Origin of the sequence: Klenkia terrae, from assembly GCF_037083865.1 — a bacterium.
Taxonomy (GTDB): Bacteria; Actinomycetota; Actinomycetes; order Mycobacteriales; family Geodermatophilaceae; genus Klenkia; species Klenkia terrae.
Map to the genome: position 1 here is coordinate 1 of NZ_JBAPLV010000026.1, position 56,953 is coordinate 56,953.

At 75.2% G+C, this 56,953-nt stretch carries 52 protein-coding genes and 1 riboswitch (1 of these 53 cut by a window edge); of the genes, 15 read left to right on the plus strand and 37 right to left on the minus strand.

Annotation, left to right across the window (positions count from 1 at the left end; all coding sequences use genetic code 11):
* The coding region (locus UXQ13_RS19150) for a hypothetical protein (protein ID WP_472975160.1) at positions 1–731 on the plus strand (731 nt) is incomplete at its 5' end.
* Positions 732–878: 147 nt separating this feature from the next.
* Here the strand turns inward: UXQ13_RS19150 and UXQ13_RS19155 are convergent.
* The 3 genes from UXQ13_RS19155 to UXQ13_RS19165 all read right to left on the minus strand — a co-directional run bounded on the left by UXQ13_RS19155 (position 879) and on the right by UXQ13_RS19165 (position 5,334).
* Positions 879–2,306, minus strand: a complete 1,428-nt coding sequence (locus UXQ13_RS19155) for a glycine hydroxymethyltransferase (RefSeq protein ID WP_225233464.1) — start codon at positions 2,304–2,306, stop codon at positions 879–881.
* Between the two features lie 19 nt (positions 2,307–2,325).
* Positions 2,326–2,406: riboswitch (ZMP/ZTP riboswitch) on the minus strand.
* Positions 2,407–2,440: 34 nt separating this feature from the next.
* Positions 2,441–3,832, minus strand: coding sequence for a metallopeptidase TldD-related protein (locus UXQ13_RS19160; RefSeq protein ID WP_336392776.1), 1,392 nt, complete (start codon positions 3,830–3,832; stop codon positions 2,441–2,443).
* Positions 3,833–3,837: 5 nt separating this feature from the next.
* A complete protein-coding gene (locus tag UXQ13_RS19165) occupies positions 3,838–5,334 on the minus strand; it encodes a TldD/PmbA family protein (RefSeq protein WP_336392746.1) in 1,497 nt (498 codons plus the stop codon).
* Positions 5,335–5,395: 61 nt separating this feature from the next.
* Between UXQ13_RS19165 and UXQ13_RS19170 the strand changes: the two genes are divergently transcribed.
* On the plus strand, positions 5,396–5,893 hold the full coding sequence (locus UXQ13_RS19170; RefSeq protein WP_336392747.1) for a low molecular weight protein-tyrosine-phosphatase: 498 nt from the start codon (positions 5,396–5,398) through the stop codon (positions 5,891–5,893).
* 33 nt (positions 5,894–5,926) lie between these two features.
* Positions 5,927–6,724 carry an MBL fold metallo-hydrolase gene (locus UXQ13_RS19175; protein ID WP_336392748.1) on the plus strand — a complete coding sequence of 266 codons (798 nt, stop codon included), beginning with the start codon at positions 5,927–5,929 and terminating at the stop codon, positions 6,722–6,724.
* 41 nt (positions 6,725–6,765) lie between these two features.
* Here the strand turns inward: UXQ13_RS19175 and UXQ13_RS19180 are convergent, their stop codons facing one another.
* Together UXQ13_RS19180 and UXQ13_RS19185 are read right to left on the minus strand one after the other, a co-directional pair.
* Positions 6,766–7,146, minus strand: a complete 381-nt coding sequence (locus UXQ13_RS19180; protein ID WP_225233468.1) for a cupin domain-containing protein — start codon at positions 7,144–7,146, stop codon at positions 6,766–6,768.
* A gap of 111 nt (positions 7,147–7,257) precedes the next feature.
* Positions 7,258–8,556 (minus strand): amidohydrolase family protein, encoded by a 1,299-nt coding sequence (locus UXQ13_RS19185; protein ID WP_336392749.1) that lies wholly within the window; start codon positions 8,554–8,556, stop codon positions 7,258–7,260.
* A gap of 34 nt (positions 8,557–8,590) precedes the next feature.
* Between UXQ13_RS19185 and UXQ13_RS19190 the strand changes: the two genes are divergently transcribed.
* The 4 genes from UXQ13_RS19190 (at position 8,591) to UXQ13_RS19205 (ending at position 12,355) form a co-directional block, all read left to right on the plus strand.
* A complete protein-coding gene (locus UXQ13_RS19190) occupies positions 8,591–9,295 on the plus strand; it encodes a DedA family protein (protein ID WP_225233470.1) in 705 nt (234 codons plus the stop codon).
* On the plus strand, positions 9,292–9,966 hold the full coding sequence (locus UXQ13_RS19195) for an HAD family hydrolase (RefSeq protein ID WP_336392750.1): 675 nt from the start codon (positions 9,292–9,294) through the stop codon (positions 9,964–9,966). Before UXQ13_RS19190 ends, UXQ13_RS19195 begins: the two co-directional genes overlap by 4 nt.
* Positions 9,967–10,058: 92 nt before the next feature.
* The gene (locus tag UXQ13_RS19200; protein WP_336392751.1) at positions 10,059–11,744 is read left to right on the plus strand and encodes a MinD/ParA family ATP-binding protein; all 1,686 of its coding nucleotides are present in this window, start codon (positions 10,059–10,061) and stop codon (positions 11,742–11,744) included.
* Entirely contained in the window at positions 11,741–12,355 is a 615-nt protein-coding gene (locus tag UXQ13_RS19205) for an alpha/beta hydrolase family protein (RefSeq protein WP_336392752.1), read from the plus strand. Before UXQ13_RS19200 ends, UXQ13_RS19205 begins: the two co-directional genes overlap by 4 nt.
* A 120-nt stretch (positions 12,356–12,475) precedes the next feature.
* Here the strand turns inward: UXQ13_RS19205 and UXQ13_RS19210 are convergent, their stop codons facing one another.
* The 12 genes from UXQ13_RS19210 to UXQ13_RS19265 form a co-directional block, all read right to left on the minus strand.
* Positions 12,476–13,384 carry an SRPBCC family protein gene (locus UXQ13_RS19210; protein WP_336392753.1) on the minus strand — a complete coding sequence of 303 codons (909 nt, stop codon included), beginning with the start codon at positions 13,382–13,384 and terminating at the stop codon, positions 12,476–12,478.
* A 101-nt stretch (positions 13,385–13,485) separates the two neighbouring features.
* Positions 13,486–14,346 (minus strand): FAD binding domain-containing protein, encoded by an 861-nt coding sequence (locus UXQ13_RS19215; RefSeq protein WP_336392754.1) that lies wholly within the window; start codon positions 14,344–14,346, stop codon positions 13,486–13,488.
* Entirely contained in the window at positions 14,343–16,814 is a 2,472-nt protein-coding gene (locus UXQ13_RS19220) for a xanthine dehydrogenase family protein molybdopterin-binding subunit (protein ID WP_225233476.1), read from the minus strand. Before UXQ13_RS19220 ends, UXQ13_RS19215 begins: the two co-directional genes overlap by 4 nt.
* Positions 16,811–17,299, minus strand: a complete 489-nt coding sequence (locus UXQ13_RS19225; protein WP_225233477.1) for a (2Fe-2S)-binding protein — start codon at positions 17,297–17,299, stop codon at positions 16,811–16,813. Before UXQ13_RS19225 ends, UXQ13_RS19220 begins: the two co-directional genes overlap by 4 nt.
* A 219-nt stretch (positions 17,300–17,518) precedes the next feature.
* Complete coding sequence (locus UXQ13_RS19230) at positions 17,519–18,721, minus strand: MFS transporter (protein ID WP_336392755.1); 1,203 nt, start codon at positions 18,719–18,721, stop codon at positions 17,519–17,521.
* A 40-nt stretch (positions 18,722–18,761) separates the two neighbouring features.
* On the minus strand, positions 18,762–20,081 hold the full coding sequence (locus tag UXQ13_RS19235; protein WP_336392756.1) for a sigma-54-dependent transcriptional regulator family protein: 1,320 nt from the start codon (positions 20,079–20,081) through the stop codon (positions 18,762–18,764).
* Between the two features lie 77 nt (positions 20,082–20,158).
* Positions 20,159–21,463 (minus strand): multidrug effflux MFS transporter, encoded by a 1,305-nt coding sequence (locus tag UXQ13_RS19240; protein WP_318250070.1) that lies wholly within the window; start codon positions 21,461–21,463, stop codon positions 20,159–20,161.
* A 60-nt stretch (positions 21,464–21,523) separates the two neighbouring features.
* Positions 21,524–22,939, minus strand: a complete 1,416-nt coding sequence (mftF, locus tag UXQ13_RS19245; protein WP_225233480.1) for a mycofactocin biosynthesis glycosyltransferase MftF — start codon at positions 22,937–22,939, stop codon at positions 21,524–21,526.
* Complete coding sequence (locus UXQ13_RS19250) at positions 22,936–23,415, minus strand: DUF3995 domain-containing protein (RefSeq protein WP_336392757.1); 480 nt, start codon at positions 23,413–23,415, stop codon at positions 22,936–22,938. Before UXQ13_RS19250 ends, mftF begins: the two co-directional genes overlap by 4 nt.
* Complete coding sequence (mftE, locus tag UXQ13_RS19255; RefSeq protein WP_336392758.1) at positions 23,412–24,104, minus strand: mycofactocin biosynthesis peptidyl-dipeptidase MftE; 693 nt, start codon at positions 24,102–24,104, stop codon at positions 23,412–23,414. The genes UXQ13_RS19250 and mftE overlap by 4 nt, the downstream gene beginning before the upstream one ends.
* On the minus strand, positions 24,101–26,014 hold the full coding sequence (locus UXQ13_RS19260) for an oxidoreductase (protein WP_336392759.1): 1,914 nt from the start codon (positions 26,012–26,014) through the stop codon (positions 24,101–24,103). Before UXQ13_RS19260 ends, mftE begins: the two co-directional genes overlap by 4 nt.
* Positions 25,987–26,859: an alpha/beta hydrolase gene (locus UXQ13_RS19265; RefSeq protein ID WP_336392760.1), complete on the minus strand. Its 873-nt coding sequence runs from the start codon at positions 26,857–26,859 to the stop codon at positions 25,987–25,989. Before UXQ13_RS19265 ends, UXQ13_RS19260 begins: the two co-directional genes overlap by 28 nt.
* Positions 26,860–26,921: 62 nt before the next feature.
* On the opposite strand from UXQ13_RS19265, the gene UXQ13_RS19270 reads away from it, so the two are divergent.
* Positions 26,922–27,404: a pyridoxamine 5'-phosphate oxidase family protein gene (locus tag UXQ13_RS19270; RefSeq protein WP_336392761.1), complete on the plus strand. Its 483-nt coding sequence runs from the start codon at positions 26,922–26,924 to the stop codon at positions 27,402–27,404.
* Between the two features lie 292 nt (positions 27,405–27,696).
* Here the strand turns inward: UXQ13_RS19270 and UXQ13_RS19275 are convergent, their stop codons facing one another.
* The 8 genes from UXQ13_RS19275 to mftA form a co-directional block, all read right to left on the minus strand.
* Positions 27,697–28,626, minus strand: a complete 930-nt coding sequence (locus UXQ13_RS19275) for a vWA domain-containing protein (protein ID WP_336392762.1) — start codon at positions 28,624–28,626, stop codon at positions 27,697–27,699.
* 60 nt (positions 28,627–28,686) lie between these two features.
* Positions 28,687–29,616, minus strand: coding sequence for an AAA family ATPase (locus tag UXQ13_RS19280; protein ID WP_336392763.1), 930 nt, complete (start codon positions 29,614–29,616; stop codon positions 28,687–28,689).
* Positions 29,617–29,667: 51 nt separating this feature from the next.
* Positions 29,668–30,504, minus strand: a complete 837-nt coding sequence (locus UXQ13_RS19285; RefSeq protein WP_225233484.1) for a mycofactocin-coupled SDR family oxidoreductase — start codon at positions 30,502–30,504, stop codon at positions 29,668–29,670.
* Complete coding sequence (locus UXQ13_RS19290) at positions 30,501–31,337, minus strand: mycofactocin-coupled SDR family oxidoreductase (RefSeq protein ID WP_336392764.1); 837 nt, start codon at positions 31,335–31,337, stop codon at positions 30,501–30,503. The genes UXQ13_RS19285 and UXQ13_RS19290 overlap by 4 nt, the downstream gene beginning before the upstream one ends.
* 186 nt (positions 31,338–31,523) lie before the next feature.
* Positions 31,524–33,383 (minus strand): mycofactocin system FadH/OYE family oxidoreductase 1, encoded by a 1,860-nt coding sequence (locus UXQ13_RS19295; protein WP_336392765.1) that lies wholly within the window; start codon positions 33,381–33,383, stop codon positions 31,524–31,526.
* A 3-nt stretch (positions 33,384–33,386) separates the two neighbouring features.
* On the minus strand, positions 33,387–34,619 hold the full coding sequence (gene mftC / locus UXQ13_RS19300; protein ID WP_336392766.1) for a mycofactocin radical SAM maturase: 1,233 nt from the start codon (positions 34,617–34,619) through the stop codon (positions 33,387–33,389).
* The gene (mftB, locus tag UXQ13_RS19305; RefSeq protein WP_336392767.1) at positions 34,616–34,972 is read right to left on the minus strand and encodes a mycofactocin biosynthesis chaperone MftB; all 357 of its coding nucleotides are present in this window, start codon (positions 34,970–34,972) and stop codon (positions 34,616–34,618) included. The genes mftC and mftB overlap by 4 nt, the downstream gene beginning before the upstream one ends.
* A gap of 4 nt (positions 34,973–34,976) precedes the next feature.
* Positions 34,977–35,090 (minus strand): mycofactocin precursor MftA, encoded by a 114-nt coding sequence (gene mftA, locus UXQ13_RS19310; protein WP_225233489.1) that lies wholly within the window; start codon positions 35,088–35,090, stop codon positions 34,977–34,979.
* Positions 35,091–35,208: 118 nt separating this feature from the next.
* Between mftA and mftR the strand changes: the two genes are divergently transcribed.
* The gene (gene mftR, locus UXQ13_RS19315; protein WP_225233490.1) at positions 35,209–35,793 is read left to right on the plus strand and encodes a mycofactocin system transcriptional regulator; all 585 of its coding nucleotides are present in this window, start codon (positions 35,209–35,211) and stop codon (positions 35,791–35,793) included.
* Positions 35,794–35,893: 100 nt separating this feature from the next.
* Here mftR and UXQ13_RS19320 read toward each other — a convergent pair whose 3' ends face one another.
* The 4 genes from UXQ13_RS19320 to UXQ13_RS19335 all read right to left on the minus strand — a co-directional run bounded on the left by UXQ13_RS19320 (position 35,894) and on the right by UXQ13_RS19335 (position 42,576).
* Positions 35,894–37,096 (minus strand): cysteine desulfurase-like protein, encoded by a 1,203-nt coding sequence (locus UXQ13_RS19320; protein ID WP_336392768.1) that lies wholly within the window; start codon positions 37,094–37,096, stop codon positions 35,894–35,896.
* 40 nt (positions 37,097–37,136) lie between these two features.
* Positions 37,137–38,489, minus strand: coding sequence for a bifunctional 3-(3-hydroxy-phenyl)propionate/3-hydroxycinnamic acid hydroxylase (locus UXQ13_RS19325; RefSeq protein ID WP_336392769.1), 1,353 nt, complete (start codon positions 38,487–38,489; stop codon positions 37,137–37,139).
* The gene (locus UXQ13_RS19330) at positions 38,486–40,303 is read right to left on the minus strand and encodes a SpoIIE family protein phosphatase (RefSeq protein ID WP_225233493.1); all 1,818 of its coding nucleotides are present in this window, start codon (positions 40,301–40,303) and stop codon (positions 38,486–38,488) included. The genes UXQ13_RS19325 and UXQ13_RS19330 overlap by 4 nt, the downstream gene beginning before the upstream one ends.
* A gap of 68 nt (positions 40,304–40,371) precedes the next feature.
* Positions 40,372–42,576 carry a putative bifunctional diguanylate cyclase/phosphodiesterase gene (locus UXQ13_RS19335; protein WP_225233494.1) on the minus strand — a complete coding sequence of 735 codons (2,205 nt, stop codon included), beginning with the start codon at positions 42,574–42,576 and terminating at the stop codon, positions 40,372–40,374.
* 191 nt (positions 42,577–42,767) lie between these two features.
* On the opposite strand from UXQ13_RS19335, the gene UXQ13_RS19340 reads away from it, so the two are divergent.
* Both UXQ13_RS19340 and UXQ13_RS19345 read left to right on the plus strand, forming a co-directional pair.
* Complete coding sequence (locus UXQ13_RS19340) at positions 42,768–43,034, plus strand: GlsB/YeaQ/YmgE family stress response membrane protein (protein ID WP_336392770.1); 267 nt, start codon at positions 42,768–42,770, stop codon at positions 43,032–43,034.
* Between the two features lie 150 nt (positions 43,035–43,184).
* Positions 43,185–43,847, plus strand: coding sequence for a DUF4232 domain-containing protein (locus tag UXQ13_RS19345; RefSeq protein ID WP_225233496.1), 663 nt, complete (start codon positions 43,185–43,187; stop codon positions 43,845–43,847).
* Positions 43,848–43,850: 3 nt separating this feature from the next.
* Here the strand turns inward: UXQ13_RS19345 and UXQ13_RS19350 are convergent, their stop codons facing one another.
* Positions 43,851–44,759 (minus strand): sensor histidine kinase, encoded by a 909-nt coding sequence (locus tag UXQ13_RS19350; protein ID WP_336392771.1) that lies wholly within the window; start codon positions 44,757–44,759, stop codon positions 43,851–43,853.
* Positions 44,759–45,466 carry a response regulator transcription factor gene (locus UXQ13_RS19355; protein ID WP_225233498.1) on the minus strand — a complete coding sequence of 236 codons (708 nt, stop codon included), beginning with the start codon at positions 45,464–45,466 and terminating at the stop codon, positions 44,759–44,761. The genes UXQ13_RS19350 and UXQ13_RS19355 overlap by 1 nt, the downstream gene beginning before the upstream one ends.
* Positions 45,467–45,608: 142 nt before the next feature.
* On the opposite strand from UXQ13_RS19355, the gene UXQ13_RS19360 reads away from it, so the two are divergent.
* Positions 45,609–46,154 (plus strand): hypothetical protein, encoded by a 546-nt coding sequence (locus UXQ13_RS19360; RefSeq protein ID WP_225233499.1) that lies wholly within the window; start codon positions 45,609–45,611, stop codon positions 46,152–46,154.
* A 30-nt stretch (positions 46,155–46,184) separates the two neighbouring features.
* On the opposite strand, the gene UXQ13_RS19365 is transcribed toward UXQ13_RS19360, so the two are convergent.
* A complete protein-coding gene (locus UXQ13_RS19365) occupies positions 46,185–48,017 on the minus strand; it encodes an AAA family ATPase (RefSeq protein ID WP_336392772.1) in 1,833 nt (610 codons plus the stop codon).
* Positions 48,018–48,047: 30 nt separating this feature from the next.
* Positions 48,048–48,542 carry an MOSC domain-containing protein gene (locus UXQ13_RS19370; RefSeq protein ID WP_336392773.1) on the minus strand — a complete coding sequence of 165 codons (495 nt, stop codon included), beginning with the start codon at positions 48,540–48,542 and terminating at the stop codon, positions 48,048–48,050.
* Between the two features lie 85 nt (positions 48,543–48,627).
* On the opposite strand from UXQ13_RS19370, the gene UXQ13_RS19375 reads away from it, so the two are divergent.
* Positions 48,628–51,141 carry a SpoIIE family protein phosphatase gene (locus UXQ13_RS19375; RefSeq protein ID WP_225233501.1) on the plus strand — a complete coding sequence of 838 codons (2,514 nt, stop codon included), beginning with the start codon at positions 48,628–48,630 and terminating at the stop codon, positions 51,139–51,141.
* 40 nt (positions 51,142–51,181) lie between these two features.
* Here the strand turns inward: UXQ13_RS19375 and UXQ13_RS19380 are convergent, their stop codons facing one another.
* The 3 genes from UXQ13_RS19380 to UXQ13_RS19390 are packed head-to-tail and all read right to left on the minus strand — an operon-like array spanning position 51,182 to position 54,337.
* Positions 51,182–52,303, minus strand: a complete 1,122-nt coding sequence (locus UXQ13_RS19380) for an XdhC family protein (RefSeq protein WP_225233502.1) — start codon at positions 52,301–52,303, stop codon at positions 51,182–51,184.
* Positions 52,296–53,435, minus strand: a complete 1,140-nt coding sequence (locus UXQ13_RS19385) for a vWA domain-containing protein (RefSeq protein ID WP_225233503.1) — start codon at positions 53,433–53,435, stop codon at positions 52,296–52,298. Before UXQ13_RS19385 ends, UXQ13_RS19380 begins: the two co-directional genes overlap by 8 nt.
* Complete coding sequence (locus UXQ13_RS19390) at positions 53,432–54,337, minus strand: AAA family ATPase (protein ID WP_336392774.1); 906 nt, start codon at positions 54,335–54,337, stop codon at positions 53,432–53,434. Before UXQ13_RS19390 ends, UXQ13_RS19385 begins: the two co-directional genes overlap by 4 nt.
* A gap of 309 nt (positions 54,338–54,646) precedes the next feature.
* Between UXQ13_RS19390 and UXQ13_RS19395 the strand changes: the two genes are divergently transcribed.
* Positions 54,647–56,071: a GAF domain-containing protein gene (locus tag UXQ13_RS19395; protein WP_263639371.1), complete on the plus strand. Its 1,425-nt coding sequence runs from the start codon at positions 54,647–54,649 to the stop codon at positions 56,069–56,071.
* Positions 56,072–56,119: 48 nt separating this feature from the next.
* Positions 56,120–56,410 carry a YciI family protein gene (locus UXQ13_RS19400; protein ID WP_225233505.1) on the plus strand — a complete coding sequence of 97 codons (291 nt, stop codon included), beginning with the start codon at positions 56,120–56,122 and terminating at the stop codon, positions 56,408–56,410.
* 7 nt (positions 56,411–56,417) lie between these two features.
* Here UXQ13_RS19400 and UXQ13_RS19405 read toward each other — a convergent pair whose 3' ends face one another.
* Positions 56,418–56,953, minus strand: the 3' end of a protein-coding gene (locus UXQ13_RS19405; RefSeq protein WP_225233506.1) for an FAD/NAD(P)-binding protein. The gene runs 1,282 nt beyond the window's last position; only the last 536 of its 1,818 coding nucleotides appear in the window; its start codon lies beyond the right edge, outside the window; the stop codon is at positions 56,418–56,420.

The window sequence follows — 56,953 nt, forward strand, 5'->3', positions numbered from 1 at the left end:
CCGGCGGCAACGGCGGCGCGGCCACCAACACCACCTCCGCCAGCGGCACCACCTCCGCCGACGGCGGCCGGGCCATGGGCGGCGACGTGACGGCCAGCTCCGAGGCCGTCGGCTTCGGCAGCTCGTCCGCCGAGACCGTCGTCGACGCACCGACCCGGGCCAACGGCGGCTACGCCGAGGGCAACGACGCCGACAACAGCGGCAACGTCCGGGGCGGCGACGGAGGCAACTACGGCATCGCCTACAGCGGCGCCTCGGTCACCGTCCACTGCTGGAACTACAAGAGCAACGACAACTGCAACCCCGTGACCACCACCGGCGCCGCCACCAACACCAGCACCGGCGGCGACGGCGGCTCGGCCACCAACACCACCTCCGCCAGCGGCAACACCTCTGCCGACGGTGGCTGCGCGGTCCACGCGGCCGGTGACTGCCCCAGCGAGGAGCCGACCGCCCCGGTGCAGCCGGAGACCCCGTCCCCGGTCCAGCCGGTCGCCCCGGCCCCGGCCCCGGCCCCGGCGGAGCACGTCACGCCGGTCGCCTCGGGTTCGGGCAGCCACGGCACCTCGGGTTCGACCAGCCAGGGCACCTCGGTGAGTGCTTCGCACTCGTCCGCGGCGACGCTGGCCTACACCGGTGCCGACGTCACCGACGCCCTCGGCCTGGGCCTGCTGGCCCTGGCCGGCGGCATGGGGCTCGCCCTGGCCGGTCGCCGGCGCACGACCGTCTGACCGGTGTCCGGTCCGCCGTCCCGTGAACCCGGACGGCGGACCGGACACCGCAGGACCTGCAAACGATCATGGGGTTGTTGTCCGCTCGACACGCACAGGCGGCGTGCCGGGTGGGCGACAACCCCATGATCGTTGTCCGGGGTCGGGTCAGCTCAGGTCGACGCCGGGGTAGAGCGGGTGGGCGCCGACGATCTCGCTGGCCCGGGCGTGCACGCGCTCGGCGACGCCGTCCTCGATCGTGTACTTGACCTTGGACTCGCCCACCGCGGAGGTGGCGGCGAGCACGTCGGCCATCAGGTCGCCGACCTCGGCCAGCTCCGCCGTCCCCAGCCCTCGGGTGGTGAGCGCCGGGGTGCCCAGCCGGATGCCGGAGGTGTACCAGGGGCCGTTCGGGTCACCCGGGACGGCGTTCCGGTTGGTGACCAGGCCGGACTCCAGCAGCGCGGACTCCGCCTGGCGACCGGTCAGCCCGGTCGCGGAGACGTCGGCCAGCACCAGGTGGTTGTCGGTGCCACCGGTGACCAGGGTGATGCCGCGGCGCAGCAGCGACTCGGCCAGCGCCCGCGAGTTGTCCACGATCCGCTGGGCGTAGTCGGCGAACTCGGGACGACGGGCCTCGGCGAACGCGACGGCCTTGGCGGCCATGACGTTGGCCAGCGGGCCGCCGAGCACCAGCGGGCAGCCGCGGTCGATCGAGGGGGCGTACTCCTCGGTGGCCAGCACCATGCCGCCGCGGGGGCCGCGGAGGGACTTGTGCGTGGTGGTGGTGACCACGTGCGCGAACGGGATCGGGTTCTCGTCGCCGGTGAACACCTTGCCGGCGACCAGCCCGGCGAAGTGGGCCATGTCGACCATCAGCGTGGCGCCGACCTCGTCGGCGATGTCCCGCATGGCGGCGAAGTCGACGCGGCGCGGGTAGGCGGAGTAGCCGGCGACCAGGATCAGCGGGCGGAACTCGTTGGCCTGCTTGCGCAGCGCGGCGTAGTCGATGAGGCCGGTCTCGGGGTCAGTCCCGTAGCTGGCCTGCTCGAACATCTTGCCGCTGATGTTGGGGCGGAAGCCGTGGGTGAGGTGACCACCGGCGTCCAGGCTCATGCCGAGCATCCGCTGGTCGCCCAGCGCCCGGCGCAGGTTGGCCCAGTCGGCGTCGGTGAGCGCGTCGACGTTCTTCACGCCGGCCTCGGCCAGCGCCGGGGTCTCGACCCGGTGGGCCAGGATCGACCAGAACGCGACCAGGTTGGCGTCGATGCCCGAGTGCGGCTGCGGGTAGGCGTACTCCGCGCCGAACAGCTCGCGGGCGTGCTCGGCGGCCAGCCGCTCGACGGTGTCCACGTTCTGGCAGGCGGCGTAGAAGCGGCGGCCGGGGGTGCCCTCGGCGTACTTGTCGCTGAACCAGTTGCCCATCGCCAGCAAGGTCGCCGGGGAGGCGTAGTTCTCGCTGGCGATCAGCTTCAGGCTGTCGCGCTGGTCGGCCAGCTCCTGGCCGATGGCGGCGGCGACGGCGGGTTCCACCGCGCCGATCACCTCGAGCGCGCTGCGGAAGGCGGTGCTCTCGGGCGACGGTGTGCTGGTCATCGGGGCTCCTCCGGGGATCGCTGGGTGCCCAGGCGCGCGGCGGTCCGTCGGGACCGCTCCCCGGTGGTGTCCCACCTGTGCGCCAGTCACGGCCCGGCACGAGGATACCGGGCCGTGCAGGCGCACGGGACCGGTCAGCTGGCCGGGGAGACCGAGCTCATGTTGAAGTCCGGGACGCGGAGCATCGGCATGGCCGCCCGGGTGAACCAGTCGTTCCACTCCCGGGGCAGGGTCCGCTCGGTGCGCGAGGCCTGGGTGGCCCGGCCCAGCAGCGAGACCGGGGACTCGTTGAACCGGAAGTTGTTCACCGCGCCGGTCACCTCGCCGTCCTCCACCAGGAAGACGCCGTCGCGGGTCAGCCCGGTGAGCAGCAGGCTCTGCGGGTCGACCTCGCGGATGTACCAGAGCGTGGTGAGCAGCAGCCCGCGCTCGGTGCTCGCGATCATCTCCTCGGTCGACGCGGTGGCCTGCGGGTCCTCCAGCACCAGGTTGTCCAGCGCCGCGGTGGGCGGTGCGGTCTGCTGCAGCGCCCAGGCCCGCGGCCGGATCAGGTTGGTCAGCGTGCCCCCGGAGATCCAGTTGATCGCCGGGGTGGTCATCCCGTTGTCGAACACCGACGACGAGCCCGACGAACCACCGACCACCTGGAACGGGGCGCACTCCAGCCCGGGCTCGGCGGGGTCGCTGCGCAGGGTCAGCGGCAGGCCGCAGATCCGCTCGCCGATCCGGTTGCCGCCGCCGGGCTTGGCGTAGACGTTGCGGCCCTCGTCGGCGTCCCGGGCCTCCATCGTCCAGTAGGCGTAGATCATCAGGTCGCTGACCGCCGAGGGCGGCAGCAGCGTCTCGTACCGGCCGGCCGGCAGGTCGACCCGGCGCTGCGACCAGGCGATCTTGCGCTGCACGTCGGCGGCCAGCGCCTCGATCGAGATGTCGGTGAAGTCGCGGGTGCCGACCCCGGCCCAGACCGAGCGGCCGAAGTCCCGGCTCTTGCCGTTGAGCTCGACCCGGCCGGTGGGCTGGTCGTGCCGCAGCCGCAGGCCGGTGGAGGTGCCCAGGTAGGTGGTGGACAGCTGGTGCTCGGCGAACCCGAACAGCAGCTCGTCGCGGCCGCCGGCCTCGCCGAAGGCCTGGCCCAGCGCCGGGGCGACCTCGCGGAACACCTCGATCGACGTGGTGGCGGGCTCGGCGTCCCAGTCGCCGGTGGCGGTGGGGGCCATCGGGTCGCCCGGGCTGATCAGCGGGACCGCGTCCTCGGCCGGGCCGGCGTCGCGGGCGGCCTGCTCGCTGGCGGCGACCAGCGCGGCGATGTCCGGGGTGCCGGTGCGGGCGACCGTGCCCGCGGCCATGCCGGCGCCGCCGTCGACGAGGGAGATGACGACGACCTGGCGGGAGCGCATCGCCCCGTTCGTGGTCAGGCTGTTGCTGGCCCAGCGGAGGTTGGCCTCGGAGCTGTCGACGACGTAGGTGATCTGCCCGTCGACCGTGCTGGCGGCCAGGGCGGCCTCCACGATCTGCTGGCCCGTCATGGCGGTCACTGCCCGCCCTCCTGCACCGTGTTGAGGATGGTCGTGCCCTCGAAGAGCGCACTGGGGCAGCCGTGGCTGACCGGCGCCACCTGCCCGGGTTGGGCCTTGCCGCAGTTGAAGGCGCCGCCGAGCACGTAGGTCTGCGGGCCGCCGACCCGGGTCATCGAGCCCCAGAAGTCGGTGGTGGTCGCCTGGTAGGCGACGTCCTTGAGCTGGCCGGCCAGCTGACCGCCCTCGATCTTGTAGAAGCGCTGGCCGGTGAACTGGAAGTTGTACCGCTGCATGTCGATCGACCAGCTCTTGTCGCCGACGACGTAGATGCCGCGGTCGACCCCGGCGATGATCTCCTCGGTGCTCGGCCCGTCGGGTGCGGCCTGCAGGGAGACGTTGGCCATCCGCTGCACCGGCACGTGCGCGGCGCTGTCGGCGAAGGCGCAGCCGTTGCTGCGGCCCATGTCGCGCAGCCGGGCCATGTTGCGGTCGACCTGGTAGCCGACCAGCACGCCGTCCTTCACGATGTCCCACTGCTGGCCGGCGACGCCCTCGTCGTCGAAGCCGACGGTGGACAGGCCGTGCTCGGCGGTGCGGTCACCGGTGACGTTCATCAACGAGGAGCCGTACCGCAGGCTGCCCAGCTTGTCGACGGTGGCGAACGACGTCCCGGCGTAGGCGGCCTCGTAGCCCAGCGCGCGGTCGAGCTCGGTGGCGTGCCCGATCGACTCGTGGATGGTGAGGAACAGGTTGGACGGGTCGACCACCAGGTCGTACCGGCCCGGCTCGACGCTGGGCGCCTTGGTCTTCTCCCGGAGCAGCTCGGGGATCTCGGCGATCTCGCCGCGCCAGTCCCAGGTGTCGCCGGTCAGGTACTCCCAGCCGCGGCCGGCCGGCGGGGCCAGCGTGCGCATCGACTCGAAGGCCCCGGTCGCCCGGTCGACGGTCAGCGCGGTGAACGTCGGGTGGATGCGGACCCGCTGCTGGCGGGTGCGGGTGCCGGCGGTGTCGGCGTAGTACTTCTGCTCCTTGACGTGCATGACGTCGGACTGCACGTGCTCCACGCCGTCGGCGGCCAGCAGCCGCTCGGACAGCTCGACCATCAGCCCGGTCTTCTCCGCCTCGGGGACGGCGAACGGGTCGACCTCGTAGGCCGAGACCCACTCGGCGTCGGGGTACACCGGCTCGGGGGCGAGCTCCACCCGGTCGGTGTTCACCGCCGCGGACACCTGCGCGACCAGCACGGCCTCCTCGGCCAGCCGGACGGCCTCGGCGGCGGTCAGCACCACGCCGGCGGCGAAGCCCCAGGTGCCCTCGTGCACCACGCGGACGGCCAGGCCGAGGTCCTCGCCGTCGGCGGCGGCCTCGACCCGTGCGTCGCGCAGCCGGATGGTCTGGGTGCGGATGCGCTCGACCCGGATGTCGGCGTGCTCGCAGCCCAGGTCGACGGCGCGGGTGAGGGCGGCGTCGGTGAGCGCGGACAGCGGGAGGGCCAGGAACGAGTCGTCCACGGAACGGGGTTGTGACACAGGTCCTGTCTACCAGCCGGGACCGACAGGAACACTCGAGTTCGTGAGCACTGCTGAGGACCCATACCGCATCGCGATGGTCTGCCTGGGCAACATCTGCCGCTCCCCGATCGCCGAGGTGGTGCTGCGGGAGATGGTCGCGGCCGACGGGCTCGACGGTGTCGTCGTCAGCTCGGCCGGCACCGGCCCGTGGCACGTCGGCGGCCCGATGGACCCGGGGTCGGCCGCCGTCCTCGCCGAGCACGGCCTGGACCCGACGCAGCACGTCGCGCAGCAGATGACGCCCGACCGGGTCGGCGAGTTCAACCTGCTGGTGGCCATGGACCGGTCGAACCAGGCCGACCTGGAGGAGATGGTCGGCGACCGGCGTCGTCCCCGGGTCGTGCTGCTGCGCGACCTCGACCCCGACGGCGACCCGGACCAGTCCGTCCCGGACCCCTACGGCGGCGGGCCCGAGGGCTTCGCCACCGTGTACGCACAGGTCGAGGCGGCCTGCGCCGGCCTGGTCGCCCGGTTGCCGGAGCTGGTCGCGGACCGGTGACTCCCACCCCGCCGACCGGGGTAGGGCAGGGCGATGCCTGACGACGACGTCTCCCTGACCTTCGGCGGGACAGCCACCACGCTGCTGCGGCTGGGCCCGTTCACCATGCTGACCGACCCGAACTTCCTGCACCGCGGCCAGTGGGCGCACCTCGGGTACGGCCTGCGCAGCCGACGGCTCACCGACCCGGCGATCACGCCGGCCGACCTGCCCGAGCTCGACGGGGTGCTGCTGTCCCACATGCACGGCGACCACTGGGACCGCATAGCCACCGCGGAGCTGGCGAAGGACCTGCGCGTGGTGACCACGCCCGAGGCGGCCCGGTGCCTGGCCGACCGCGGGTTCACCTCGACCGAGGACCTCCGGCCCTGGCAGACCACCTCCCTCGACCGGGACGGCGTGGTGCTGCGGGTGACCTCGGTGCCCGGCGTGCACGGCCCCGGCCCGCTCGCCCGGCTGCTGCCGCAGGTGATGGGCAGCGTGCTGGAGCTGGTCCGGGACGGCGAGGTGCGCTGGCGGGGCTACGTCAGCGGGGACACCCTGCTCCGCCCGGTGCTGGCCGAGGTGCTCGAGCGCTGCGGACCGCTGGACGCGATGGTGCCGCACCTGGGCGGCACCAAGATCGGCCCGTTCCTGGTCACGATGGACGCCCGCCAGGGCACCGACCTGGTCCACCTGCTGCGGCCGGGGGTGACCGTGCCGGTGCACTACGACGACTACGGCGTCTTCCGCGACCCGCTGGGCAACTTCGTGCACGAGGTGGCGCGGCGGCGGGCCCCGGGCGTCGTCCGGACCGTGGCGCGGGGGCAGACGGTCTCCCTCCGCGCCTGAGTCAGCCGCGGGCCTCCTGCGCGCGGCCGGTCCCTCGGTGATCAGTGCTGGTGGTCATCCACGAAGGCGATGTCGAAGGCCTTGTTGGTGATGAAGAGGAACGTCACGTCGGCGTCGTCAGTCGCCCCGTGCTGCATGGTCCCGCCCTCGGGGAACCAGACGAAGCTGCCGACGCCGTGGTCGCCCTGGTGGGTCCGCAGGGTGCCCTCCAGGACGTAGACGCCGTGCGCGCAGGGGTGCGTGTGCCAGGGGTTGGTGAACCCGGCGCGGTAGACCATCTTCAGCACCGTCACCCCGGTCTCGGGATCGCTGACCAGGGGCACGTGCTCCAGCTCCGCCCCGATGGCCGGGACCGGGAAGAGCTCCCAGGCCGCGGTGGTCGTGTCGACGACGGTGAGCTCGACGGGCTGCGTGGCGGTCACGGGATCTCCTCCGGGGGCACTGGCTCGGCCGGGTCGACCCTCGTCGCCCCGGGTTGCCCCTGGGTCACGGCCGGAACACGTCCGCGGGTCACCGCGACCGTGCCGGCCCCCTCACCCGCGCGCCTCGGCGGCCAGCCGGAGGGCGCGGGTCTGCACCTGCGCGCGCAGCTCCGCCTCGTCGACGGTGGTGGACACGCCGTCCCGCACCACCTGGCGGCCGGCCACCCAGGTGTCCCGGACGTGCCGGGAGCCCACCGACCACACCAGGTGGGTGATCAGGTCGGTGATGTCGCCGACCGGGGTGAACGCGATGTCGTCGGTGTCCAGGTGCACCAGGTCCGCGCGCCGGCCGGCGACCAGCTGGCCCAGGTCGGGCCGGTCGACCGCGTCCGCGGCGGCGCCGGTGGCCAGCCAGAACGCCTCCGGCGCGGTCAGCGCCAGGGCGTCGCGCTCGCGGAGCCGGGCCAGCTGGGCGGCCAGCCGGAGGTCCTCGAACAGGTCCAGGTTGTCGTTGGACGCCGGGCCGTCGGTGCCCATCCCGACCCGGATGCCCAGGTCGAGCATGTCCCGCAGCCGCGCGGTGCCGCTGGCCAGCTTCGCGTTGGACCCGGGGCAGTGCGCCACGGCGACGTCGTACTCCCGCCACAGCTCGAGGTCGGCGTCGTCCATGTGCACGCAGTGGTCGCCCAGCACCCGCCCGCCGAGGACGTCGTGCGAGGCCAGCAGCGAGGGCACGCTCAGCCCGTGCTCGGTGAGCAGGTCGGCGCCCTCGGTCGCGGTCTCGGCGACGTGGATGGTCAGCAGCAGCCCGTGCTCGCGTGCGGCCAGGCCGGCCTCGCGCAGCACCGGCAGCGGCACCGTGTAGGCCGAGTGCGGCCCGATCCCGTACTCCACCTGCGCGTCCGAGGACGACGCGAGCCCGACCGCGGTCTGCAGCTGCTCGTCGAAGGTGCCGTAGCCGGGCAGCCCGATGAGCGGGTTGGCGACGATCGAGCGGGCACCGGTCGCCCGCACCGCCGAGGCGATCCGCTCGGGCTGGAAGTACATCTCGACGCTGGTGGTCACCCCGTGCCGCAGCATCTCCGCCGAGGCCGCGGTCATGGCGACCTCGATGTCCTCCGGGGTCAGCCGGGCCTCCCGGGGCCACATGACCTCGCGCAGCCAGCGGTCCAGCGGCAGACCCTCGCCCTGGCCGCGGAACAGCACCATCGGCGCGTGCGAGTGCGTGTTGACCATCCCGGGGGTCAGCACACCGGGCAGCCGGGTCACCTCGGCGTCCGAGGGGGGCGCGTCGGCCGCGGGGCCCACCCAGCTGATCAGCCCGTCCTCGACGTCCAGCACGGCATCGGGGACGACGGTGCCGGCCCGGTCACCGACGACGACGGCCCGGGCGGTGAATCGCTGCGTCATGCCCCCGGACGCTAGCCGCCGATACCGTGGGCGCATGTCTGTCCTCGCCGCGACCTCGTCCGACCAGGGTGGCATCACCGGCTTCCTGCTCGACCTGATCGAGACCCTGGGTCCGGTCGGGGTCGGGCTGACCATCTTCATCGAGACCGTCGTCCCGCCGATCCCCAGCGAGGTCGTGCTCAGCGCGGCCGGGGTGCTGATCAACGACGGCCGGATGGCGCTGGTCCCGACCATCCTGTTCGCCACCCTGGGCTCGGTGCTCGGCGCCGCGGTGCTCTACCAGGTCGGCCGGTCCCTGGGCCCCCGCCGGTCGCACGCGTTCCTCGACCGGCTGCCGCTGGTGAAGACCGCCGACGTGGACCGGACCTTCGAGTGGTTCGAGCGGCACGACCGCCCCGCCGTCTTCTTCGGCCGCATGGTGCCGATCGTGCGCAGCTTCGTCTCGGTGCCGGCCGGGGTGGTCAAGATGCCGTGGGCGCAGTTCCTGGCCTACACGACGCTGGGCTCGCTGATCTGGAACTCGCTGCTGATCGGCCTCGGGGTGGCCCTGGGCGACGTGGTCAACGACTACCTGCAGTACTTCGACTACGTCATCTACGTCGCCGTGGTCGCCGTCGTCGTCTGGTTCGTCGTCCGCGGGGTGCGCGAGCGCCTGCACCAGGGCGACGCCGAGCCCGACCGCAGCGCGGCCGACCGCCTGCTGGAGACCGAGCGGCGCCGGGACGACGAGGACCGGTGACCCGCACCCGGCCGGTGGTGGTCGCCTTCGACGTGAACGAGACGCTGCTGGACCTGTCCCCCGTCCGGCAGGCGCTGGTCGACCACGGGGTGTCCGCCGAGCTCTTCCCGGCCGTGTTCTCCCGGACGCTGGGCACCGGGTTCGCCGGGACCGTCGCCGGCAGCTGGTGCCGGTTCCGCGACGCCTTCGACACCGCGCTGGTGCAGCTCACCGACCTGCCCGCCGCCGACCGGTCCGCGGTGGCCGACCGGTTCGCCGGCACGTCCCCGCACCCCGACGTGGCCCCCGCCCTCGAGCTGCTGGCCGACGCCGGGATCCGGGTGGTCACGCTGACCCACGGCGCACCCGGGATCGCCGAAGCCGGCCTCGCCCGCGGCGGGGTGGCCCACCTGGTCGAGCGGTCGCTGTCCTCCGAGGCGATCCGGGCCTGGAAGCCGGCCCGCGAGGTCTACCTGTGGGCCGCCGGGGTGTGCGACGTCGTCCCGGCCGACCTGGCGCTCGTCGCCGTCCACGCCTGGGACGTGCACGGCGCCCAGCGGGCCGGGCTGACCGGTGGGTGGTCGGCCCGTACCGAGCGCCGGCACGCGCCGGTCTTCGACCCGCCGCACGTGTCCGGCGAGGACCTGGTCGCGGTGGCGCAGGGCCTGGTGTCGCTGCCCCCGACCGGGTGATCGGGCAGGCCGGGCGCGCGCTGCTGCATTAGCGTGATCGCGTCCGACCGGCACCGGCCGGTACCTCGCCGACTCCCGATGGGGGCCCATCCGTGTCCGACCGCCCAGCCGACCCGACCCCCGACGACCCCGCCGCCGAGGCCGGGACGCCGTCGGAGGAGGCCCGCCGGAAGACGGACGGCGACCGCTGGCAGGCCTCGCTGGACAGCTGGTCCACCGACGGCGCGCAGGCCGGCGCGGACGAGGAGCGCGGCACCCAGGAGATCCGGCTGTCCCCACCCCCCGGCGGCCCGGCCGCCGAGTCGTGGGAGCAGACCGCCCAGCAGCCCAGCGTGCCCGCCGAGGAGCGCTCCTGGGAGCAGCACTCGCAGGAGCACATCGCATCCTGGCAGCAGCCGCCGTCCTGGCAGCAGGCCGCCGAGGCCGAGCGCCCCCGCACCGAGGCGCCGGCCGAGCAGCCAGCGCCCAGCTGGCGACCGGCCGACCAGCCCGTCGGCCAGCCGGCCTCCTGGGAGCAGCAGCCGTCCTGGGAGCAGCAGCGCTCCTGGGAGCAGGCGCCGCAGCAGCAGGTGCCGTCGCACCAGGTCAACCAGCAGGCCCCGCAGCAGCCGGCCTGGGAGCCGCCGCCGGGCGCCCGTCCGTGGGAGCAGCAGCTGCAGGCACCCCAGCCCGCCGCCCCGGCCGCCCAGCCCGAGCCGCAGCAGCAGCCGCCGGCCCCGGAGCCCGTCCAGCAGGGCCAGTGGGCCCAGCAGCAGCCCGCCCCCGGGGGCTGGGGCAGCCAGGGCAGCGCCACCTGGACGCCGGACCAGCAGTCCGGTCAGCCGCAGCCCGCCGGTCCCCCGCCCTCGTTGACCTCGCAGTCGCTGCTGCGCCAGGCCGCCGAGACGCCGACCCGCGGTTGGCGACGGTTCCTGCACAAGGCCAGCGGTGGCACGGTGAACCCGGGTCTGTCCCAGGCCGAGATCGAGCACCGCGCCCTGGTGCAGCGGGTGACCACGCCGGTGCGCGGCAGCAACCGCATCGCCGTGGTCTCGCTCAAGGGCGGCATCGGCAAGACCACCACCACCTGCTGCCTCGGCCTGACGCTGGCCCACCACCGCGGTGACCGGGTGGTCGCCGTGGACGCCAATCCCGACGCCGGCACGCTGGCCGAGCGGCTGACCAACGTCACCGACGTGACCGTGCGCGACCTGCTCGCCGCCACCGACCGGATCCGGTCCTTCACCGACGTCTCGGCGTTCACCTCGCTGGCCGGCCGGCTGCAGGTGCTGGCCAGCGACCAGGACCCGGCGCTGTCGGAGGCGTTCAGCGAGGAGGAGTACACGACCGTCGCGGACATCCTGGCGCGGTACTTCAACATCATCCTGACCGACTCCGGCACCGGCCTGCTGCACTCGGCGATGTCCGGGACGCTGGCCATCGCCGACTCCCTGGTGGTCGTCGGCGCCCCGTCGGTGGACGGCGCCAGCCGGGCCAGCAAGACCCTGGACTGGCTGATCGCGCACGGCCACGAGGAGCTGGTCTCCCGGTCGGTGGCGGTCATCTCCAGCGTCCGGCCGAACACCGGGGACGTGGACATGGGCATGGTGCGGGCGCACTTCGCCGCCCGCTGCCGCGCCGTGGTGGAGATCCCCTACGACACCCACCTGGTCACCGGCGGGCTGATCGACCTCGACCGCGTGGGTGCCCCGGCCCGCCAGGCCTACCTGGAGCTGGCCGCGCACGTGGCCGACGGCTTCGCGCTGCCGCCGCTGACCCGCCGGCCCGCCACCGCGTGAGCCCCCGCGACGTCGACACCCCCCTGGGCCCGGCCCGGGTCACCACCGACGACCCGGCCGGGCCGCCGGTGGGCACGCTGCTGCTGGGCCACGGCGCCGGCGGCGGCATCGAGGCCCCGGACCTGCTGGCCGCCACCGATGCCGCCGTCGCCGGCGGCTGGCGGGTGCTGCGGGTGGAGCAACCGTGGCGGGTGGCCGGCAAGCGGGTGGCCGCGGCACCCCCGCGGCTGGACGAGGGCTGGACGGCGATCCACGCCGGCATCGCCGACCTGCTGACCGGGCCCGTGGTGTTCGGCGGCCGCAGCGCCGGGGCGCGGGTGGCCTGCCGGACGGCGGGGCCGCTGGGTGCCACCGCCGTGCTGTGCCTGGCGTTCCCGCTGCACCCGCCGGGCAAGCCGGACAAGAGCCGGGCGCACGAGCTGACCGGCGTCGACGTCCCGGTGCTGGTCGTGCAGGGCGACAGCGACGCGTTCGGCGGCCCCGCCGAGGTGCAGGGCGCGCTGGGCGACCACCGGGCACAGGTGGTGGCCGTGCGCGGCGACCACGCGCTGAAGGCCGACCCGTCCGCCGTCCGGTCCGCCGTCACCACCTGGCTCGCCGCCCTCGCCTGACGCGCCTGGCTCAGCATGGATCAGGGGGGTGCCGGGAAGTCCGTCCTCCTGCACCAGATCTGGCGCAGGAGGACGGAGTTCGCGGCACCCCCCTGATCAACGCTCCGGGAGCGGGTGGGGCTACTTGCGGATGCGGCGGACCAGCAGGGCGACCAGCACCAGGGCGCCGACGCCGATCGCGGCGGGCTTGGCGAACTGGGTGAACGCCGCGCCGCCGGCGACCTCGAGCAGGTCGATCGGCTCGGGCTCGGCCTGGACCGCCCGGGGGCGGGAGGCGGCCGGGCCGCTGGTGCCGGGCTTGTTCGCCGGACCCGTGGTGCCCGTCGGCGGCTTGGACGGCGCCTTCTTGGCGGGCTTGGCCGCCTCGCCCGCCGCGTCGGCTGCCTGGTCGGCGGCGGCCGCGGTGGCTGCCCCGGCCTTGCGGGCGGCCTCGGCGATCGGGGTGTCGGCGTCGGTGCTGGCCACGGACTCCGCGACCTCGCCGACCGCACCGGCGGCGGTGGCGGCGGCCTCGGCGACCTTGCCCTTGACCGTGGGCTCCTGCTGCTGCGCGGCGGCCTCGAGGTCGAGGGCGTGCTGCTCGTCGCTGGTGCCCAGCTGGGCGGCCAGCTTGTCGGCGAACTGGCCGAGCAGCTTGTTGCCGACGTCGGTCATGACGCCACGGCCGAACTGGGCCGGCCGGCCGGTGATGTTCAGGTCGGTGAGCACGTTGACCCGGGTCGAGGTGCCCTCGTCCTGCAGCTGGGCGGTGACGACGGCCGCGGCCGTGCCGTTGCCGCGCTGGTCCTTGCCGCGGGCGTCGATGACCGCCTTGTGGGTGGCCTCGTCCTTCTCGATGAAGGAGGCCTTGCCGGCGTAGGTGAGGTTGATCGGGCCGAGCTTGACCTTCACGCGACCGGTGAAGTCGTCGCCGTCGACGGAGTCCAGCGCCGCACCGGGCATGCACGGAGCGATCCGCTCGATGTCCAGCAGCACCTTCCATGCGTCGTCGATGGGGACGGGGACGAGGAAAGAGTTCTCCAACTGCACTGGTGGACCTCCGGGTGGTGTGTGCGGACGACGGCCGGCCCACCCGCGAGAGGGGTGGACCGGCCGGCGTCCGGGGGACGTGCTGGAGCCTGCTGGCGACGCTACAGCCCGGCGGCCGCCCGCACCGCTCGTCCGGTCAGCACCCTGGCCAGGTGCTGGCGGTAGTCGGCCTGCGCGTTGAGGTCACTGCTGGGCTCGGTGCCCTCGGCGGCCTGCGCGGCGGCCGCGGTGACGGTCTCCAGGCTGACGTCGGCGCCGACCAGGGCCTGCTCCACGGCGGTGGCCCGCAGCGGGGTGGAGCCCATGTTGGTCAGGCCGATCCGGGCCTCGGCGATCGTCGAGCCCTCCCGGCGCACCGCCGCGGCGACGGCCACGATCGACCACGCCTGGGCGACCCGGTTGAACTTCTCGTACCGGACCCCCCAGCCCTCGCCGAGCTTGGGCACCCGGATCTCGACCAGCAGCTCACCGTCCTCCAGCGCCGTCGTCAGGTAGTCGACGAAGAACGCCGAGGCCGGCACCGAGCGCCGTGCACCGCCGGGCCCGGCGATGACGAACTCGGCGTCCAGCGCCAGGGCCACCGCGGGCAGGTCACCGGCGGGGTCGGCGTGCGCCAGGGCGCCGCCGAAGGTGCCGCGGTGCCGGACGGCGGGGTCGGCCACCGTCTCGGTGGCCTCGGCGATGAGCTTCCCGTACCGGGCGATCAGCGGGTCGCGGAGGATGTCCGAGTGGGTGGTCATCGACCCGATGACGAGCGAGTCGCCGTCCTCGCGGACGCCGCGCAGCTCGGTCACCTTCGTCAGGTCGACCACGGTCTCGGGTGCGGCCAGCCGCAGCCGCATGACCGGGATGAGCGACTGCCCACCGGCCATGATCTTGACGTCCTCCCCGCCGGCGGCGATGGCCGACAAGGCCTCGTCGACGGTGGTGGGGCGGGCGTACGCGAACGCAGCGGGGATCACTTCGCCTCCTCGTAACCGGACTCGGTGGTGCGGGCGCCGCCGTAGGCGTTGCTGCCCTCGGCAGCGCGTGCCCCGCCGTCCCCGCCCTGGTGGATGGCCCGCCAGACCCGCTCGGGGGTCAGCGGCATGAGGATGTCCTTCACCCCGAGGTGCCGGACGGCGTCCAGCGCGGCGTTGACCACGGCCGGGGTGCTGGCGATGCAGCCGGCCTCGCCGACGCCCTTGGCGCCCAGCGGGTTGCTGGTCGCCGCGTGCGTGGTGTTGCCGGTGTGGAAGGTCGGCAGGTCCATGGCCGAGGGCACAAGGTAGTCCACGAAGGTGCCGGTGGTCAGGTTGCCGTCGGCGTCGTAGATCGCCTCCTCGTACAGGGCCTGGCTGATGCCCTGGGCGAGCCCGCCGTGCATCTGGCCCTCGACGATGATCGGGTTGACGATGTTGCCGATGTCGTCGACGCAGGCGTACTTGCGGATCTTGACGAACCCGGTGTCGGTGTCGACCTCCATCGCGCACAGGTGGGTGCCGTGCGGGAAGGAGAAGTTCACCGGGTCGAACGCCGCCTCGGCGTCGATCGAGGGCTCGATGCCCTCCGGGTAGTCGTGCGCGGCGAAGATGGCCAGGGCGATCTCCTGGATGCCCAGCCCGGCGCCCGGCGTCCCCTTGACGGAGAACTTCCCGCCGGAGAACTCCAGGTCGTCCTCGCTGGCCTCGAGCAGGTGCGCGGCGATCTTGCGGGCCTTGGCCACGACCTTCTCGGCGGCCTTGACCACCGCGGTGCCACCGACGACCAACGAGCGCGAGCCGTAGGTGTCCAGGCCGCGGGCGCTGACCGCGGTGTCGCCGTGCAGCACCTCGATGTCCTCGAAGGGCACACCCAGCTGGTCGGCGGCGATCTGGCTCCAGGCCGTCTCGTGGCCCTGGCCGTGCGGGGTGGAACCGGTGATGACCTCGACCTTGCCGGTGGGCAGCATCCGGATGGAGGCCTGCTCCCAGCCGCCGGCGCCGAAGGCCAGCGAGCCGAGCACCCGGGAGGGGGCCAGGCCGCACATCTCGGTGAACGTCGAGATGCCGATGCCCAGCTGGACCGGGTCACCGGACTCGCGGCGCTGCTTCTGCTCCGCGCGCAGCTCGTCGTAGCCCAGCAGCTCGAGCGCGGCCTGGGTGGCCTGCTCGTAGTCGCCGGAGTCGTACTGCAGGCCCGCCACCGAGGTGAACGGGAACTCCTCGGCGTTGATCCAGTTCTTGCGGCGCAGCTCCATGGGGTCCATGTCGAGCTCGACGGCCAGCTCGTCCATGATCCGCTCGATCGCGAACGTGGCCTCGGGCCGACCGGCACCGCGGTAGGCGTCGGTGGGCACCTTGTTGGTGAACACGCCGTCGCACTCGAAGCGGTAGGCCGGGAACTTGTAGATGCCCGGGAACATGAAGGCGCCCAGCGCCGGCACGCCCGGGGTGATCAGCCGCAGGTAGGCACCCATGTCGGCCAGCAGGCGCACCCGCAGGCCGGTGACGGTGCCGTCCTTCTTGGCGGCGACGTCGATGAACTGGACCTGGTCGCGCCCGTGGTGGGCGGTCATCAGGGACTCCGAGCGGGTCTCGGTCCACTTCACCGGCTTGCCGAGGCGGCGGGCCACCAGCAGCGCCAGGATCTCCTCCGGGCAGACCTGCAGCTTGCCGCCGAAGCCGCCGCCGACGTCGGGGGCCACCACGCGGAGCTTGTGCTCGGGGATGCCGGTGGTCAGGGCGCCCATGACCCGCAGGATGTGCGGGATCTGGGTGGCCGACCACAGCGTGTAGTTGTCGCCGGAGACGCCGACCACGGCCGAGCGCGGCTCCATGAACGCCGGGATCAGGCGCTGCTGGACGAAGCGGCGGGACACGGTGACCTCGGCGTCGGCGAAGGCCGCGTCGGTGTCGGTGCCCGTGCCGGCCTCGCCGGCGTCGAAGACGAAGTGGTAGCTGGTGTTGGAGCTGGTGGAGGCGTGGACCAGGTCGGCGCCGTCCTTGACGGCCTCCTCCATGTCCAGCACGACCGGGATGTTGGTGTAGTCGACGTCGATGGCCTCGACGGCGTCCACCGCGGCGGTGCGCGTGCGGGCGACGACGATGGCGACGGCCTCGCCGACGTGGTTCACGGTGTCCACGGCGATCGAGGGGTGGCCGGGGTTGACCATGTCCGGGGTGACCGGCCAGGCGCAGGGGATGCTGCCCTGCTCGTCCTTGAAGTCCTGCCCGGTGAAGACCGCGACCACGTTCGGGCGGTCCTTTGCGGCGCTGACGTCGAGGTTGCTGATCGTGCCGTGCGCGACCGGGCTGCGCAGGAACGCCATGTGCAGCATCCCCGGCAGGACCATGTTGTCGGTCCAGTTGGTCTTGCCCGTGATGAGTCGGCCGTCCTCCTTGCGGAGGCGGGCCGAGCCGACCTCCTTGGCCGGCTCGGTGACGGTGGTGGGCTCGTCGGTGAGGGTCATGCCTGTGCTCCCGTCGTGGTGGAGCTCATCTCGCCCGCGGCCTGCTGCACCGCGCGGACGATGTTGACGTAGCCGGTGCACCGGCAGAGGTTGCCCTCGATGCCCTCGCGGATCTCGTGCTCGCTCGGGTTCGGGTTGTTCTTGAGCAGGTCGATCGAGGCCATGATCATCCCGGGCGTGCAGTAGCCGCACTGCAGGCCGTGCTGCTCGTGGAAGGCCTTCTGCATCGGGTGCAGGGTCGCGCCGTCGGCGATGCCCTCGATGGTGGTGACCTCGCTGCCGTCGGCCTGGACGGCCAGCACGGTGCAGGACTTCACGCTCTCGCCGTCCAGGTGGACGGTGCAGGCGCCGCAGTTGCTGGTGTCGCAACCGACGACCGTGCCCACCTTGCCGAGCTGTTCCCGCAGGTAGTGGACCAGGAGTGTTCTGGGCTCGACGTCGTCCACGTAGGACGCCCCGTCGACCCGCACGTTGATCTGCGTCATGTACTCCGCCTCGTTGCAGGGTCGTGTGACAGCGGTCGCCCGCCACCTGGCCCGAGTGTGCCGACGGACACAGTCCTTAGGCCACGCTTACCTGGCGGACCGCACTCGGGACAGCCCGCGTGTGCGGAGACAACAGGCCTGTGGGTCCGCAGAGGCCGACCGGACGGCGACCGGATGCCGCAGCTGCTGGAGCGTGCAACGTTGCAGGCCTGTTGCAGCTCAGCCGGCGCGGAGCTCCCGGCGGCGCAGCGCGGCCGACCAGGCCAGCACCCCGAGCCCCAGCACCGCCAGCACGACACCGACCACCGCGGTGGACTCGTACCCCCACCCGGCGGCGATGACCGCCCCGCCCAGCAGGGCGCCGACGCCGTTGGCCGCGTTCAGCGCGGAGTGGTTGAGCGCGGCGCCCAGCAGCTCGGCGCCCACCGCGACCTCCATCAGCCGCAGCTGCAGGGTCACCACCAGCACCGACGTGACGATCGTGATGCAGAACGCCAGGACGACGAGGGACACCGGGTTGCGCGCGGCCACGTACACCGCGCCCAGCAGCACCCCGGTGGCCGCCATCGACCAGACCAGCGAGCGGAACAGGGCGACGTCGGCGAGCTTCCCGCCCAGCACCGTGCCGAGCACCCCGCCGACGCCGAAGCAGAGGAGCACCACCGGGACGAACCCTGCGTCCATGCCGGCCACCTCGGTGGTCAGCGGGGCGATGTAGGCGTACAGGGCGAAGAACCCGCCGAACCCGACGACGGCCACCCCGAGGGTCAGCCAGACCTGGGGACGGCGGAGCGCGCCCAGCTCGCTGCGCACGGTGGCCTCGGGGTTGCCCGGGGTGCGCGGCACCAGTGCCAGCACCGCGACGACGGTGAGGACGGCGAGCACCACCACCGCCACGAACGCCGTCCGCCAGCCCAGGTTCTGCCCGAGCCAGGTCGCCGCGGGCACCCCGGCCAGGGTGGCGACCGACAGGCCCAGCATCACCGAGCTGACCGCGCGGCCCTTGAGCTCGGGCGCCACCAGGGAGGCGGCCACCAGCGAGGCCACGCCGAAGTACGCCCCGTGCGGCAGCCCGGCCACGAACCGCGCGGCCAGCAGGGTGCCGTGACCGGGGGCGGCGACGGTCAGCGCCGTGCCCACCAGGAAGGCGACCAGCAGGCCCAGCAGCAGGCCCTTGCGCGGGAGCCGGGCCGCGGTCGCCGCGATCACCGGGGCGCCGACCACCACGCCGAACGCGTAGGCCGAGACCAGGTGGCCCGCGGTGGGGATGTCGACGGCCACGCCGTCGGCGATCTCGGGCAGCAGCCCCATCGTGACGAACTCGCTGACCCCGATGCCCACCGCGCCCAGGGACAGCGCGGCGATGGCCAGCACCGCGCGGCGGGTGTCGAGGGCGGCGGGGCGCGCGGCGGTGGCGGTCACGTGTTCAGAGCTTTCCACCCCGCCCCGCGGGGCCCGGGGATCAGCGGGGGCGCGGGGTGCGGCGCAGCCGGAGCAGCTGGTTGGCCGCGGCGGCCCGGCGGGGCGAGCTCACCGGCAGCACGTCGAGCAGGGCCTGCCAGACGGCGGCGTCGTCGGCGGCTTCGGGGAGCCGACTGTACCGCAGCAGCAGGTCCGGGCGGGGCGCGCGCAGCAGCGCCGCGCGCAGCGAACCCGTCAGCCGGGCGCGGGCGGCCCGCACCCCGGGCGCCTCCGAGCGCGGCAGCACCGGCCCGGCGTAGCGCTCCAGCGCGGTGGCCACCGCGCCGCGGGTCAGCAGCCGGCGGACCTGGTCCAGGTCGGTGTCCAGCGGCGAGGTCAGCCGGTACGGCCGGGACCCGACGAGGTCCTCGCCCAGCAGCTTGCGCACCCGGGACAGCTCGGCCCGCACGGTGACGGCGGCGGCGTCGCCGGCGTGCACCTCCGCGGCCAGCTGCTCGGCGCTGCGGCCCTCGCCGGTCACCGCGGCCTCGGCCAGCAGCAGCACCAGCTCCGAGTGCCGCAGCGACAGCTCGGTGCGGCCGGTGCTGGTGGTCAGGCGGGCCCGCTCGCGGCCCAGCACCTCCAGCAGCGGGGTGGTCGGCACCCGCCGCGGCGGCAGGGCCGGGCCGCCGGCCAGCTGCTCGCGGTGCTGCCAGCGCAGCTCGGACTCCGCGGCCGCCACGGTGGCCCGGACCAGGGTGAGCACGTGCGGGCTCGCGACGTGGTCGCCACCGGTCACGTCGATGGCGCCCAGCAGCACGCCGGTCACCGGGTGGTGCACCGGGGCGGCCGAGCAGCTCCAGGGCTGCACGGTGCGGCTGTAGTGCTCGCTGCCGAAGATCTGCACCGGGGTGTCCAGCGCCAGCGCGGTGCCCGGGGCGTTGGTGCCCACGACGTCCTCGCCCCAGCGGGAGCCGGCGACGAAGTGCATCCGCTCGGCCTGGCCGCGCAGCTGCCGGTCGCCCTCGACCCACAGCATCCGGCCGGCGGCGTCGGTGACCGCCACGATCATCTTGTCGGCCTCGGCGTCGGCGACCAGCAACCGGCGGATCACCGGCATGACCGCGGCCAGCGGGTGCGCCTCCCGGTAGGCGACCAGATCGTCGTCGAGCAGGTCGACCGGGGCGGCCACGCCGTCGGGGTCCACGCCGTTGCCCAGGCTGCGCCGCCAGGACTCCCAGACCACCGGGCGCACGTGCCGGCCGGTCGGGCCGCGACCACCGCGGGTGACCAGCGCCTCGTGCGCAGCGCGCAACCGCCGGGTCACCACCGGGGTGGGCGCGCCGTCGGGCAACGCGAGCCAGGGGTTCACCGTGGTCACGCGCTCACCCGTGGCTGCTCTGCCCAGTGGCTCATGTCATCGCCATGGTGACCTGCGCGGCCCGAATCCGCCAGGACTCAGTCGCCGGCCTCCCACCGCGGCAGCTGCCACGGCCGGACGACGACGGCCAGCACGACCCCGGCGAGGGCGAACGCGGCCACCACCACGGCCCCGATCGCCGCGCCGTCGTTGCCGAGCACGCCGACCACCGGGGCGACGACCGCGCCCACGCCGAACTGGACGGCGCCGAGCATGGCGGCCGCGGTGCCGGCGGACTCGCCGTGCCGGCTCAGCGCGATCGCCGGGGCGTTGGGCAGCGCCAGCCCGCTGCCGGCCAGCACGACCCAGATCGGGATCGCCACGCCGAACAGGCCGCCGGTGCCGGTGGAGGCCAGCACCAGCAGCACGACCCCGGCCGCCCCGGCCAGCGCGAGACCGCCGACCAGGATCGCCTGCGGCTGGAACCGGCGCAGCAGCACCGGGTTGAGCTGGGTCGCCCCGATCAGCCAGACCGCACCGGCGCCGAACAGCAGGCCGAACTGCTGCTCGTCCAGGCCGAACTCGTCCTGGTAGACGAAGGAGGCACCCGAGACGTAGCTGAAGAGCCCGGCCATGGTGAGCCCGGCGACGCCGACCAGGCCGACGAACACCCGGTCCCGGAACAGGGCGGTGTAGGCGCGGGCGGTGCCGCGCAGGCCGCTGCTGTTCCGCCGCTCCGCGGGCAGGGTCTCGGGCAGCGACGCCCCGACGACGAGCACGAGCAGCAGCCCGTAGACCGCCAGCGCGACGAACACCCCGCGCCAGGAGGTGTAGCGCAGCAGCTCCCCGCCGAGGGTGGGCGCGAGCACCGGGGCCGCGCCGATGACCAGGAACAACCGGGACAGCAGCGTCGCCGCTGCCCGTCCGGTGTAGAGGTCGCGGACGACCGCCAGGGCGATCACCGCACCGGCCGCCGTCCCCACGCCCTGCAGCACGCGCAGCGCACCGAGCACCGCGATGTTGGGGGCGATCAGCACGAGCAGGGAGGCCACCACGTGCAGCGCGGTGCCGGCGATCAGCGGGCGCTTGCGGCCGAACCGGTCGGCCAGCGGGCCCAGGACGAGCTGGCCCAGGGCCAGGCCGAGCAGGGTGCCGGTCAGCGTGAGCTGGACCGCGGCCGACGTCGTCCCGAGGTCGTCGGCGATGGTGGGCAGCGCCGGCAGGTACATGTCGATGGTCAGCGGCCCGAGCGCGACGAAGGCGCCCAGGGTGAGGGCGAGCTTCAGCCGGCTCGGCGGCGTGACGGTGGTCGCGGGCGCGGTCTGCCCGGCGGTGCTGGTGGCGGTGCTGATGGCGAGCTCCTCGGCGTCGTCGTGCGGATGGCCCCCGCAGGGACTGCACAGGGAGGCCCAAGGCGCGGCCGGCCGGAGGTGTTCCCCGAACCGCGCGGCGTCACCCGGTGTTCACGTGCGCGGCGGACGGGCCGGGAGCAGCGCGCGGGGGTCGCGGGCCCGCAGCGCGCCGCGCCACAGCCCGACCCCGTAGGCCAGGTCCTCCAGCCGGCGGCCGGCCGCGAAGCGCAGCAGGCCCACCTGGTGCCGGTGCGGCCACCAGGCGCCGACCGCGTCGACCACCGCGGCCGCCGCGGCCAGCCGGCGGACCTTGCGCACCCCGAGCAGCGGGACGACGAGCGGCCAGTGGTGCCGGGTGACCGACCGGGCCAGCGTCCGGCCCGCCGACCAGGTGCCCCGGACGACGAGGCCGGCGGCCAGCTGCACCGGTGGCGGGTCGCCCAGCCGGTCGGCCAGCCGCCGGGTCGCCACGGCGAGCACCCCGGCCGCGGCGACCGCGCCGGGCCGGCCACCGAGCAGCACCAGGCCCCAGGCCGCCGCCGACCACGGGGACATCACGACCGGGGCGACCGCCGCCCCGTGCCGCTCGGCCAGCAGCGCGGCGCCGGTGCCGTAGTAGGCCCGCCGCCGCAGCCAGTCCGCCGTCCGCGCGGGGTGCTCGTGGGCGACCCGGGCCGCCGGCTCGTAGCGCACCCGCCAGCCGGCCGCGGCCAGCCGCCAGACCAGGTCGACGTCCTCGGCGACCTGCATGGACTCGTCGAAACCGCTGTCCAGGGCTATGCGCCGGACCAGCAGGGCCGCGCTGGGCACGTAGGACACCCCGGTCAGCGGCGCCACCGGCGCGGGGTGGGCCCCCATGTCCAGGGCGCTGACGGCGTCCTCGTACCCGCTGACCCAGCCCCGGCGGTCGGCCGGCAGCGCCACGACCCGGGGCGCGACGACGGCCAGCCGGGGGTCGGCCAGGTGCGCGGCGAGCACGCCCAGCCATCCCGGGACCGGGACGCAGTCGGAGTCCAGGAAGGCCACGGCGGGCGTGGTCGCCGCGGCCAGGCCGGCGTTGCGGGCGGCCGAGGGACCCCGGGCGGTGTCGTGCCGGATCACCCGTGCGCCGTGCGCGGCGCAGACGGCGGCCTGCGCCGCCGGGTCGGCCGACCCGTCGTCCACGACGAGCACCGGGACGCCGGGCAGGTCGGCCCGCAGCGCGGCCAGCAGCCGGGCCAGCTCGGCGGTGCGGTCCTTGACCGGGACGACGACGGTGGTGCCGGCCGGGTCGACGGGGTCCAGCGCCGGGTGGGCCAGGCCGGTGTCCAGCAGCCGGGCGGCCAGCGCGGCCGTCGTCGGGTCGGTGACCACCAGCTCGTCGCCGGCCAGCAGGGCGCGGGCGCGGGGGGCCAGCCGGAGCAGCCGCAGCGGGGACCCGCCGAGCAGGGTGGCGCCGCCGTCCCGCCGTCGGGTGCGGGGGTCGAGCACGACCCGGAACCCGTCGGGCAGGCGCCCGGCGGGCGGTGGGGCGATCGGCGCGGTCATCGGCGGTCCCACACGGCCGGGGCGCACCAGGCGGCCAGACCCAGCAGCAGGCCCCACACCCAGAACCAGGGTTCCCAGAGCAGCGCCCGGGTCAGCAGGACGCCGTCGGCCGGCGGCGTCGTCGGGGTGACCGCACCGGTGAGGACCAGCAGCACCCCCACCTGCTGGGCCAGTCCGTAGAGCACCAGCACGACGGCCCCGGCCCAGGCGGTGCGCAGCAGCCAGCGGCGGGGCAGCCGGCCGGGACCGGTGGCCAGGACGACCCCCAGCGCAGCACCGACGGCCTTGGCCAGCCCCGTTCCCCAGGCCAGGGCCAGCACGGTCGGGTCGCCCTCGCGCGCGAGCTCCTCGATCCGGCCGCCCAGGCTGCTGATCCCGACGGTGGACCCCAGGCCCCACGCGAAGGAGAGCAGCGCGAAGAGCCCGCCGACCAACGCGGACGCCCAGCCGGGCCACCGCCACGCGGGCCGGTTCACCCGCGCAGCCGACCGTCGGGGCCGAGGTCCCAGCCGTCGACCGCGGCGACCAGCCGGTCCACCAGCCCGGTGAGGAACTGCTCCCCCTCGCCCGCCGACGCCCCGGTCGGGTCGCCGAGCACGCCGTTCGGGCTGACCGCGGCCACCCCGCCGGACCGCAGCCGGGGCAGCAGCTCGGCGATCGGCGCGGTCTCCCCGGGTTCGGCCAGGTGGGTCCGCACGGCGGCAGGTTCCACGTGCAACAGCAGAGAGGTCTCGGTCCGGCCGGCGTGCGCGTCGCCGCCGGGCACGCCGCAGGGGAACCAGGCGACGTCCCGGCCCTCCTGCCGCAGCAGCGGGACGGCGGCCCGCAGCGCCTCCAGGTTCCCGCCGTGCCCGTTGACCACCAGCAGCCGGCCCGCCCAGCGACCGGCCGACCGGCCCAGCTCGACGAGCACCGTGGTCAGCGCCTGCGTGCCGATCGACACCGTGCCCGGGAAGCCCTCGTGCTCACCGCTGGCGCCGTAGGCCAGCGGCGGACCACGCAGCAGGTCCGGCCGGCGGTCCACCAGCCCGGCCGCGGCCGCCGCGGCCACCGTGGTGTCGGTGCCCAGCGGCAGGTGCGGGCCGTGCTGCTCCACCGACCCCAGCGGGACGACGAGGGTCGGCCGATCGCCCAGCTCGGGCGACCGGGCACCCGCCAGGCTCACCACCGCTGCGCCACCGCGCGCTCGGCCGAGGCGACCGCGGCGGCCACCCCGCCCGGGGCCAGGCAGTCCCCGACCCGGTGCACCGGAACGCCGTCCGGCACGGCCGGGCCGTCCAGCGGGGTCGGGTGGGTGGCGGTCACGACCCAGTCCACCACCCGGGTCTCGACGGTGTCGGTGAGGTGGTGCAGCAGGGTGACCTGACGTCGTCCGTCCGGGCGCACGGCCACCGCCAGCGGGACCCGTTCGACGGTCTGGGTGATCCCGGCCGCGGCGGCCCGGCCGTGCCAGAGCTCCCGGTCCAGCGTCGGGCCCAGCTCCTGCGCGGCCACCAGGGCGCCGGTGACCACCTCGACCCGGCACCCGCGGGCGGCGAGCAGCTCGGCGGTGGACGAGGCGTGCGGACCGCCCAGGTCGTCCACCACCAGCACGTCCCCGGTCGGCGCGGCCTGCCCGGCGAGGACGTCGGCCACGTCGACCACCCGCTCGTCGTCCCCGGCCCAGGCGGGTGCACTGGGCACGGCCCCGGTGGCCAACAGGACGACGTCGGGTGCCAGCTGCCGCAGCAGGTCCGCCGTCGCCGCGGTGCCGGTGCGGACCTCGACCCCCAGCCGACTGCACGCCCGGGCGTCGGCGTCGACGAACCCGGCCAGCTCCCCCCGCCCGGGCGCCGAGGCGGCCAGTCGCAGCTGACCGCCGAGCTGGTCGGCGGCCTCCAGCAGCACCACCCGGTGCCCGACCGCGGCCGCGACCGCGGCGGCCCGCAACCCGGCCGGCCCCCCGCCCACCACGACCACCCGCCGCCCCGCACGGACATCCGGTGCAGGGAGGCCCAGGGGCTGGGGGCAGCGCATCGGGAGGCCGGCGCCGATGCCGGCGGCGCACCCGTTGCAGCCGGTGCAGGCCCGCACCGGCTCGCCCCGTCGGGCCCGGGCGACGAAGTCGGGATCGGCGACCTGGCCGCGGACCACGCCGACCAGGTCGCAGTGCTCCAGCGCGGCCGCGGCCTGCTCAGGGGTGGTGATCCGGCCGACGCCGATCACCGGCAGCCCCGCCGCGCGGACCCGGGCGGCCAGCGGCAGCGCGTACCCGTGGGCCGTGGCCATGGACGGCTCCACCAGGTGCAGCGACTCGGTGGCCACCCCGACCGTCGTGGACAGCCAGTCCACCGCGCCCGTCGCGGCCAGGCGGTGCGCGGTGGCGACGGCGTCCTCGGTCGTCGTCCCGTCCGGTTCGTGGACGGCGAGCCGGACGCCGAGCAGGAGGTCGGGCCCCAGGACGGCGCGGACGGCGGCGACCACCTCGAGCAGCAGCCGGTCGCGGTCCCGGCCGTAGCCGTCCGTGCGCCGGTTGGCCCGCGGGGAGAGGAAGGCGCGCAGCAGGGAGGACTGCGAGGCCTGCAGCTCGACGCCGTCCAGACCGCCGTCCCGCACGCGCCCGGCGACCCGGGCGAAGCCGGCCACGACCGCGGCGAGATCGGCGGCGGTGGCCTGCCGGGGCACCTCGCCGAACAGCGGGTCGGCCAGGGGGGACGGCGCCAGCAGCGACACCCGGGAGTGCAGCGAGCTGCCCTGGCCGCCGTTGTGGTTGAGCTGGGCGGCGACCAGGCCGCCGTGCGCGTGCACCGCGTCGGCGATCTCCCGGTACCGGGGCACCACGGCCGGGTCGGTGCCGTCGACGACCTTCTCGTAGGGCTGGTCGGCCGGGTCGACCGACTGCTCCTCGGTGATCACCAGCCCGGCGCCCCCGGCGGCGCGGTCGGCGTAGTAGGCGGTGTGCGCGGCCGAGGGCAGCCGGTCGACCGCCAGGTTGGTCAGGTGCGCGCAGAAGACCACCCGGCTGGGCAGGGTGCGGCCCCGCAGCTGCAGCGGGGCCAGCAACCGGCTCAGCGCGGGAGGTGCGCCGTCAGCCATCCCACGACGTCGGCGGTGACCTCGTCGCGGTTGGTCTCGTTGACCAGCTCGTGCCGGGCGCCGGGGTAGAGCGACAGCGTCACGTCGGTGACGCCGGCGGCCCGGTACCGGTCGGCCAGCGCGGTGACGTTCGCGCCGCCGGGGCCGCCCACCGGGTCGCGGTCGCCGGAGACCAGCAGCAGCGGCAGGTCGGCCCGGACCGTCGAGGGGTCGGCGGTCCGCTCGGCGGTGGCCAGCACGCCGCCGATGATCGCGTCCTCGGTCGGGAACCCGCACAGCGGATCGGCCACGTAGGCGTCGACCTCGGCCGGGTCGCGGCTGAGCCACTCGAAGCCGGTCCGCGGCTCGAAGCCGGCGTTGAAGGCGGCCAGCCCCGGCTGGTCGGCGGGCAGACCCACGAGCACCTGGCCCAGGCCGTCGAGGGTGGTCGAGCCGCTGAGCACCACCCCGGAGTAGCGGACCGGTTCGTCCAGCAGCACGCTCTGCATGCCCATCGAGCCCAGCGAGTGCGCGAAGGCGAACAGCGGCAGGTCGGGGTAGGTCGCCGCGACCACCCGGGCGTGCTCGGCGACGTCGGCCAGGAAGCCCGCCGCACCCGGTGCCCCGAAGCTGCCCAGCGGGACGTCGGCGGACACCGAGGAGCCGTGCCCGCGGCTGTCGGCGGCCACCACCACGAAGCCGGCGGCGACCAGGGTCCGGGCGAACCGGTCGTAGCGCGGTCCGTGCTCGGCCAACCCGTGCACCAGCTGCACCACGCCGACCGGCTCGCCGGGGACGTCGTCCCAGGTGGTCGTGGTGATCGCCAGGCCGTCGGCGGGGCTGGGGAACGTGGCGGAGGTCGGCATGCCGGCCATCTTGCCCGCGCCGGGCTGGGTTGCGATCCCCGGTCCGGGGGCACCGTCGGGTCATGACCGACGACTCGACCCGCAAGGTCGCCGAGCTGCTGTCCGACCAGCGGCTCGCCATGCTGACCACCCACGCCGCCGACGGCACGCTCACCAGCCGGCCGATGGCGCTGCAGGAGGTCGAGTTCGACGGCGACCTGTGGTTCTTCGCCGCCCGCGACTCCCGCAAGGTGACCCACCTGACCGCCGACCCGCAGGTCAACGTGGCGGCCGGCTCCGGCGGCAGCTGGATCTCGCTGACCGGCCGCGCCGCGGTGGTCACCGACGAGGCCAAGAAGAAGGAGCTGTGGAACTCCGGCGTCGCCGCCTGGTTCCCCGACGGCCCGGACGACGACGAGATCGTGCTCATCAAGGTCGAGGGCGACTCCGCGGAGTACTGGGACACCCCCGGCGGCCGGATCGCCACCGCGCTGAGCTTCGCCAAGGCCAAGGTCACCGGCGAGCCCTACTCCGGCGGCGACAACGAGAAGGTCGAGCTCACCTGATCCCCACAGGGGACGCACCGCCGGCGCGCAGGGACGACGGTGATCGTGGGGGCACCACACCAGGAGGTGCCCCGATGACCGCCGTCGTCCTGCTCGCCGCGTTCTTCGCCCTGCTCACCGCGGTCGACTTCGTCCGCTCCCCCGCCGGCGCCCCCGGCCTGGTCGCCCCCCGCCCCTGACGCCTCGCCCAGGCCTGGATCAGCTGGGTGCGGCACCGTGCGTCCTGGCTCGCCGACGCCGGTGAGCCAGGACGGCGTCTGGTGAACCCAGCTGATCCACGCCGGGAACGGCGTCAGTCGCCGAAGACGGCGGTGAGGGCTCGGGCGACGTCGGTGTGGTCGCGCACCAGCCGCACCCGGCCACGGCCCACCTGCGCCAGGTCCCGGCCGAGGTCGACGTCCTGCTCGCCGCTGGTGTCCAGCAGCACGTCCAGCCGGGGCAGGCGGGCGGCCGCGATCCGGGGGTCGGGACCGGCGTTGTGCACGCAGTCGCTCAGCAGCAGCACCCGGGCGTCGCGCGGCGGCACCCCGGCCAGCAGGCGTCCGGCGGTCTCCAGCGCGAACGAGACGTTGGTCAGGCCCTGGGTGGGCACCCGCAGCAGCAGGTCGACCACCGCGAGCGGCTCGACCGGGGCACCCAGCGGCACCAGCACCGCGGCGTCGGACCAGAACGCGACCACCCCCAGGGCGTCCCGGCTCAGCTCCCCGGCCAACGCGCCCACCGTGGCGGCCGCGGTCCGCAGACGTTCGCCCTTCATCGAGCCGCTGACGTCGACCACCAGCACCACCGACCGCCGACGGCGCAGCCGCTCGCGCACCACCAGGTCGTCGTCCTCGGGCCAGGGCTTGCCGGCGACCGCCTCCAGGGTGCGCTCGAGGTCGAGGGCGTCCGAGCCCCCGGCGAACCGCACGCTGGACAGCTCCCCCACCCCGCGCCGGGCCCGCCGGTCGCGCGGCGGGCGCGGCACGGCCAGCCGGCGCGCGATCTGCCGGGCCCGCTGCCGGGTCACCGCGTCGGCCTCGGCGAGGGTGTCCAGGTCGGCCAGCGCGATCAGCTCGGCCGGCTCGTCCGTCGTCCCCGGGGCCGAGCCGCCGCCCTGCACCCGCGCCCGCTGCCGCCGCCGGTCACCCGACGACAGCGCCAGCCCGGCCCCGCCCCGGGCGGGTTCGTAGGTGCTGGGCTGCTCGGTCAGCTGCTTGGGACGGCGGCGCAGCGGCCGCATCCCGCGCGGGGCCCCGGGCCGGTCGCGGCGGGTGACCGGCGAGTCGGCCTCGACGGCTCTTCAACCGGGCTCCGCCGCGGCCGGCTGCAGCAGGAAGTGGTCCTCCCAGATCTCCCGCAGCACGCCCTCCGGCGTCCGCTCGGCGATCTCGTCGAGGTGCACCCGGCCGCTGAGGGCGACCACCATCGCGTCCCACACGGTGCCGGTGTAGTCCACCGGCAGGCCGCGCAGCTCGTCGGTGTCCGGGACGGCGACCCCGCGCATCGCCGCCAGCTGGGCGGTGACCAGGGCGAGGTCGATCGCGCCGCGCACGCTGCTGCCCTGCCGGACGTCGTCCCGCTCCCGGGTGGCCCGGGTGAGCGCGACCGCGTCGGCGACCAGCCGGCGCTCGGTGATGCCCGTGCGGCGGGCGACGATGCCGCGCTCGGCCTCGGCGTCCTGGTACCCGACGGCCAGCCGGCACATGCGGTCGGAGACGGAGGTGGGCATGCGGGTGGTGCCGACCGCGTCGTAGGGGTTCATCGAGGCGATCACCCGGAAGGTGCCGACCGCCTCCACGGTGCCGACCGTGGGCACCGTGATCGTCCGCTCGGCCATCGCGGTCAGAAGGGTGTTGAGCGTGTCCTCGGGTGCCCGGTTGAACTCCTCGACGTAGAGGAAGCCGCCGGTGCGCATGGCCTGCACCAGCGGCCCGGCCACGAAGTTGTCGGGGGTGTAGTCCTCGCGGAGCACCCGGGCCGGGTTGTGGTGGCCGACCAGCCGGGTGGGCGTGAGGTCGGCGTTGCCCTCGACCAGCAGCAGGGGGATGCCCCACTCGGCGGTGATCGCCCGCAGCAGGGTGCTCTTCGACGTCCCGGGCGGGCCCTCGACGAGGACGTCGCGCCCGGCCGCCACGGCGGCCAGCAGCAGGTCGAGCTCGCGGTCGCGGCCGACGAGGTGGGTGGCGACGCGCTCGCGGACGGCGCGCACGTCGAGGGTGGTGTGGTCCATGGGGTCCCGTCGTGAGGGGGCGGCCGGGGTGTCCCCCGGCCGCCCCGGTGGTCACTTGACCGTGTAGCCGGCGTCGACCGGGAGGGTCACGCCGGTGATGTAGCGCGCCTCGTCGGAGACCAGGAACAGGATCGCGTTGGAGATGTCGACCGGCTCCACCCACGGGACGGGCAGCGCGTTGGTCGACTCGAAGATCGGCGCCGCCTTCTCCCGCGAGGGCGCCGGGTCGTCCGGTGCGAACAGGCCCCAGGTCTTCTGGTTCTGGATCATCACGGTGTCCACCCCGGTCGGGTGCACGCTGTTGACCCGGATCGAGTGCTGGGCGAACTCGTTGGCCAGCGTCCGCATCACGCCCACGACGCCGTGCTTGGCCGCCGTGTAGTGGATCGTGTTCGGCGTCCCCTTGAGCCCGGCCGTCGAGCTGGTCAGCACGATCGACCCGCCCCGGCCGCCCTCGATGAGGTGCGGCAGGGCCACCTTGCAGGTGTTCCAGACGCCGGTCAGGTTGATGTCGATCATCTCCCGCCAGGCCTCGTCGGAGAGCTCCAGCGCGGGCTGGATCTCGAACACCCCGGCGTTGCCCAGCACGATGTCCAGCCGGCCCAGCTGGGCGACGCCGTCGTCCACCGCCGCCTTCATGGCCGCGGTGTCCCGGACGTCGGCCTTGGTGGCCACGATCCGCCGGTCCAGCGCCTCGACCTGGCGGACGGTCTCCGCCAGGTCCTCGTCCGTGGCCGGCGGGTACATGCCGATGCTCTCGATCGGCCCGCAGACGTCGACGGCGATGATGTCGGCGCCCTCCTGGGCCAGCCGCAGCGCGTGGCTGCGGCCCTGGGACCGGGCCGCGCCGGTGATGAACGCGACCTTGCCCTCGACCCTCCCCGTCACTTCTGCACCGCGCCGGCGTCGACGGGCAGCTGGACGCCGGTGACGTACCGGGCGTCGTCGCTGACCAGGAAGAGGATCGCGTTGGAGATGTCGACCGGCTCGACCCACTCGATCGGCAGGGCGTTCATGGTCTTGAACGACTCGCCGGCCTCCTCGCGGGTGACCTCCGACTTCGGCTTGTCCGGCCGGAAGAGCCCGTAGGTCTCCTCGTTGTGGATCATGTCGGTGTTCACCGAGGTCGGGTGCACCGAGTTGACCCGGATCATGTCCGGCGCGAACTCGTTGGCCATCGTCTTCACCAGCCCGACGACGCCGTGCTTGGCCGCGACGTAGTGCGCCAGGTTGGCCAGGCCCTTGATGCCGGCCGTGGACGACGTCAGCACGATCGCGCCGCCCCGTCCGCCGGCCTTGATGTGCGGCACCGCCGCCCGGACGGTCTTGAAGACACCGGTCAGGTTGACCGCGATCATCTCGTCCCACATGTCGTCGGTCAGCTCCTCGACCGGCGCGAACGTCGCGATGCCGGCGTTGGCCAGCACGATGTCCAGCCGGCCGAGCTGCGCGACGCCGTCGTCGACGGCGCCCTTGAGCGCCGCCGAGTCCCGGACGTCGGCGACGCTGGCCACGATCCGCCGGTCCAGCGCCTCGACCTGGCGGACCGTCTCCGCCAGGTCCTCCTCGGTGGCCATCGGGTAGCCGACCGACCCCATCTGCGCGCACAGGTCGACCGCGATGATGTCCGCGCCCTCCTGCGCCAACCGGATCGCGTGGCTGCGGCCCTGGCCGCGTGCCGCGCCGGTGATGAAGGCGACCTTGCCCTCGAGCTTGCCCATCAGTTGTTCCTCCTCGTCGGGTCCCCCGCTGCGTGGCTGTACGCGGTCCGACCCAGCGGAGGTCGGACCGTCAGGGCCCCTGCGGGGCCGCGGCCCTCGGCCGCCCGGTTCGTGGCTTCCACGCCGCCGGGCCCCGCAGGTACCAGGGCTTGCTGACCAGCAACGAGTCCAGCGCCGGGGTCGCGCTCACGCCTGCACCGGCACCCGGTCGGCCACCGCGAGGGCGGCCCGACGGCCCTCCAGCACGGCGTCGAGCACCGTCCGCGGCGCGACGACGTCGCCGGCGAACCGTGCCCGGCCCTCGTCGGGCAGCACGGTCCCGGGCAGCCGGTGGCCGGCGTCGACCACCACCGCGCAGGGGACGGCGGTGACCGCGCCGGTCCAGCGGTGCGCCAGCTCGGCCACCTCGTCGGACCAGCCGCGCAGCAGCACCCCGGTCTCCCGGCGGACGCCGGCGCGGGCCAGCCGGCGGTTGGCGTCCACCAGGTCGCCGGTCGGGCCCAGCCGGGCGCCCACGAGGTCGTCCGGGGTGGCGATCACGACGTCGCGGCCGCCTACGGCCAGCAGCTCGGCCACCCCCACGCCGACCGGACCGCCGACCGGGTCGTGCACCAGGACCGGGCCGGGCGGCAGGTCAGCACCGGCCAGCACGTCCGCGGCCGGGACGGCGCCGGCGACCACGGGGGTGCCGGGGAGACCGCCGGTGGCCACCACGTCGGCGTCCTCCGTCGTCCCGGGGCGGAACCGCACCCCGAGCCGCGCGCACTCCGCGACCGACCAGTCGGCGAACACGGCGAACCGCCCACGGCCCGGCGCGGCCGCGACCACCGGCAGCAGACCGCCGACCGCCGGGGCGACCACCTCGACCGCGAACCCGCGCAGCGCCAGCACCCGGGCGGCCTCCAGCCCGGCCGGCCCGGCCCCGGCGACCACCACCCTGCGGCCGTCGCCCGGGGCCCCGAGATCGACGTCGGGCTCGGTCAGCTCGTGGCCGCTGCGCGGGTCGACCACGCAGCTGACCGGCGGGTTCCGGGTGTCGAGCACCTGGCACGCCTGGTTGCACAGCAGGCACGGCCGGGGATCGCGCTCGGCCCGCACGGTCGTGACCAGCTCCGCGTCGGCGATCAGCGCCCGGGTCATCTCGACCGCGGCGAAGCCGGCCGCCAGGAGCTGGTCGGCGGAGGTGGGGTCGACCACCGACCCCTGGGCGACCACCGGCGTGCGGCCGGCGGCGGCGAGCAGTTCCACGTGGAACCCCGGCGTCCGCGACGCCGTCGGCCGGTAGGCGGCCTGGTCCAGCGCGCTGCCCCGGACCAGGGTGAGCAGGTCGACCAGCGGGGCCAGCTCCGCCATGAGCCGGCGGCACCCCTCGGGCGTCAGCCCGGCCCAGGGGGCCGACTCGTCCACCGACAGCCGCAGCGCCAGCACCCGGTCGGGTCCCTGCGCGGCCCGGACGGCGGCCAGCACCTCCCGCAGCAGCCGGGACCGGTCGGTGCCGTGCACGTCGTCCCGGTGGTTGGTCAGGCCGGAGAGAAACTGCCGCAGCAGGGACCGCGGCCCGGCGTCCACCTCGACGCCGTCCAGCCCGGCGGCGACCGCGGTGGCCGCGGCCCCGGCGAACCCGGCGACCAGCGCGGCGCACTCCGCCGGCCCCATCGGCACCGGCACCTGCCGACTGACGACGTCGGGCTCGCGGGAGGGACCCCACAGCGGCGCCTGCGTCCACGCCGAGGAGCCCTGGCCGCCGGTGTGGGTCAGCCCGGCCAGCACCACGGTGCCGTGCGGCCGGCAGGCGTCACCGACCGCGGCCCAGCCCGGGGCGCAGTCGGCGGCCAGCGGTGCCCGCTCGTACGGGTGGTCCGAGGGGTGCACCGACGCGGCCTCGACCACGACGACCCCTGCCCCGCCCGCGGCTCGCCGCGCGTAGTACGCGACGTGCCGCGGCGAGAGCGCCCGGCCGGAGCCGAGGTTGGTCTCGTGCGGGCCGAACAGCACCCGGGAGGGCGCCGTCCGACCCGAGAGGACCCAGGGGTCGGTCAGAGGCACGGGCTACCGCAGGTCCATCCCGGCCAGCGGCGACTCGTCGCAGATCTTGGCCGGCGGGATCGAGGGCATGCCCAGCAGCGTGGGCTGGCCGCGGACGGGGCCCTTGTGGGAGTGGTCGATGTGCGACTTGGGGGTGATGAGCTCCAGGTCGCGGGCGGCCAGGGCGGTCTCGCCGTAGCCCTGCACGCACTCGGGGTCCGGGCCGTCCAGGGGCAGGCCGGTGAAGAACTTGGCGGCCATGCAGCCACCGCGGCAGGAGTCGAAGTGCTGGCACTTGGTACAGGCGCCGCCGGTCTGCGGGTTGCGCAGGTCGGCGAACAGCTCGGACTGCTGCCACACGGTCTGGAAGCCGCCGGGGCTGCGCACGTTGCCGGCCAGGAAGTTCTCGTGGATGGCGAACGGGCAGGCGTAGACGTCCCCGACCGGGTCGATCAGGCACACCACGCGGCCGGCGCCGCACAGGTTCAGCCCGGGCAGGGCCTCCCCGAACGCGGACAGGTGGAAGAACGAGTCACCGGTCAGGACGCCGTCGCCGTTGGCCAGCAGCCACTGGTACAGGTCCTTCTGCTGGGCCATCGTGGGGTGCAGCTCGTCCCACACGTCGGCCCCGCGGCCGGAGGGTCGCAGCCGGGTGATCCGCAGCTGGGCGCCGAAGGAGTCGGTGAGCTCCTTGAAGGCGTCGAGCTGGCCGGCGTTCTCCCGCGTGACGACGACGGAGACCTTGAAGTCCTTCATCCCGGCCTCGGCCAGGTTCTCCAGGGCGGTGATCGCGGTGGCGTAGGAGCCGGTGCCGCGGACCCGGTCGTTGACGGCGGCGGTGGCGCCGTCCAGGGAGATCTGCACGTCGACGTAGTCGGTGCGGGCCAGCTGCGCGGCGCGCTGCTTGTTCAGCTTCACGCCGTTGGTGGAGAACTTGACCCCGACGTCGTGGCCGATGGCGTAGTCCAGCAGGTGCCAGAAGTCCGGGCGGACGGTGGGCTCGCCGCCGCCGACGTTGACGTAGAAGACCTGCATGCGCTGCAGCTCGTCGATGACGCCCTCGGCCTCGGCGGTGGACAGCTCGCGGGGGTCACGCCGTCCCGAGGAGGACAGGCAGTGCGCGCACGCCAGGTTGCAGGCGTAGGTGAGCTCCCAGGTCAGGCAGATCGGGGCGTCCAGGCCGTACTCGAACTGGTCGATCAGCTTGCCGCCGGTCGGCCGCTGGGCCGGGGCGCGCGGAGGCAGGACAGCCGTCACGGGGTGCTCCTCTTCTCGATCATCTGGGAACGCGAGAGCGTGGCCAGCGCGGTGACGTAGGCCGGGTGCTGGGCCTCGGGGACGTCGCAGGCGCGCAGCGTGCTGGAGACGTCGGGGTGGTCACCGAGGGCCTTCACCACCGCCACCAGGGGCTGGGACTTCAGGAACGACAGCTTGCGGTTGCCGAAGTGGTAGACCAGCGCGCCGAAGGGCTCCGGGCGCAGCGCCACGGACGCGGACTTCTGCCACGGCAGGGAGGGGTCGAAGGGGAGTTCGTCGGCGGGGATCGTGACCTCCCCCGCGGCCGGCGTGGTGCCGGCCGCGGGGTCGGTGACGAGTGCGGTGTCGGCCAACGGCTCAGTACACGCCGCACATGCCGTCGATGGAGACCTCCTCCACCAACGAGTCCTCGACGAGGACCTCCTCGGTGGCGGGGGCGGTGGTCTCGGCGGCCTGCGTCTGCTCCGGCACGGGTGCCTCCTGGTGAGCTGGGTCACTGACCCCTCCGACCGTAGTGGCACCGAGTGCCACCGACAAGGGGGACGGCACCTCCCGGTCCCCGGAGGTGCCGAGGGGGATGATCGGGACCGTGACCGGTCCCGCCCCCGACGCCCGCGAGGCCACCCGCGCCCGGATCGAGGCGGCGGCGCTGGACCTGTTCACCCGGCACGACTTCGAGACGGTGACCGCCGACGAGGTCGCCGACGCGGCCGGGATCAGCCGGCGCACCTTCTTCCGGCACTTCGCCACCAAGGCCGACACCGTGTGGGGGGACTTCCACGCCCACGTCCTGCGGCTGGAGGGGATGCTGGCGGCAACCTCCGACGACCAGCCGGTGCTGGCATCGATCTGCGCGGCCTACGTCGAGGTCAACGACTACGCCGACGCCGACCTGCCGCTGCTGCGCGAGCGGATGCGGCTGATCCTCACCGAGCCGGCCCTGCAGGCGCACTCCCAGGTGCGCTACGCCGACGTCGACCGGGTGGTCGCCGAGCACGTCGCGCGGCGCACGGGCACCCGGGCCGACGGCCTGGTCCCCCGGCTGGTCGCGCTGTCCACCCGCGCCGCCGCGACCACCGCGTTCGAGACCTGGCTGGCCGGCGACGGCTCGCTGGCCGACGACCTGCACGCCGCCTTCGACCAGCTGGCCGGCGGCTTCCCCACGCTCCGGTAGCCGCCCGGGTCGGCGCAGGGGGTCACCTGGCAGTCATCGGGTCGGCCCGTGACGCGACCCGATGACGGTGGGGTGACCCGCTGCGGGCGGGACCAGGACGTCAGCCGGCCAGGAAGCCGCGGAGGCCGTCGAGCAGGCGGTCGACGTCGTCCTGGTCGGTGTAGGGCGCCAGGCCGATCCGCAGGCCGCCGGTGTCGCCCAGGCCCAGGTGGCGGGAGCACTCCAGCGCGTAGAAGGACCCGACCGGGGCGTTGACCCGGCGGGCGGCGAGGTAGCGGTAGGCGTCGGCGGCGTCCCGGCCCTCGAAGGTCACCAGCAGCGTCGGCGTCCGGTGGGCGGCCCGCGACCACAGGGTGACCCCGGGCAGCTCGCGCAGCGCGTCCTCCAGGCCGACCCGCAGCGCGTCCTCGTGCTCCTCGACGGCGTGGAACGCCGCCAGCAGCCGCTCCCGGCGCCCGCCCGACGTCCCGGCCAGCGAGGCCAGGAAGTCGACCGCCGCGGTGGTCCCGGCCAGCAGCTCGTAGGGCAGCGTCCCCAGCTCGAAGCGCTCGGGGACCGCGTCGGTCGAGGGCAGCAGCTTGTCCGGGTGCAGCGTCTCCAGGAACGCCGGGGCGGCCACCAGCGCGCCGCAGTGCGGGCCCAGGAACTTGTACGGCGAGCAGACGAAGGTGTCGCAGCCCAGCTCGGAGAGGTCCACCGGCACGTGCGCGGTGAGGTGGACGCCGTCCACGTGCAGCAGCGCACCGGCGGCGTGCACCACGCCGGCGATGGCCGGCAAGGGCGGCCGGGTGCCGATCAGGTTCGACGCGCCGGTGACCGCCACCAGCCGGGTGCGGTCACTGACCACCGCGGCCACGTCGGCGACGGTGAGCTCGGACGTCGCCGGGTCGAAGTCCACCCAGCGGACGGTGGCCCCGGCCCGCTCGGCGGCCTGCACCCACGGCCGGACGTTCGCGTCGTGGTCGAGCCGGGTGACCACGACCTCGTCGCCGGGCCCCCACCCGGCGGCCAGCGTGCGGGCCAGGTCGTAGGTCAGCACGGTGGCGCTGCGGCCGAACACCACGCCGCGCGGGTCGCCGCCGACCAGGTCGGCGATCGCCCGGCGGGCGCCCAGCACGACGTCGTCGGCGTTCCGCTCGGCCTGCGTGGTCGCCCCGCGGTTGGCGGTGGGCTGGACCAGGGCGGCGTGGACGGCGTCCGCGACCGGCGTGGGCACCTGCGTGCCGCCCGGTCCGTCGAAGTGCGCGGCGCCGCCCAGCAGGGCCGGGAACTGCGCGCGGAGGGCGACGACGTCGAGGCTCATGCCGGCGATCCTGCCGTACGCGCCGGGTCGGGCGGAGGGGTCAGGCGCGGGGTCCCACGGCGGCGACGACGCGGTCCGGGCGGACCAGCACCCACCGGTCGCGCAGCGCGGGTCCGAGGTCGGGCAACGCCCCCCGGTGCAGCACCCGGGGCCGGGCCCCACCGGGCAGCGCGGGCAGGTCGGGCACCTCGGTGGTGCACACCAGCAGCGCCCAGCCCGGCCCGAGGACGTCGTCCAGCCGGCGCCCGCCGCGCAGCACCGCGGTCGGCAGCAACCGCCCCACCCCGCGGGAGGGCCCGATCCGCGGGCGGTCCACCCAGGGTCCGCGGCGCAGCGCCGGGGTCCCGGCGGCCAGCAGCGTGCGCGGCAGTGCGCGGGCCACCGGCCGGCGCAGCCGGGCGGCGCGGGGACCGCCGGCGGTCATCAGCCAGCCGGTGAGCGCGGCCAGCCGGATCAGCGCGACGGCGTGCGCGGCCCGCTCGGTCCGGTGGGTGTCCAACAGCGACTCCGGCGCCCCGGCCAGGACGGCGTCGACCTTCCAGGCCAGCTGGTGGGCGTCGCGCAGGCCCAGCCCCAGGCCCTGGCCGATGAACGGCGGGGTGAGGTGGGCGGCGTCCCCGCACAGCAGCACCCGGCCCGACCGCCAGCGCCGGGCCACCCGGGCGCCGTAGGTGTACTCGGTGGCCCGCACGACCTCGCAGTCCTGCGCGCCGAACCGGGCCAGCTCGGCGGTGAGGTCCAGCGGCCGGTCGGTCAGCCGGAACTCGGCCCGGTAGCGCAGCCCGGTCACCGGCATGAAGGTGGCGGCCCGGTCGGGGTCGCAGACCTGGTGGACGCCGGGCCAGACCGGCAACGGCTCGTCGGCCAGCAGGTCCACGACGTACCACCGGTCGGGCCGGGCCAGCCGGCGCTGCCCGCCGCCGACCGCCCCGGCGACGGTGCTGCGCGCACCGTCGCACCCCAGGACGACGTCGGCGGTGAGCTCGGACCGGTCCGTCACCACCCGCGCGCCCCGCCGGGTGCGGTGGACGGCGGTCACCTCGACGCCGGTCTCGAGCACCACGCCCGGCGTCCGCCCGACCGCGGTCCGGAGCAGCTCCTCCAGGTCGGGCTGGTGGAACATCGACGCCGCGCCCGGCCCGCGGGGGAACTCGGCCAGCACCCGGTGGTCGGCGTCCAGCAGGCGCAGGCCGGCGCCGGGCGCGCTCACCGCGGCGAAGCCCGTGGCCACCCCGGCGTCGGCGAGCACCCGCACCGCCTCGCCGTCCAGGTGCACGGCGCGGGGCACCCCCGGGGGCTCCGGACGGCGCTCCAGCACCCGTACCTCGTGGCCGCGGCGGCCCAGCAGCAGCGCTGCGGTCAGCCCGACCGGGCCCGCGCCGACGACGATCACCGCGCCGACGACGCCACCTCCGCCGGGTGCCGGTACAGCAGGAGCGCGACGTCGTCGTCCTGGTCGTCGCCGATCAGCTGGTCGACCAGGACCGCGGCGAGCACGCCCGGGGAGAGCTCGCGACCGGCCACCACGGCCTGCACCGCCCGGGCGATGCCCTCGTCCAGCGCCTCGGCCCGCCGCTCCACCAGCCCGTCGGTGTAGAGCAGCAGGCTGTCGCCCGGGGTCAGCGGCACCTGCGCCTCGGGCCGCAGCCGGCCGGGCAGCACCGCCAGCGGGAGGGACTGCGCGCCGTCGAGCATCACCGCGCCGCCGTCGGCGTCGGCCAGGACGGCGGGCAGGTGCCCGGCGCTGCTGTACCGCAGCACCCCGGCAGCCCGGTCGACGACGGCGCAGAACACCGTGCTGCACGCCGCCCCGGGGACCAGGGCGGCGAACCGGTCCAGCGCGGCGAGCACCTGGGCCGGGCCGTTGGCCTCCAGCAGCAGGGCGCGGCCGGCGCTGCGGAGCTGGCCCATCACCGCGGCGGCCGGCAGGCCGCGCCCGACGACGTCGCCGACCACCACGCCGAAGACGTCGTCGGCCAGCTCGACCACGTCGTACCAGTCGCCGCCGACCTCCAGCGCGCTGGCCGCCGGCTCGTAGCGCACGGCGAAGCCCTCGGGCAGCTCGACCCGGCCGAGGATGGACCGCTGCAGGGTCACCGACACCTCGGTGGCGGCCCGGGCGACCTCGCGCTCGGCCTCGGCCCGCTCGGCCGCGCGGCGCCGCTCGGCCTGGTAGGCCTGCGCGTCGGTGACCACGGCGGCGACCTGCCCGGCCACGAGCTCCAGGAAGGCCAGGTAGTCGTCGTCCAGGCGCAGGTGGGGGGCGACCCCGGCGACCAGCACGCCGACCGGCGCGGACTGCCCGGCCACCACCAGCGGCAGCGCGACGGCCACGTCGACGTCCTCGTCGTCCAGCGGACCGGGCGGGGCCAGGCCGGTGAGCCGGCCGGCCATGCCGGTCTCCACGGTCCGCCTGCCGCTGGTCAGCGCCGTCCAGGCCCAGTCGGCGACCGACCCCGAGGGCAACCGCTCGACCAGGGCGACGGGCCCGGGCACCGGTCCCCGGGTGGTGGCGGCCAGGTGCGCCGACCGCCCGTCGGGGTCCAGCAGGTAGACCAGCCCGAACGGCACGTCCTCGGCGGCGCGGGCGAGCACGGACATGGCCGCCTGCGCGGCCAGGTCGCTGTCGCCGTGCCGGCCCGAGGCGATCCCGGCGAAGCCCTGCAGCGCGGTCAGCCGCCGCGCGCCGAGCACCCGCGCCGTGGTGTCGGTGGTCGTGTTGAGCACGCCCACCACCTCGCCGCCGGGGGCGGTGATCGGGGAGTAGGAGAAGGTGAACCAGGTCGCCTCGTCGAAGCCGTGCCGGTGCATGAGCAGCGGCAGGTCCACGTCGTAGGTGGCGGTGCCGTCCAGCACGCCGACCAGGCGGTCCCGGAGGAGCGGCCACAGCTCGGCCCAGACGTCGGCGCACGGCCGGCCCATCGCTGCCGGGTGCTTGTCGCCCAGGATCGGGGCGTAGCCGGCGTTGTAGACCATGACCAGCTCGGGCCCCCACATGACGAGCATGGGGAAGGGGTTGTTCAGGCAGATGCCCACGGCGGCCCGGAGGGACTCCGACCAGCTGCCGACCGGGCCCAGCGGCGTGGTCGACCAGTCGGTGGCCAGCACCAGGTCGCGGATCGCGGCGTCGGTGCCGTGGGTGAACAGCGTCTGCGTCTGGTCCGGCACCTGCTCCCCCGTCCCGCCCCCGGGCACGGTGAGCTGCACCGATCATGCCCCACCCCGGGGCCGCGGGTGGGCGGCCGCGCGGCGCCGGTGCGGTCCGGTCCCCCGGGTCAGGAGGTGCGGACCGCCTCGGCGCGCGCGGACAGCAGGGCGGCGGCCTGCACCAGCGGCACCGGGCGGGACCACAGGTAGCCCTGGCCGTAGGTCGCACCGGCGGAGGTGAGCCAGTCGGCCTGGTCCCGGTCCTCCACGCCCTCGGCGACCGTGGTCAGGTGCAGCGACTGGCCCATGGCGATGATCGCCTCGGCCAGCGAGGCCCCCTGCTCGTCGCCGACGACGTGGTCGACGAAGGACTTGTCCACCTTGAGGATGTCGACCGGGAGGTCGCGCAGGTAGGACAGCGAGCTGTAGCCGGTGCCGAAGTCGTCGATGGCGATCCGGATGCCCATGGCGCGCAGCTGGGCCAGCAGCGGGGCGACCACGTCGGCGCCGGCCAGGACCGCGGTCTCGGTGATCTCCAGGACCAGCTGCTGGGGGGCCAGGCCGCTGTCGGCCAGCGCGGCCTGGACCAGCTCCACGAAGCCGGGGGCGGCGAGCTGGGCGACCGCGACGTTGACCGACATGGCCACGTGCGGGCGGCCCGGCTGCTGCAGGGCGACCGCGGCGCGGCAGGCCTCCTGCAGCACCCAGGTCCCCAGCGGGACGATCAGCCCGGAGTCCTCGGCCAGCGGGATGAAGTGGTACGGGGCCAGCAGCCCGCGCTCGGGGTGCTGCCAGCGGACCAGCGCCTCGAAGCCGTGCACGGTCGGGGCGGTGTCCTCGCCCGGCCCGAGGGTGATGGTGGGCTGGAAGTGCAGGACCAGCTCGCCGACGTCCAGGGCACGCTGCAGGTCCGCGCGCAGCTGCAGCCGCTCCAGGGCGGCGGAGTGCAGCGAGGCCTCGTAGACCGCGGTGCTGTGCTTGCCGCCGTCCTTGGCCAGGTACATCGCGACGTCGGCGTGCTGCAGCAGCTCCTCGCCGGTGACGCCCTCGGCGAGGACGTCGGCCAGCCCGACGCTGGCGCTGATCAGCAGGGTCTCGCCCTCCAGGGTGACCGGGCGGGACAGCCAGTCGTGGATGCGGTCGGCGACCTCGCGGGCGCCCTCGATCCCGGTGTCCTCCAGCAGGAGGGCGAACTCGTCGCCGCCGAGCCGGGCCACGGTGTCGCCCTCGCGGGCCACCGTGCGCAGCCGGGCGGCCACCTCGACCAGCAGCTGGTCGCCCGCGGCGTGGCCGAGGCGGTCGTTGACGTCCTTGAAGTCGTCGAGGTCGCAGAGCACCACGGTGAGCTCGCGCGTGCCGCGGCGGCGCAGGGCGTGGTCCAGGCGGTCGCCGAACAGCCGGCGGTTGGACAGCCCGGTGAGCGGGTCGTGCAGGGCCTGGTGGGTCAGCTGGGTCTCCAGCTCCACGCGGGTGGTGACGTCGCGCAGGGTCAGCACCAGCCCGCCGACACCGGGGTCGTCCAGGAGGTTGGTGAACACGCCCTCGACGTGCACGGTGCGGCCGTCGGCGCGGACCAGGCGGAACCCGACCTCGGCGTCGGCCTCGGGGCGGGCGTCGAGCAGGGCGACGAGCGGCTCGGCGTCGGCGCGGAGCACCCGGTCGTGGATCGGTGTGCCCAGCAGCTCGGCCACCGGCACGTCGAACAGGCCGGCCGCGGAGTCCGTGGCGTAGCCGACCCGGCCGTCGGTGCCCAGCACGACGATGACGTCGGCGCTGCGCCGGACCAGGCTGGCCAGCCGGCCCTCGCTGGCGACCAGGGCGGCCTGCTCGGTGACCTCAGCCTGCAGGCGGCGATGCCGGCCCACCAGCCGGCGGAACCAGACCATCCACCCGACCGAGGCGATGACCAGCATGCTGACGTAGGCGACGATGGCCTGGACGTCGAGCGAGGCGGCGTGGTCGGCGAGCTCGGCGTCGAGGTCGGTGACCGCGAGCCGGGCCTCGTTGAGCACTCCGGGCGGACCCTGCACGGCAGCACCGGCAGCTGCGACCACGGCCACCTGGTCGGCGGGGGCGCCGAGGTCGGCCAGTCGGGCCGAGGCCTGGTCGAGCGAGGCAGCCAGTGCGGCGGCGTCCACGGGCATCGCGACCGAGAGCTGGCCGACGGCCTCGGCGACGACCGCCCGCTGCGCGGCGACCGGGGTCGCCCGCGAGTACACGCCGTACAGCAGCACGAACTCGACGCCGATCACGGCGAGCGTGCCCAGCACCGTGACCAGGATGCGCCAGGGCGAGCCCTTCGGCTTCGTACCTGCTGCCTCGTGCGGGGTCATGGTTCCTCCGTGCGGCACCCGGGCGGCGCCTCGAGGACGGATTCGGCACGAGCGGGTCCGTCCTTGACCCGCGGCGGACGGGGTGACCCGTGCGGGTGACCTGGGTGGGTTAGCCGATCCGGGCCATGGGTAGAGGCGTCCTACCCGTCGCAGACGTCCGTCGGCGACCACCTCACGTCAGGAGCACCACCATGGGCATCATCGGCTTCCTCGTCTTCGGGCTGGTCGTGGGCGCCGTCGCCCGCCTGATCAAGCCCGGCAAGCAGAACCTCTCGATCCTGGCCACGCTCGGCCTGGGCATCGTGGGCTCGCTCATCGGTGGCGTCGTCGCCACGCTGCTGGGCACCGGCAAGTTCACCGAGCTGAACGTCATCGGCGCGATCGTGGCCATCGTGGCCGCCGTCCTGCTGATCGGCGTGGCCGAGAGCGTCACCGGCAAGCGGTCCGTCCGCCGCTGACGCACCCTCTACCCGAGGACCCCGGATGCGTGCTGGCATCCGGGGTCCTCGCACGTCCGGGGTCGGGTGTCACCGATCGGTGACCGGTCCCACCGGACGGTGACGTACCCGCAGGTGAGAGCGGTGGTTGGCGGGGGCAACATGTTGGTCATGACGAACCGGACGACCCGACTGGCCCTGCCCGTGCTGCTCGCCGGCGGCCTGGCGCTGAGCGCGTGCTCCTTCTCCGGCGGCACCGAGGACGGCGAGGCGAGCTCCTCGCCCACCACGACGGCGGCCAGCAGCCCCACCACGCCCGCGGCGACGACCGCGGCGGCCCCGTCGTCCACCGGGTCGGCGCCGGCCGTAACCGCCGCGCCCGAGCCCAGCGGCGCGGACCCGACGACGGCCGGGGGCCCCGACCGCTGCCACACCAGCGAGCTCACCGGGTCGCTGGCCCAGGGCGACGCCGCGGCCGGCAACCGGTACGCCACCCTCACGCTGACCAACACCGGCGGCGAGGTGTGCACCGTCTACGGCTACGGCGGCATCGGCCTGGTCGCGCAGGACGGCAGCGCGGCACCCACCCAGCAGGTCCGGGTCGACCCCGCCCCGCGCACCGTCACCCTGCAGCCGGGCCAGGCCGTGGCCTCCACGCTGCACTGGACCGTCGTCGCCACCGGCTCCGAGCCGACCACCGGCGACTGCGAGCCCACCCCCGGCCGCCTGACGGTGATCCCGCCGGACGAGACCGACTCCCTGTCGGTCACCTGGTCCTACGGCCCGGTCTGCAGCGCCGGCCAGATCGAGCAGTCGGCGTACGTCGCCGCCTGACCCTCAGACGGGGAGGCTGAGGCGGACCACTGTCCCCTCGCCGACCCGGCTGTCGGCGGTGACGTGGCCGCCGTGCCGCTCGACGACGGCGCGGACCAGAGGCAGGCCCAGGCCGCTGCCGGGGACGGCGCGGGCCGAGGGCGAGCGGTACATCTCCTCCCACACCTGCGGCAGCTCGTCGGGCGCGATGCCCTGCCCGGTGTCCGCGACCTCGACCACCACCGACCCGGCCGCCTCCCGGGCGCGGACCTCGACCCGGCCGCCGGGCGGCGTGTACTTGAGCGCATTGTCCAGCAGGTTCGCCACGGCGAGGGAGAGCAGGTCGGCGTCCCCGGGCACCGGCGGCAGCGGCCAGGACGCCCGGGGCAGGTCCAGCGCGAGCTCGCGCTCGGCGGCACCGGGCAGGTCCCGGGCCACGTCGACCATCTCCTCGATGAGGTCGGCGAGGTCCACCGGGCGGCGGTCCAGCCGGGCGCTCTCGATGTCGGCGATCTTGCGCAGGTCGGTGGTCAGCCGGCTCAGCCGCAGCACCTGCTCCTCGATGGTGCGCACCGCGGCGGCCTGTGCCGGGTCCGACCCGGCGGCCACGTTGGCGGTGGCCGCCCGCATCGCGGTGAGCGGGTTCTTCAGCTCGTGGTCCAGCCGGGACAGCAGCAGCCGGCGGTCCTGCGCAGCCTCGGCCGTGCGGTCCCGCAGCCGCCGTCCCCAGCGGCGGTCCCGCACCGTGGCCACCAGCAGCACGAGGACGGCGACCGCCGTGACCGCACCGCCGGCCGCCAGCGCCCAGTCCCCCGGCAGCGCGCCCACGTCGTACCGCTCGCCCGGCAGCCGGCCGGTCTGCCCCAGCCAGGCCAGCACCGCCCCGGCGACCAGCGGGAGCACCGCGACCACCCAGCCCACGGTCCGGGCCATCAGCCGGCCTCGACGGTGCCGACGAAGCGGTAGCCCTCGCCCGGCACGGTGACCACCAGCTGCGGGTCGGCCGAGTCGACCTCGACCACCCGGCGCAGCTCGGCGACCCGGGTGTCCACCGTGCGGGTGCTGGTGTGGAAGGACCACCCCCACACCTCCTCGAGCAGGCGCTCGCGGGACACCGTCTCGCCGGGGTGGGACATCAGGAAGGCCAGCAGCGTGGTCGCGCGGGGGGTCAGCACCACCTCGGCGTCGTCCCGGAAGACCCGCTGGGAGGTGCGGTCCAGCACCAGGGACCCGCTGCGCAGCCGCTGGGCCGCGGTCAGCGACCGGCCGGCCGGCGGGGTGCCGCGGCGGAGCACCGCACGGATGCGGGCGACCAGCTCGTGCGGGTCGAAGGGCTTGTTGAGGTAGTCGTCGGCGCCCTCCTCCAGGGCCATGGCCCGCTCGCCGGACTCACCGATCTGGGTCAGCAGGATGATCGGGACGGTGCCGCCGCCCTGCCGCACCTCGCGCAGGACCGAGCGGCCGTCCCGCCCGGGCATGAGGACGTCGAGCACGACCAGGCTCGGCGCGGAGTCGGCGATCCGGGCCAGCGCGGCGTCCCCGTCACCGGCCACCACGACCTCGAACCCGGCCCTGACCAGGAACGGGGCCAGGTTGTCGGTGATCGCCGTCTCGTCGTCGACCAGCAGGATGGAGGGCACGGTGGCCGATTCTCACCCCCCGTCGCGGGGTCCCGCGCGGGCCGTCCCCGCGGCCGCCCGGATCCGGGCATGCCGCCCCGGCCGGCCCGGGTAGCCGGGTCGGGCAGGCATCCCCCGGACCTCGACACCCCTGGAGCACCCCATGGCCCGCAACACCCTCTCCCGCTCGCTGCACGACGTCGGCCTCGCCGCCTGGTTCGGCGGCACGCTCGCCAACGCCGTCGCGCTCAACGCCGCCGCCTCGGAGGCCGACGGCGACCAGGCCACCGGCGACGTGGCCAACACCGGCTGGGACCGGTGGACGCCGGTCAACGCCGTCGCGATCGGCGCCCACCTGCTGGGCAGCGTGGGCCAGCTGCGCGCGAACGCCGGCCGGGTCGCCGGTCAGCCGGGCGTCGGCACGATGTCCACGGCCAAGACGCTGCTGACCGTCGCCGCCCTCGGCGTCACCGGCTACAGCCGGCTGCTCGGCCAGCGCGTGTCCGCCGCCGGTGCACCCGGCCGCTCGGGCACCAAGCCCAGCAAGAAGACCAAGGCCGACGCGGCCGCCGCCCAGCTGCAGCTGGACAAGCTGCAGTGGGTCGTCCCCGCCCTGACCGGTGCGCTGGTCGCGGTGAGCAGCTACGCCGGGGAGCAGCAGCGCCCCTCCGAGGTGCTGGCTGGCCGGACCGCCGGCGCCCGCGCCTGACCCCCCGGGTGACCGGCGCCGGCTGGCCCGTCAGCCCAGCAGGCGGGTGAGGGCCGGGCCGGTGTCGGTCACCGAGCGGACCATCTCGGCCCGGCCCGCACCACGGGCGGCCAGCGCCCGGGACGCCGCCTCGGCCTCCTCGGTGGGCAGCGGGCACAGCACGTGCAGGGTGTCGATGCCGGCCAGCGCGGACTCCGGGGGGTCACCGGCGGTGTGCAGGCAGTCCGACAGCAGGACGACGACCCGCTCGTCCACCACCGCCGGTGCCAGCTGCCGCCGGGCCGCCCGCAGCGCGCCGGCCAGGTCGGTCATCCCGTGCCCGCGCAGCGAGACCAGCCGGCCGACCAGCTCCTCCGCGGCCACCCGCCGGCCCAGCGGCTGCAGCTCGGTCACGTCGCCGGCGAAGCTGAGCACGCTGGTGGTCAGCTTCTCGTCGCCGGCCAGCACCACCCCGGCGGCGGCCACCGCGGCGATGGCCACGCCCAGGCCCTGCATCGAGCCCGAGGCGTCGACAACCAGGCAGACGGCGCGGCGGTGCCCGGTCCAGGTCCGGGTGACCAGGTCCTCGGTCGCCGGCGGCCACTCCCCCGTCCAGCGGTCCAGCGTGCGGTCCAGGTCGAGGTCGCCGTCGGCCCGCCGGTTGGGCACCAGCCGGCGGGTGCCGCGGGAGCGCGTCGTCCCGACCCGGGCGACCTGCACGAAGACCCGGCGGGCGAGCCGGTGGGCGGCAGCCCGCAGCTCGCGGTCGGTGGCCCGGCCGAGGTCGGCGAGCAGGGCAGCGGCGTCGTCCGGGCGCTCGGCGAGCAGGGCGGAGAAGGCGCCCTCGTCGAGCTCGCCCACCTCGGGGCTGACCTGGTCGAACTGCTCGTGCTGGCGCTGCAGCTCCTGCCGCGGGGTCGACCGGGACCGCTGGGCGTTCTTCCGGTCGCGCGAGGAGGAGCTGGGCGAGTCCGGGCCCGCAGGCTGCTGCGCCTGCGGGCCCTCAGCTTTTCCCGGGTCGCGGTCCTCGTCGTCGTCGGGTTCCTCGGGCGGTGGCGCGTCGGCGGGCCAGAGGTCGTCCAGGATCTGGTCGAGCACCGACTCCGGGGTGCGGTCGACGCCGTCCACGACCTTGATCCGGCCCGACAGCGCGGCGTGCACGGCGTCGCGCACCGTCTCCCGGCCGTCGACGAGCTCCTCGCCGCGCATGCGCAGCAGGCCGTCGAGCAGCAGCACGAGGTCGTTGGCGCCGCGGACGGAGGACCCGGTGCGCAGGTCGCGGTGCTCGCGGGTGGCGCGGACGAGGGCGACGGCCAGGACGACGAGCCGGGGGTCGGCCCCGGTCACCTGGCTGACGATCGCTCGCTCGGCGTCGGCGTCCTGGTAGCCGAGCACCACGCGGCACATGCGGTCGGCGATGGCCTGGCCGACCCGGGCGGTGCCGATGGCGTCGAAGGGGTTCATCGCCGCGATCAGCCGGAAGCCGGCTGCGGCCCGCACCCGCCCGAGCCGCGGGACGGCGATCTCGCCCTCGGTGAGCACGGTGATGAGGACGTTGAGCGTCTCCTCGGGGATCCGGTTGAGCTCCTCGAGGTACAGCAGCCCGGACCCGCGCATGGCCGTCAGCAGCGGGCCGTCGGTGAAGCTGGTCGGCACGTAGCCGTCGGTCATCACCGCGGCCGGGTCGTACTGGCCGACCAGCCGGGCCGGGGTCAGCTCGGCGTTGCCCTCGACGAAGACCACCTCGGTGCCGACGTCGGCGGCGATCGAGCGCAGCAGGGTCGACTTGCCGGTACCGGGCGGGCCCTCGAGCACCACGTGCCGGTCGGTCTGCAGCGCGACGGTGAGCACCTCGCGCTCCCGGCGCAGCCCGATGACGTCCATGCCCGGATACTGCCTCGGCGGTGGTGGCGGTCACACGGCGGGGTCCACCACCAGCTCCGCCGGCCCCAGCCGCAGCACGCCGTCGGTGAGCGGCCGGCAGCGGACGCCGCCGCGGCCCCGCAGGCCGCGGTGCGCGCCGGGGGCGAGGACGACGTCCATCCAGCGGCACGGGTTCGCCGCCCGGCCGCCGAGCAGGGTCACCCCGCCCAGGGTGAAGGTGCGCCCGCGCAGGGCGTCGACGTCGGCCCCGCGGAGGACGACGTTGCGCCGGGCCAGCAGCGGGTCGAACGGCGGGACCCCGAGCTCGGCGGCCAGCGCATCCAGCGATTCCACCGCGAGCACGGTGACCGATGCGTCGCGGTGGGCGGGCTTGCCGGCGTACCGGTCGCCCACGACCCCGAACCCGGCCCGGACGACGAGCTCGTCGCGCCGGTCGTCGTCCTGCGGGGGCACCTCGGTCCCCGGCCGCCTGTCGTACCGGTGCTGCCCGGACGCCATCAGCCCCACGATCTCCACGTCGGCCACACCCCTGATCCTGGCACCGGCGCGTAGGCTCCCCGGGCCCTGACTCGCGTCCGCCGTCGGGACGACGACGGGGACGGAGGCAGCGATGGGCGACGCCCTGCCGCCGAACGCCCTGCCCGCGACCACCCCGCTGCCGGCGGCACCCGACCCGGCGTTCGACCGGTTCGCCCGGCTGGTCCGCGCGACGCTGGGTGTGCCGGTCGCGCTGGTCAGCCTGGTGTCGGTCGACGAGCAGGTCTTCCCCGGCGCCGAGGGCCTGCCCGAGCCGTGGCAGACCGCCCGCAGCACCCCGCTGAGCCACTCCTTCTGCCAGCACGTGGTGACCTCGGCCGAGCCCCTGGTGATCAGCGACGCCCGCGAGCACCCCCTGGTCAGGCACAACCTGGCGATCCCCGACCTGGGGGTCGTCGCCTACGCCGGCATGCCGCTGGTGGCCGAGGACGGCACCGTCGTCGGCTCGTTGTGCGCCATCGACGACCAGCCGCACGACTGGACCGAGCGCGACCTCGACGTGCTGCGGGGCCTGGCCGAGGCCTGCAGCTCCGAGCTGCAGCTGCGCGCGGCCCAGCAGCGCGCCGAGACCGTGCGGCGCGGGCACGAGGCCGACCGCGCGCGCTGGTCGCTGGCCATGGACGCGGGCCAGGTGGGCAGCTTCGACTGGCACCTCGCGACCGACGAGCTGACCTGGGACCAGCGCCTGATCGACATCTTCGGGCTGACCGAGGAGACCTTCGACGGGAACATCGCGGCGTTCAACCGGGCGGTGCTGCCCGAGGACGCCGAGCGGGTCGGCCAGGCCATCGCCCGGGCCATCGACACCCTGGGCATCTACGAGGCCGAGTACCGGATCGTGCTCCCCGACGGCGGCACCCGCTGGGTGCAGGCCCGCGGGCAGGCGCTGGCCGACGCGACCGGGACCGCGGCGCGGCTGATCGGCGTCGCCTACGACACCACGGCCGTGCACGACGGCGAGACCCGCACCTCCCGGGTGCTGGAGGCCATGCCCACCGGCTACCTCTCGATGGACCACGCATGGCGGTTCATCGTCGTCAACAACGCGGCCGAGCGGCTCGTCGGGCTGCACCGCGACGAGCTGCTGGGCCGCAGCGTCTTCGACGTGTTCCCCGGGACCACGGGCGGCCCCTTCGAGCGGGCCTACCAGACCGCGGTCGACAGCGGTCAGCCGCAGCTGGTCGAGGCGTACTACCCGGCCCCGCTGGACGCCTGGTACGAGGTGCTGTGCTGGCCCTCCCCGGACGGGCTGTCGCTGTTCTTCACCGACACCACCGAGCGGACGCTCACCACCCGGCGGGCCGAGGCGGCCGCCGCCCGGCTCGCGATGCTGGCCGCCGTCGCCCGCTCGCTGCTGGACGCCCCCGACGTCCCGGGCACCGTCGCCGAGCTGCCCCGCCTGCTGGTCCCGGTGCTCGCCGACGGCTGCATCGTGACCCTGCTGTCCGACGACGGCCGCCCCCGCGACGTCGGCTCCTGGCACACCGACCCGCCGCAGCGGTCCCTGCTGCAGCGCTACGCCCGCACCCGGATCGCCGCGCAGTCGATGGTGTCCCCGCTGGCCCGCGCGCTGACCAGCGGCGACGTGGTCCGCGCCTCGGCGGCGGAGGTCCGGGACGCGCTCGCCGAGGGCGAGGCCCGCGACCTGCACGACCAGCTGGAGGCCGGGACCTGCCTGGTGCTGCCCGTGCTGGGCCGGGACCGGGTGCGCGGCGCCCTCACCCTCTACCGGGCCCCCGGCCGGCCGCACGACCCCGACGACGAGTCGACCGCCCGCGAGATCGCCGACCGGGTCGGCCTGGCGCTGGACAACGCCGACCTGCTGGCCCGGCAGTCCCAGGTCGCCGAGGGCCTGCAGCGCAGCCTGCTGACCGACCCCCCGGCGCCCGAGCACACCCAGATCGTCGTGCGCTACGTGCCGGCCACGCAGTCGGCCAAGGTCGGCGGCGACTGGTACGACGCGTTCCTGCAGCCCAGCGGCATGACGATGCTGGTCATCGGCGACGTCGTCGGCCACGACATCGAGGCGGCTGCGGCCATGGGCCAGCTGCGCGGCCTGCTGCGCGGCATCGCCGCCTACAGCGACGCCGGCCCGGCCGAGGTGCTCCGCGGGCTGGACCGCGCGATGGACGTGCTGCAGGTGTCCACCCTGGCCACCGCCTCGGTCGCCCGGTTCGAGCAGACCCCCGAGGAGCGCCGGGACGGGCTGACCCGGATGGTGTGGTCCAACGCCGGCCATCTGCCCCCGGTCGTGGTCCACGAGGACGGCCGGATCGCCGTGCTCTCCGACCGCCGCAGCAACCTGCTGCTCGGCGTCGACCCGAGCACCACGCGGACCGAGCGCTCCGTCGTCCTGGGCCGCGGGTCGACCATCCTGCTGTTCACCGACGGGCTGGTCGAGCGCCGCGCGAGCAACCTGGACGACGACCTGGTCCGGCTGCAGGACGCGGTCGCCGACCTCGCCGGCGCGACCCTCGACGAGCTCTGCGACGGGCTGGTCGGCCGGCTGGTGGACGGCCGCAACGACGACGACATCGCGCTGGTCGCCGTCCGGCTGCACCCGCAGGACACCCCGCCCACGACCTGACGGGCCCCGCCCGGGCCGCGGTGGCCGGGCGGGGGCGGCGTCAGCGCTCCGCGCTGGCGTGGATCGGGCCGTCGGCGCCGGTCAGCCGCTCGCCGGAACCGCCCCAGCGGCCGGCGATGATCTCCGCGGCGATCGAGATCGCCGTCTCCTCCGGCGTCCGGGCGCCCAGGTCCAGCCCGATCGGCGAGGACAGCTTGGCCAGCTGGACGTCGGTCAGCCCGGCCTCGCGCAGCCGGTCCAGCCGCTCGTCGTGGGTGCGCCGGGAGCCCATCGCGCCCACGTAGGCGACGTCCAGGTCCAGGGCGACCTCCAGCAACGGGACGTCGAACTTCGGGTCGTGGGTGAGCACGCAGAGCACCGTGCGCTCGTCGATGCGCCCGGCGTCGACCTCGGTCTGCAGGTAGCTGTGCGGCCACTCCACGACGACCTCGTGCGCGTCGGGGAAGCGCCGGGCGGTGGCGAACACCGGCCGGGCGTCGCAGACGGTGACCCGGTAGCCCAGGAACGCCCCGACCCGGGCGACGGCGGCGGCGAAGTCGATGGCGCCGAAGACGACCATCCGGGCCGGCGGGGCGAAGGAGGAGACGAAGAGCGTCAGGTCGTCGCCGCGGCGCTCGCCGTCGTGCCCGAAGTTCAGGGTGGCGGTGCGGCCGGCGGCGAGCATGCCGCGGGTGTCGGCGGCGACGGCGTCGTCCAGCCGCTGCGAGCCCAGCGTGCCCGAGGTGCGGTCGTTCCAGACCACGAGCCGGTTGCCCAGCCGGTCGTCGGCGCCCTTGACCACGGTGACCACGGCGACCGGCTCGTGCCGGCCGACGCTCTCGGCCACGTCGCCGAGCTCGGGGAAGGACTCGCGGGAGATCGACTCGACGTAGACGTCGAGGATCCCGCCGCAGGTCAGGCCCACGGCGAAGGCGTCGTCGTCGCTGACGCCGTAGCGCTCCAGGGTCGGCGCCCCCGAGGCGACGACGTCCTTGGCCTCCTCGTAGACCGCGCCCTCGACGCAGCCACCGGAGACGCTGCCCACCGCGGTGCCGTCCGGGCCGACCAGCATCGAGGCACCCGCCGGGCGCGGGGCCGACCGCCACGTCGCGACCACCGTGCCCATGCCGACGGTCTCCCCCGCCTGCCACCAGCCCACGAGGTCGTCCAAGACATCACGCATTCTCGATCACTCCTGCCAGTTCCTCGAAGGCCGCCAGGCTGTGGCCCGCGACGAAGTGGTCAACAGCGGGCAAGGCCGCCTGCATCCCGCCGGTCAACGGCTCGTACCCGGCCCGGCCCTTGTGCGGGTTGACCCAGACCACGCTGTGCGCCAGCCGGTGCAGCCGGGCCATCTGCTCGCCCAGCAGCTCGGTGCCCCCGCGCTCCCAGCCGTCGCTGCACACCACGACGACGGCGCCGCGGGCCGTGCCGCGCTGGCCCCACCGGTCCAGGAAGGCCTTGAGCACCTCGCCGATCCGGGTGCCCCCGGACCAGTCGGGGATGGCGTGCCCGCTGGCGGCCAGCGCCTTGTCCGGGTCGCGCAGCCGCATCTCGCGGGTGACCCGGGTCAACCGGGTGCCGATGGTGAACACCTCGGTCGAGGCCGGCCGGGCCCGCGCGGCGGCGTGCGCGACGCGCAGCAGCGCGTCGGCGTAGGGGCTCATCGACCCCGAGACGTCGACCAGCAGGACCACCCGGCGGGGGCGCGGTCGTGGCCGTCGGCGGCGCAGCGCGGTGATCTCGCCGCCGTCGTGCAGCGCGTGCCGGATGGTGCGGGCCATGTCCACCGAGCCGTGCCGGTCGGGCCGGCGGCGCCGCGAGGGCCGCATCGGCGCGGCCGGCACCAGCAGGGCGAACAGCCGGCGCAGCTGGTCCCGCTCGGCGACGGTGAGCTCGGAGACGTCCCGGGTCCGGAGCACCTCGGCCTCGCTGGCCGCCGCCTGCAGGTCGGGGGCCTCCTCGTTCTCCTCGCCCGAGCCCGCCGAGGCGCTCAGCGGCGCCGACTCGGCCAGCCGCTGCTCCTGCCGGGCCGACGTCCGGCTCTTCCGGGGCGCCTCGCCGGCGAAATAGGCGGCGAAGGCCGCGTCGTAGCGGTCCAGGTCGTCCGGGCTGCCGCACAGCGTGAGCCGACCGGACCAGTAGACGTCGGTCGGGTCGAGCACGTCGAGGTGGCCGACCGCGGCCAGCATCGCCTCGACCCGGTCGGGCGAGGCGGCCACCCCGGCGTGCCGCAGCGTGCGGGCGAACCCGAGCACCACCTCGACGACGTCCCGCTGGGGCCGGTCGGCCAGCCCGAAGGCCAGTTCGGTCACCCGAACAGGGCTCCCCGGGTGAGGGCGTGCACCCGGTCGGTGTCCTCGCGGTACTTCAGCACCGCACCCAGGGTGCGGGCGGCGGTGTCGGGGTCGAGCTCGCGGGCGCCGAGGGTGTGCAGCGCGGTCGCCCAGTCCATCGCCTCGGCGATGCCCGGGGGCTTGAGCAGGTCCAGGCTGCGCAGCTTAGCCGTCGCCCGGGCCACCTGGCGGGCCAGCTCCTCGGTCACCTGCGGCAGCCGGCTGCGCAGGATGGCGACCTCGCGCTCGAAGTCGGGGTGCTCCAGCCAGTGGTAGAGGCAGCGCCGCTTGAGGGCGTCGTGCACCTCGCGGGTGCGGTTGGAGGTGAGCACCACCAGCGGCGGGACGGCGGCCCGGACGGTGCCGAGCTCGGGGATGGAGATGGTGAAGTCGCTGAGCAGCTCGAGCAGGAAGGCCTCGAACTCGTCGTCGGCGCGGTCGATCTCGTCGACCAGCAGCACGCTCGGGGCGTCCTCCAGGGCCTGCAGCAGCGGTCGGGCGAGCAGGAACCGGCGGTCGTAGAGCCCGGCCTCCAGCTCCGCGGTGTCGCCGCCGGACCCGGCGGCCTCGGCGGCACGCAGGTGCAGCAGCTGCCGGCCGAAGTCCCAGTCGTAGAGCGCCTGGCTGGCCTCCAGCCCCTCGTAGCACTGCAGCCGGTACATCGGCCGGCCGGTGACCTCGGCCAGCGCGTGCGCCAGCGCGGTCTTGCCGACCCCGGCCTCGCCCTCGAGGAACAGCGGGCGGTGCATGGCCAGCGCGAGGTAGGCCGCCGTCGTCAGGCCCTCGTCGGGCAGGTAGCCCGTGGCCCGCAGCGCCTCCGCCAGCGCCTCGGGGCTGGCCGGCGGGGCCGGGCGGGGCGGGACCTGTGTGGGCTGGCTCACCGGCCCACTTTCCCACGTGCCGGCCCGGCGCACGTTGCAGCCCCGTTGCAGCGCCCGCCGACCACCCGCCCTTGCGGCCTTTCTGGTTCCACCTGGGCTTTCGGGTGGACGGACCCCCGGCGGTCGCCGAGAAGCCCACGACGCGTGGAAGGAACCGCGCGCCGCTCGACCGAGGAGAGTGCCCCGTGTTCGCATCCCGCACCGCCGCCCGCACCCAGGCGGTGGGCCCGAGCGAGGCCGAGCTCGACATCGAGGCGGTCAGCGCGGTGATCACGGCCCTCGCCGCGGCCACCGACACCCGGGGGTGCGGTGGTCGCCGCCCTGACGGCGGTGCGCGAGGCGTTCGGGTACGCCTACGGCTCCCACTGGGCCGTCGACCCGGCGGCGGGCGTGCTGCGGTTCTCCTCGGAGTCCGGCTCGGTCAGCGACGAGTTCGCCCGGGTCACCGCCACGGCGACCTTCGCCCGCGGGGTGGGGCTGTCCGGCCGCGCCTGGTCCGGCCGTGACCTGGTGGTCACCAGCGACCTCGGCGAGGTCGTGGACTGCGTGCGCGCACCGGTCGCCCAGCGGGTCGGCATCCGGTCGGGCATCTGCTTCCCGCTCTTCGCCGACGGGCAGGTCACCGGCACCATGGACTTCTTCTGCATGAAGGAGCTCACGCCGTCCCCCGGCCGGCTGCGCACGCTGCGCCTGGTCGGGACGCTGGTCTCCCAGGCCATCGCCCGCTTCGCCGCCGCCGAGGCCGAGGCGAAGACCGCGCAGGACGTCGCCGCCGTGACGACCGTGCTGCAGGAGCTGACCACCGCCACCGACGCCGGGACGGCGCTGCGGATCGCCCTGGACACCATCCGGGAGGGCTTCGGCTGGATCTACGGCTCGTTCTGGCGGGTCGACGCCTCGGCGGGCGTGCTGCGCTTCGACCGCGAGTCCGGCGACGCCGGCCCGGAGTTCCGCGCGGTCACCCTGTCGGCCACCTTCGCCCCCGGCGTGGGCCTGTCCGGCCGCACCTGGCGCAACCGCGACCTGTTCTTCGTCCCCGACCTGGGCCAGATGACCGACTGCGTGCGGGCACCGGTGGCGCAGCAGGCCGGCGTGCGCTCCGGGGTCTGCCTCCCGGTGGTCGCCGGCGGCGCGATCATCGGCACGATGGACTTCTTCGCCACCTGGACCATGGTGCTGTCGCCCGGGCGCGAGGCGGCCCTGCGCAACACCGCCTACCTGCTGGGCCAGGCCCTGGACCGGATCGCCGCCACCGAGCGGCTGGCCACCGCGGGCAAGGAGCTGGTCGTCTCCATCGAGGAGGTCGAGCGCAACGTGCTCTCGGCGACGAACGTGGCCAGCGAGGGCCGCACCCTGGCCGAGGAGGCCAACCGGGTGGTCGCCGCGCTCGGTGAGTCCAGCCAGCAGGTGGGCCAGGTCGCGCACACCATCGGCGCCATCGCGGCGCAGACCAACCTGCTCGCCCTGAACGCCACCATCGAGGCCGCCCGCGCCGGCGAGGCCGGCCGCGGCTTCGCGGTCGTGGCCAACGAGGTCAAGGAGCTGGCCCGGGAGACCGCGGTGGCCACCACCGACGTCACCGCCAAGATCACCGCCATCCAAGAGCAGGTGGACGCCGTCGTCAGCTCGCTGGCCTCGATCGGCGGCGTGATCGAGACGATCAACGAGACCCAGGCGGTCATCGGCGGGGTGCTGACCGAGCAGGTCGCGGTCACCCGGGCGATCCTCGACTGATCCCGGGCAGGCAGGATCGGGGCCCCACCCCTGCACCGAGGAGTCCCCGTGATCGTCGCCGTGACCTACCGCTACACCGAGGACGTCGCCCTGCGGGACGAGGTCCGCGCCGAGCACCGCGACTACCTGCGCGGGCTGGCCGACGCCGGCTCCCTGCTGCTCAGCGGACCGTTCGGGGCCGGGGCACCGGCCGGGGCCCTGCTGCTGTTCCGCGCCGAGGACGAGGCACAGGTGCAGGGCTGGCTGGACGCCGACCCGTTCGCCGTCCGCGGGGTCGTGGCCAGCTCCACCCTGGCCGAGTGGGACCCGGTGCTCGGCTCGCTGACCGGCGCCCTCTGACCGGTCCTCAGGCGGCGTGCGCCGCCTGGGCCGGGACCAGCGCCCACAGGGCGGCCGCCAGGGCGTCGTCCTGGTGGAAGAAGGGGGCGTTCGTCCGCGGCCGGGCGAACGCGGCCACCTGGGCGCCCGACGTCCAGAAGCCCACCGCGTGCACCCGGGCGGCCGACCGGCCGTGGCGGTCCACCAGCCGGTAGCCGGCGTCGACGTGCAGCCGCCCGGTGCCGGGCTGCTCGGCGGCGGTCCCGCGGGCCTGCAGGGCGCGCAGCAGCGGGTCGGTGGTCCGTGCGACGTCGACGGCGGGCACCCGGGCCTCGACCAGCGCAGTCGCGGTGGTCACCTCGTCGGTGCTGGCCGAGCGGGCGACCCAGCGGTCGCCCTCCAGCGTCACCACGGTGTCCGCACCGGTGAACCGGACGACGCCGGCCTCGCACAGCGCCAGCAGTTCCGCCAGCCGCGGGGACGGCGGTCCGCTGGCGAGGTGGCTGAACAGGTTCATCCACCAGCCGCTGACGTCCTCGCGCGCCGACCGCTCGGTCAGCCGGC

What these genes read in the sequence shown, in the direction of transcription:
- UXQ13_RS19155 (WP_225233464.1), bottom strand. Translation starts at nt 2,306, where the DNA reads ATGACCAGCACACCGTCGCCCGAGAGCACCGCCTTCCGCAGCGCGCTC.
- UXQ13_RS19160 (WP_336392776.1), bottom strand. Translation starts at nt 3,832, where the DNA reads ATGACGGGCCAGCAGATCGTGGAGGCCGCCCTGGCCGCCAGCACGGTC.
- UXQ13_RS19175 (WP_336392748.1), top strand. Translation starts at nt 5,927, where the DNA reads ATGCCTGACGACGACGTCTCCCTGACCTTCGGCGGGACAGCCACCACG.
- UXQ13_RS19185 (WP_336392749.1), bottom strand. Translation starts at nt 8,556, where the DNA reads ATGACGCAGCGATTCACCGCCCGGGCCGTCGTCGTCGGTGACCGGGCC.
- UXQ13_RS19190 (WP_225233470.1), top strand. Translation starts at nt 8,591, where the DNA reads ATGTCTGTCCTCGCCGCGACCTCGTCCGACCAGGGTGGCATCACCGGC.
- UXQ13_RS19220 (WP_225233476.1), bottom strand. Translation starts at nt 16,814, where the DNA reads ATGACCCTCACCGACGAGCCCACCACCGTCACCGAGCCGGCCAAGGAG.
- UXQ13_RS19225 (WP_225233477.1), bottom strand. Translation starts at nt 17,299, where the DNA reads ATGACGCAGATCAACGTGCGGGTCGACGGGGCGTCCTACGTGGACGAC.
- mftF (WP_225233480.1), bottom strand. Translation starts at nt 22,939, where the DNA reads ATGACCGCGCCGATCGCCCCACCGCCCGCCGGGCGCCTGCCCGACGGG.
- UXQ13_RS19260 (WP_336392759.1), bottom strand. Translation starts at nt 26,014, where the DNA reads ATGGCTGACGGCGCACCTCCCGCGCTGAGCCGGTTGCTGGCCCCGCTG.
- UXQ13_RS19265 (WP_336392760.1), bottom strand. Translation starts at nt 26,859, where the DNA reads ATGCCGACCTCCGCCACGTTCCCCAGCCCCGCCGACGGCCTGGCGATC.
- UXQ13_RS19270 (WP_336392761.1), top strand. Translation starts at nt 26,922, where the DNA reads ATGACCGACGACTCGACCCGCAAGGTCGCCGAGCTGCTGTCCGACCAG.
- UXQ13_RS19275 (WP_336392762.1), bottom strand. Translation starts at nt 28,626, where the DNA reads ATGCGGCCGCTGCGCCGCCGTCCCAAGCAGCTGACCGAGCAGCCCAGC.
- UXQ13_RS19280 (WP_336392763.1), bottom strand. Translation starts at nt 29,616, where the DNA reads ATGGACCACACCACCCTCGACGTGCGCGCCGTCCGCGAGCGCGTCGCC.
- UXQ13_RS19290 (WP_336392764.1), bottom strand. Translation starts at nt 31,337, where the DNA reads ATGGGCAAGCTCGAGGGCAAGGTCGCCTTCATCACCGGCGCGGCACGC.
- UXQ13_RS19320 (WP_336392768.1), bottom strand. Translation starts at nt 37,096, where the DNA reads ATGAGCCTCGACGTCGTCGCCCTCCGCGCGCAGTTCCCGGCCCTGCTG.
- UXQ13_RS19335 (WP_225233494.1), bottom strand. Translation starts at nt 42,576, where the DNA reads ATGACCCCGCACGAGGCAGCAGGTACGAAGCCGAAGGGCTCGCCCTGG.
- UXQ13_RS19340 (WP_336392770.1), top strand. Translation starts at nt 42,768, where the DNA reads ATGGGCATCATCGGCTTCCTCGTCTTCGGGCTGGTCGTGGGCGCCGTC.
- UXQ13_RS19345 (WP_225233496.1), top strand. Translation starts at nt 43,185, where the DNA reads ATGACGAACCGGACGACCCGACTGGCCCTGCCCGTGCTGCTCGCCGGC.
- UXQ13_RS19350 (WP_336392771.1), bottom strand. Translation starts at nt 44,759, where the DNA reads ATGGCCCGGACCGTGGGCTGGGTGGTCGCGGTGCTCCCGCTGGTCGCC.
- UXQ13_RS19360 (WP_225233499.1), top strand. Translation starts at nt 45,609, where the DNA reads ATGGCCCGCAACACCCTCTCCCGCTCGCTGCACGACGTCGGCCTCGCC.
- UXQ13_RS19365 (WP_336392772.1), bottom strand. Translation starts at nt 48,017, where the DNA reads ATGGACGTCATCGGGCTGCGCCGGGAGCGCGAGGTGCTCACCGTCGCG.
- UXQ13_RS19375 (WP_225233501.1), top strand. Translation starts at nt 48,628, where the DNA reads ATGGGCGACGCCCTGCCGCCGAACGCCCTGCCCGCGACCACCCCGCTG.
- UXQ13_RS19380 (WP_225233502.1), bottom strand. Translation starts at nt 52,303, where the DNA reads ATGCGTGATGTCTTGGACGACCTCGTGGGCTGGTGGCAGGCGGGGGAG.